The following is a 57671-nucleotide window of genomic DNA, read 5'->3' as shown; positions in this document are numbered from 1 at the left end:
ATGGAATATGAATATCGATATGAAACACTTTAGTCATAAAGAGGAGCGTAATAATTACTTGGAGCGTCATTACAATCATATTTACTACAACATTTGAGAAAATATATTTTCTAGCATTAATAGGTGCTGACAAAAGTCTGTAGTAAATTCGATTTTCTTTTTCCTTTAAAATAATTTCAGAAAGATTCCCTGCAGACATTAACATAATCATAATCAAAAAGCCTAAACTATATGTCGTCATATTTTCAGATTGAGATGAATCTGATAATGTTTTTGTTGCTACCTTGAAGCTTGCATTTTGGTAATTAGAATACATTTGATTAAATTTAGTTTGGTCTGTTTTTGCCACTCTACTAATAGCTGAAACATTGTCGATATAATTGTATAAATAAGATTTTACAAAGCTCGTAATTTGAGCACCTTTTATAGAAGATATTTGAATATGATTTGGATTACCAGAACGTACACTATCTGTAAAACCATCATGAAACGAAATAACACAATCAAGTGATCCTGAAGCAATCTTATCATTGGCATCAGAATTGTTTATTATTTCAATTCGAACGTTATCTAAGTGTTCTAAAAACTTAATCGTATCATTTGCAATATATTGATGATCCTCATTGACAATCCCAACATGAACGATTGTTTTATTGGAACCACCATAAGCTAGAAAGGAAATAAAAATTCCAATTAGAGGCACTAAAATATACATAATAATATTTTTCTTATTTTTAAAAGTAGCTCTTAAAGTATTCGAAATTAGCCAAAAAACTGTCTGCATCCTACAGCCCCTCCCTTCTTTGTAGAGAAATAGATGCAAGAAATAGGAATAATAAAGAAAAACCTATATTAAAGACAAGCGCCGGGATTGCAGCTGACAAGTCGTTTGCATAAATAATTTTTGTAATTGCAGTATTAACCCATGTAAGTGGTGAAAGCTGAGTAATGAATTTTAAAATCCCACTAGTATCGCCCAGTTTAAAGTAAGCTCCACCAAAAAATGAAGATAGCTGAACAACAATCATGATGATTGCTCTAGATGATGCATTAGATTTCGTTATATAACTTACAACTAACCCTAAACTAATTGATAGAAGAACTTCCGTTAGTAAAACAATAAAGACTAATAATAGATGGCTACCCCAGTTGGCTTTAAAAAAGAATTTACTGAAATAGACAACTACAATAATGCACAGAAAGTTAGCAACTAAACTTCCAAGTATTTTTCCTATAAAAATCTCAAACTTGGAAATAGGAGAAACAATCAATCGATCAGCAGTTTTTCTAACTCTTTCTCCTGTAATCAATTTACTTGCAGACATAGCTGCATAAAGAACAATCATAGTCGTCATTGCAATCGCGTAATAATCCATCGAACCTGGCTGTTTATTTGATGCAATCGACGTGTCCTTAATATAATCATCATGAGAATTACCTAAAAAGACTTCTTTAACTTTAGTTGGATCGACTTTTGCAACTTCCACGCCAACATTATATTTATCTACAAAAGAAGTTAACATTCCTTGAATAACACTACCCTCAACACTGTTTCCTTCATTTATATAAAGCTTAATTCCGTTATCTTGAATAGAAATATAGCCATCATAATGATTTCGTTTAACTTCATTCTCTCCATTTGTATTACTCGCAGCTTTTTTAAAATGAATTCCAGACTTTTTCGTACTTTTAATTAATTCGTTAAAATACTGCGAAAACTCACCAGTTGTTGATTGCTCTTTATATAAAACATGCACATCTTTAATTGGGACTGATGTTGAAAAAGCATTTGAAAGTGAAGTACCTAAGACAAGCATTAAAATGATTGGAAATGCTAACATAAAAAATAAGTTCCTTACATCTCGAAAGTCACGCTTAATTTCCATGAAAGCAATATTAAAAATATTCAAGCTAATTGCCTCCTTATAAAATAATTTTCCATAAAGTTAATCACGTAAATTTCGACCTGTTAATGTAAGGAAAACAGTTTCTAAGTTAGGCGCATTTTCCTGTAATGAACTGATTTCGATTTCATTATTAATAAAATGTTGAATGATTTTATTTAAATTATTCACACCATTATCTGAAGTAATCGTAATAACATTATCTAAAATATGAACGTTCTCAACGCCATTAATCGCTTTAAGCTCCGTAACATCAATATTTTCAGCCGTTTTAACTTCAATTCGAATATCCTTTGTATTCGTAATAATCGATTTAAGCTGTTCCTTTGTTCCTTCAGCGATGATTTTTCCATGGTCAATAATCGAAATACGTGAGCATATTTCTTCAACTTCTTCCATGTAATGGCTCGTATAAATGATTGTACAGCCCATTTCATTAAGCTTACGTACACTATTAAGAATATAGTTTCGTGAATGTGGATCAATCCCAACAGTTGGTTCATCCATAATAATCAATTTAGGTCGGTGTGCAATTGCACACGCAATATTTAACCTTCTCTTCATTCCACCAGAGAAATTTTTTGGATATTCCTTAAATTTATCTTCTAACCCTACAAATTGTAAGGCTTCTTCTACTCTTTCATTTAATTCCGAACCTCTTAAACCATATAGTCCAGCGAAAAATCTAACATTTTCATAGGCAGTTAAATCTTCATAAATAGCTAAGTCCTGAGGTACCATTCCAATATTCATTTTTGCGAACTTACTATTCTTCTTACTGTTTTTACCTAGGATTTCTACCGTACCTTGATTACTTCGAAGTAGCCCAGAAATAATATTAATTGTCGTACTTTTTCCCGCTCCATTTGCTCCAAGAAATCCGAAAATTTCTCCTTCTTCAATTGATAAAGACATATTATCTACTGCTATAAAATCCCCGAACTTTTTAGTTAAATTTTTTATCTCTAAAACTTTCATCCTCTCACCTCTTAAGCTTTTTAGTATGATGCTATTATAAGCAAAAGGGTGAACTAATATCAGTGTATTAGTTCACCCTTTTCACATGAGAATATTCATGTTTTTATTTAGGCAAAATCATGTTGGACTTAATAGAAATTCATATCACATGTGAAATTATTGGATTGGAAGCAAAGTTGTAACTGAAAAACCATCATGACCATCCACTATTATTTTCCCGTTTATAGCCGCTGTTCTCTCTTCCATCCCAATGATGCCTAAACCTTTTTTAATTTTCACTTTCCCTTTACCATTGTCTTTTACATTTGTTTTTATCATTTTATTCATGACATGTATTTCAATCGAAACCTCTGTAGCATTTGCATATTTCATCGTATTTGTTAAAGCCTCCACTACATTTTCTTGAATTACTTTCCATTGAATTGGCGTAATATGGTCGAGATTTCCTTTATAGACAAACAATGTTTTTAAATCATGCTTGGCAGAAAATTCATCTATGAATAATTTCATATGATGAATTCCCATTTGTTCAGTTGGAGGCTTCATATTTTTTAAAGTAAGTCTTATGTTTTCAATTCCGTCCTTTGAAATATTAATCGCATTTTGAAGCAATTCTAATGCTTTATCGTGATTAGTACTCATTAAATGTTTAGCTGCTTCCATTTGATATAGTGCACCTGTCATTGAATGCCCTATTTTATCATGTATTTCTTGAGAAATACGATTTCGTTCCTCCAATTTAAAGGTATATTCCGATTGCTCAATAAACTCATTATGGTTATTTATCTTTTTTGACAGCTTTTGAATCGTACTCCTCATTTTGTCAATTTGATCTTCTTTAAACCGTAATCTGGTGTTATACAAATTAACAAGCGAAAAAACGATAAAACTAAATAATGAAATTAATCCATAAATAGGCTGTAAAGAATTAGATAAGTAGAAAATTGGAAGTAGTGCAAGATAACAACCAATCCATTTTTTCGAAGTAAAAAAAGAAACAAGCTCTAAGATTGACATTGGCAGTAGTAAAAGAAATAATGGCTGAATCTTTAAATTGGAATAGACAATTAAACAAATTGATAAGATTAGTAAAAATTTTATAAACGATCTATTTTTTATTAAATAAAGACTAATATTTAAACAAAAATAAACAAGTAATCCAAAAAGTACCCAAGAGAAATTAGGAATTTCTTTTTGAATACAAATTAGAGCTATATACAAGATAACAGAAAGCTTATTTAAAATAATCCAACGCTCCATATGTAACTCCTTCGCGTTAGTCTACTTTCCCAGTAATATAGAAAATAGCAATTTGTGTACGATGTTCTAGCCCAGTTTTTCCGAGAATTGAAGTAATATAATTAGCAACTGTTCCTTCAGAAATATAAATTTGCTTAGAAATTTCCTTATTCGAAAACCCTTTTGCGATTAAAGCCATTACATCTAACTCTCTTTGAGTAAACAAACTCGTATCTATTTTCGTATCTGCCGTCTTCGCATTGCTTGCTAAATTCGTTCTAATTTTATCCAGTACTAAATCTTGCATGATTGTATTTCCATGATAAACACTTTTGATTGCTTCTCGAATTCGTTCTGGATCATTATTTTTTAATAAATAGCCCTTTGCGCCATTTTTAACAGCATCAATAATGTACTCATCATCATCAAAAGTCGTTAAAATAAGTGGCTTTGTGTTAGTTTGCTCGGAAATATGCTTCGTAGCTTCTACACCATTCATATTTGGCATTCGAACATCTAAAAGTGCAACATCTACTTCATTATTTTGACAATATTTTAACGCTTCATTCCCATCATTTACGGTTTCTAATACTTCAAACTCTTCATAAGAACTCAATATGATTTTAAGCCCTTCTCTAATAAATGAATTATCATCAGCAATAATTAATTTTATTTTCATTTGAATAGAGGGAGAAAATTTCTACCTCGTTTTCACATCCTTTATTCCACGAGTTATATTTCCATTATATACCACTAATGATTAAATACCATGAGAAGAGAATGATTAATCTTATTGATTTCACAAAACAAATTACTTAATTACATAATTTTTTTCGCAAAACCTTGACTTCATTAATAAAGAGTTCGATTTTTAAGAACTTAGAGATCACTTATAGAAGTTTAAAGAAAAAAAAATCCCAATGCATATGCAAAAGGGATTTAGGTAACATTACTTATTTTCAATTAATACTTTACCATATTGAACTTCATTATTTTCAAAGTAATCATGAGCGTCCTTCACTTGATCAAATGTAAAAGATTTTGGATTGATCAACGGTTTTAGCTTTCCTTCTTCAACTAAAGTAGCAATTTTATTTAAAATAGCACGATGTTCTTTACGCCCTTCCTCAGTTTTTTGAGTAAGCAGAATAAAAATTACATGTAAAGATAAAGATTTGTTATGTAAAAGTGTTAAATCATGAGTCGACCGTGCTGCGATTGCTAAAACAGTACCTTTTTGCTTAACTGCAATAAATGATTTATCTAGGTTTTCTTTACCGACAGTATCAAAAACAAGATCAAAGCCTTGCCCATCCGTTAGACGGTTAACATATTCTTGGACGGTCTCTTCCTTGTAATGAATGACATGGTCCGCACCTAGCATTTTAACTAAGTCAGCCTTTTCTTTCGATGAAATAGTTGTCGTAACAGTAGCTCCAAAAGCTTTCGCCAACTGGATAGCTAGATGACCCACACCACCTGTCCCGCCATGAATTAAAATATGATCACCTTGTTTTAAATTACCTCTTTCAAAAAGTGCCTCCCATGCAGTAATAGCTGTTAATGGTAAACTTGCCGCTTCTTGAACTGGTAAATTTTTTGGAGCTTTAGCAATTACTGATTCTTCTATTAAAAAATAATCTGAAAGAGTACCCGTAAAGACATTTAAACCGAAAACAAAATCTCCAACTGAAAAACGTGAAACATTTTCACCAACTTCAACAACTTCACCAGAAAAATCACTATGTAAAATCATCGGAAAATTAGGATGGAAAGCATTTGGTACAATCCCTTTTCTAATCTTTGTATCAATCGGATTGATACTAGTCGCAGAAACTTTAACTAAAACTTGATGACCAGATGGTTTTGGAATTGAAAGTTCAACATTTTTAAACTCAGAGCTATCTCCATATTGATGAATAACAATTGCTTTCATAATAGCCTCCTACTCGCAATAAAAATATTTTTAAGTCATTGTAGCATATATCAGATGGAAATAAATACAATTTTGACCCTCGAATCGATTCATAAGGTTTTGATTATAATGGTTAAAAATTTATAATTTATATTGTTTTTTCACATTGATTCAGTATAATCAATATAAATCTTTTAATCTTAATTCATGGAGGAAAATGACTATGGTAAACAAATTAGAAGAATTAAATGAGAGAAATACGTTAGACCATAGAAATATTGTAAAGTATGTAAAACACGTCTTTGATGAGTTAGACTTAAAAGTTAGAAGATTTCGTGAAGAAACAGCAATTAAGGCAGCTCATCATGCAAAACCAGATTTAGAAGAAGAAAAATTATTTTATAACAATATTCACCATATGAAGACGTTACTAATTGACGTATTAGAACGTACTACTGAAGATCTTGAACATATGGGAGATAAAAACTGGAATAAAAACTTTAAAGATGGCGTAAATGCATAATTATAAATAAAAACGTATTTTCTCTATAAATTCTACAAATAAGGATAGGAGGGTTTTTAACCTTCCTATCCTTTTGATTATTGTTGCATATCCGGTTTCAAATTTCTTACATAATTTTTCAATACAAAAAGTACACTTTCATCAATTGGAATATTTATACCAAATCCATCACTTTTTTCAAGCGAAACAAAACCATGAAGCAAACTTCTTAAACCTCTTACCGCATGAATAAGTTCAATGTCGGTTAAATTATACGGTTTCAATAATTCATAGATTAAGTTCAATATATTATTTCCAGTTAAACGATACTCATCACCTGGTGTTTGAGACGGAGATAAGGTAGCTTTATATAAACCAGGATGGGTTCTAGCATAGTCAAAATAAGCAAAAGCTAATGCAAAAATTGCTTTCTCATTATTTTTACCTTCAACTGATTCACGAAGTTTTTCATAAAGTTGTGTAATTCCATGTAATGCAACACTATTTTTTAGTTCATCCAAATTCTTAATATGATTATAAATTGATGGTGGTTGAATCGTTAGTTTCTTTGCAAGATAACTAATCGTTAAAGCCTCCCATCCTTCTGTATCAACAATTTTAATTGAAGTACTGAGTAATTGATTAAAATTCAATCCAATTCTTGGTGACATTACGAATTCCCCTTCACTTACTGCTTTTTAAGAGCACGGTCTATGGCTTCTTGTGGATGACTTAACATCGTACCATGACCGACTGCTAATAATGTAGGTTTTAATTCACTAATTTTCTTAGCACTATTTAGTGCAGCATCTTTATTCCATGTTGCCATTGATGGAAAAGGAAATAAAATTCTTAATTGACCAGAGATCGCAAAACCACCTCTTAATGAAAAAGCATCACCAGCGATAATTGCATTTGTCCGTTGATCTAAAAATGCCATTGAACCTGGTGTATGACCGGGAACTTCAACTGCTATTAAAGACCCTATAGTGTCTCCTTCCTGTAGTAAACGATCCGGAATAGTTTGTATATTTTTTGGAACGGCACCTTTTATAGGAGTATCTGGCTCACTAGCTTCTAAACTAGTGTCTCCTTTTAATAATTTTGCATCTCGTTTTGAAATGGAGACGACTGCATCTGGAAGTAATGATTTTAATTGATCAAGCGCTCCAACATGGTCGCCGTGAGCATGAGTTAAAACGATATTCGTAATTTTTTTGCCTATTTGATTAGCTGCTTCAATAATTTTAGTCGCACTAAAAGATAGCGCTGTATCAATCAATGTAAGCTCGTTTTCTTCTTCAACTAAAAAACAATTTACAGGAAAGAAATTTGGTAAAAAGCTTAACTCATAAAGATAATTATTTTTCGTAATCTTCATTTCATAACCTCCTAATAATAAAAACTAATACCTTTAGTTTTATAATACTAAAGGTATTAGTTTTTGTGAACAAAAATTCCGAATTTACAAAAAAATAATTAAAATAACTAAAAAACCCTTCCATCCAAGATGAAAGGGCTATACTTCATAATTATTTTCTAGATAAGTCCATCTCTTTATAAGAAACAACCTTTGTTTTATGTTTGACTTTATAACCTAACCAAACAATTAAGAACACAGGAATTCCAATGTATGAAATAAGTACACCTTGCCAATCAATTGCATTACCTGTGAAAGCTTGCCAGTTTTGAGCTAGTACAATAAATAAACAAGCTAAGAATGCTAAGATTGGACCTAGTGGGAACCATTTTGCGCGATAAGGTAAATCTTTTAAATCCTTTCCTTGAGCAACATAAGCCTTACGGAAACGGTAATGTGAAATCGCAATACCTAACCAAGCAAGGAAACCTGATAATCCTGATAAATTTAATAACCAAGTATACACTTGACCTTCACCGAAAAATGAAGATAAACAAGCAAGTGAACCAACTGCAAGTGTTACATATAAAGCATTTGTAGGAACACCATTTTTATTTACTTTTGTTAAGAATTTAGGAGCTTTTCCTTCAATTGCTAAAGTATATAACATACGAGTTGATGCGTAAGTTCCACTATTACCTGCAGATAAAACTGATGTTAAAATAACTGCATTCATTACAGAAGCCGCAAATGCAACACCTAATTTTTCAAATACTAAAGTAAATGGACTAACAGCCACGTCGTTTTTAATTAGACCAGGGTCTGTATAAGGAATTAATAAACCAATTACGATTATAGCTAAAACATAAAATAAAAGGATACGCCAGAAAATTTGACGGATAGCTTTTGGAACATTTTTTTCTGGATGTTCTGTCTCCCCTGCTGCAACACCGATTAGCTCTGTACCTTGGAATGAGAAACCTGCAACAATAAAGATTGATAAAACACCTAAAAATCCATTATGAAACGGAGCATCTCCAACAGTAAAGTTTTTGAAACCTGCATGATGTCCACTGATAATGCCAAAAATCATTGCAATACCAACAACTAAAAAGACAACTACAGTTACAACTTTAATTAATGAAAACCAAAACTCTGATTCACCATAGCCTTTAACTGAAAGTAAATTTAAACCTAATATAATCACTAAAAAGATTCCGCTCCATAATACTGCTGGAGAATGAGGGAACCAATATTTCATCAGCATTGCCGAAGCTAATAATTCAAAAGCTAAAGTGATTGCCCAGTTATACCAATAATTCCAACCCATAGCAAAACCAAATGCTGGATCAACGTAGCGAGATCCATAAGTACTAAATGAACCAGAAACTGGCAAATACGTCGCCATTTCACCTAAACTAGTCATTAAGAAATAAACCATAATACCAATTAGTCCGTAAGCTAAAACAGCTCCACCAGGACCAGCTTGACTAATTGAAGTTCCACTAGCTAAAAACAAACCTGTCCCAATTGAACCACCAATTGAAATCATCGTTAAATGTCTTGCTTTAAGGCCCCTTTTTAAAGAACCATCGTGAGTATTCGATTCTACTCGATCATTTTTAGGATTCGTTAGTCCCATCTTTGTTGCCTCCTCTTCATTCTTGCAATCTTATCTTTTCGCGAGAATATGGGACGGTATAAAAGTGTTGTATGATGTGTATTTTACTCAGTATTTTCGACAATATGTAAAGATTGGAAAATCTGGTAAAAACAAAAAACACGTGAAGCAATGTTCACGTGTTCAAGACTCAAATTTATGTGTCAAACAGCATCAACATCTCTTCAATAGCCCTCCACAAAAAAAATCTTGTGACAGTCCTATGCTTATTCAGCAATAGGCCCAGTAATAAATTTAAATGGTAAATTTATTACTTCGGCAGTTTCACCTTTTATTACTTTTCACAGGTACCATAAACCTCAAAGTAACGACTAATCAAAACTGCGCCTCTATCCATACGAGATAAAGATTATATTAAATTAATTTTTATAAACTCAATATACAATCTATTAATCTAGTTTGTCAATAAATTTTTCGACAAAAACAGACTCAACCTAATAAATGAATTACTTGGTTTTCGCTTCATGATGCTCATATCTTGTACCTAGCACTTATGTTTTTGTATAATAATTCTATGTACTTCAAAGGAGGAATTTTTCACATGACAATTTATAAAGCATTGACACTTGCGGGATCTGATAGTAGTGGTGGAGCTGGATTACAAGCTGATATTAAAACATTTCAGGAACGTAATGTTTATGGCATGAGTGCAATTACAACTTTAGTAGCGATGGATCCGCATAATCATTGGCATCATCAAGTATTTCCAATTGATATAGATACAATTGCAGCACAATTAGAAACAATCGTTGTTGGCGTTGGAATTCAAGCAATGAAAACAGGTATGCTTGGTTCAACTGAAATAATTGAGTTAGCTGCAAAAACAATAAAAAAACATAATATTGATCGAGTTGTTGTAGATCCAGTTATGATTTGTAAAGGAAATGACGAGGCTCTTCACCCAGAAACAAATGATGCATTAAGAGAAATTTTAGTACCACTTTCAACTGTTGTAACACCAAATTTATTTGAGGCAGCTCAATTAGCTAAAATGCCTCCAATCTGCACTGTTGAACAAATGGAAGAAGCAGCACGCAAAATCCATGAATTAGGGGCTAAATATGTTTTAGTTAAAGGCGGTAGCAAAATTCAGCATGAAAATGCAATAGATGTATTATTCGACGGTGAAAAAATAGAACACTTAGAATCTGACAGAATTGAAACTACATATACACACGGTGCAGGATGTACTTACTCTGCAGCGATTTGTGCAGAGCTTGCTAAAGGAGCAGAACCAAGAGAAGCAATCTACACTGCAAAGAAATTCATTACTGAAGCAATTCGTCACTCATTCCCACTTAATCAATATGTTGGTCCAACAAACCACATGGCTTATCGATTACATGGTGAAGGCTAATAACAAATAATGGGGCTGTCTCATAAGTCAGATTAACTGACGTATGAGGCGCCTTTTTTTAATTGTAAAAAATGGTGGTAGGAGATCTCAACAATGCTTTAGCTTAAAGCTGATATGATTGATCTTTTTTACAGATAATTAGCAGATTTTTACTAAGTTTTTATTCGATTTGAACAGATTTGCTAGTTTTGATTTGAAAGTATCAACTATTATCTAATTTAGAGGTCACAATACCGTAACTGGTATGGGTAATTTTTAATTTTATTTGCGATTTCCTGGAATTTAATTGCAGTTTTACTAATTTTATTTGCGATTCTCTAATTTTAATTGCAGCTTTGCCAATTTTAAGATTTTATTTGCAGTCCAAGTACATTTTTTATTTTAAAGAATAAAAAAAGGGCAAAGGTTTCCCTATCCCCCATTTTCCTACTATTCATTTGACAATACTCTTAATTGCCTTAAATACATTTCTTCCTTTTAAATAAATGTATCTTTCCCATTTAGCTATTAAACCATTTCCATTTTCACCATTTTCAATCTGAAGCGCGTGCTGTTTATGAAACTCAGCAACTCTTTCATTATGTTTTGTATGCAAGGTGTTTAAACGGTTATGAAGATGAATTGCATGTTTGTTCAGTCCCATATGATTACCTCCTCCTTTAGTTATTACCATCTTAAATAATTTATAAATAGCTTGAAGCATAAACTATTAATTTCTACTCTATTTCCTATATACATTTACACTTCAATAAATTTGAGTACCAAGTCAAATTACCACGATTTAACATTTTTTTTATGTATTGCATGTTATTATATATAGAAAGGAAGTGGAATTTATGAGGAAATTTTTTTTCATATTAATGATAACATTTATGCTTCTTTCAGTAATTGGTTGCGAAAAAAATAAAAACGAAAATATCCAAGGGATTGCATATGCTAGCTTAACAAGAACTGAACAGGCTGCATTAAGTGATAAACATGGGGTCGTTAAAAAAGTGGATTCCATACCTAATCATGCGACTATACTAAATAAAAACTATCATAAAGATAAACTATATTCTGTTACTTTTAATGGAGATCATCCTGAAGAGAAGATCGTTATCTATATAGATACTGAGACAAACAAAAAAGTCGGAATGATTGGTGAGGATTAATTCTTTGTTCCATATACCCCCAAAATGAAAGAGTAATAAAATCACTCTTTCATTTTTTTATTGGCGTTTTATTTAATAAAAAATACTAATCATTTAATCCTTTACCATCGAGAATTTGATCAATATATTTTTCAACCCTAGAAGTACGTGTTTTCGATTGTTTTGGTTGAGAAAAATAATAAATATAAGCTCTTTGACGTCCTGGCGTTAATGCTTCAAAAGCTGTTTTTAAGGTCGGGTTGTCATCTAATTTAAGTTGTAATTCTTCAGGAACTTCATAATCTGAAGTCTTTTTTAATTCTACTTGCAAACCTGCTTTTTCCACTTCAATAGCTTCTTTAATATAGTCCTTTAAAACGCTTTCCATTTCAATTATTTCCTGAATATTTGTGAACCGAATCTGACGTGCTGATTGTACATTTTCTGTTTGTTGAATCAGAATACCTTTTGGATCTTTTAGCAACGCACCTTTGTGAAACAGAAGTGCACAATATTCTTTAAAACCATGAATTAAAACGATATTTTTATTATCAAGTGTGTAACAAGGATGCATCCATTTAAAATCTTCAGTCAGTTCACAGTCCATGACGATTTCTCTTAACTTATAAAATTCTTCTTGCCACTTTTTCGCCCTCAATAAAAATGCTTCAACTTTAGGATGTATATTATTATTTGTCATCGATAAACACCTCTCATTAATTCCACTTTTTTAGCATTACATAAATATAAATTAACCTTAGAATTTTCATCTCAATATTATTATTAGTACTTCATCAAAAATCTTCGTTTTAAATTTTACTATACATGTTTTTATAATACCACTCGGATTAGCTCATCCACTTTATTCTTAGTTAGATGGACAATTAGTCCCCTCCATAACGTTATTCTTTAAACGGATGCAATTTTCCTTCATACAAAAAAAGAACAGGTCCAAGGTTTCCCTTATCCCTGCTCTTCATACTCTTCTAAGTAATTAATACTGTTCCCAAGCAACAACTTCATCTAAAGTTAAACGAACTTTTTCGAAGCCTGCTTTGATTCCTTTACCAACTGAAATTAACATAACTGGTTTGAAGTTTGCTGGTACGTTGAAAGCTTCTACAAATTTCGCTTGGTCAAATCCACCCATTGGAACTGTATCTAAACCTTTTGCTTTTGCTGCAAGCATAAATTGCATTGAAACTAATCCACCATCAACCATTGCAATTTTTGTTGCAATTTCTTCTGGTAAACCACCGTAGTTTTTCACGATTGATCCTACGTAGAAGTCTTTCACTTCCTGAGTCATCATACCTTTTTCAACTAATTCATCATAAATGCGATCAGCATTTTTGTAAGCTTCTGTATCACCTAAAACAGCGATTACCGCAGAAGCATCCACAACTTGTTGTTGGTTATTAGCGATTGGTAATAATTTTTGTTTAGTATCTTGGTCCTTAATAACAAGGAATCTCCATGGCTGTAAATTTGAAGAAGATGGAGCTTGAACTGCAATTTCTAGTAACTCCTTAATTTCATCATCAGACATTTGAAAGCTTGGATCATAATGACGAACTGATCTTCTTTCCTGTGCTACAGTGAAGAAATCCGTACTATCAAGTTCTTTTGGGGCTTCCTTACCAAAATCGATTTCGTTTACTTTATTTAAATACTCTTCTTTTTCAGATTTAACATTAGACATATTTAATCTCTCCTTAATTAACTGTATTCTTTACAAATACAGTATATGACTTTAACTGTATAAAAGTCAACTACAGTTTATAAAAAAATAAAATCGAAACATTTTAGTTTCGACTAAATTAGAAAAAATACTAATAATTTGATTTTCAGACTAATTGCGAGCGTTTGGCTTGCAGTCTGAAACTAGTTTCGATTTTATTTTATCCATTTTCCTTTGGTAATAAGTCTGAAATTGTTTTCTTCGCAAGACCTTCAACAAGCCAGCTTTCCATCTCATCTTTTAAATCATATAAAGCAGATCGTGTAGATGGCGCAAAACATTCCTTACTATTTACATCTAAGAAGCCTTTTGAATATGGATCTGATCTCATCGCATCATAAACATCTTTTAAAGTAATTTCATTAGCACCTCTGGCTAAATAATATCCACCATCTCGTCCTTCTTTAGCTGAAATAATGCCTGCTTTAACTAAATTGGCAAGAATTTTTCTTAAAAAAGTAGATTGTGCTTCAAGTTTTTGAGCTAATACTGCGCTTGGACAGATTCCGTCTTGCTCCGCTAAAACTAGTAGAGATTGCAATGCTAGTCCAAACCATTTCGTACTAGAAACCTTATCTTTCAAGATCATTCACCTCAGTTACTAGTCTAAACTATTTTTTTAAAAAGACAACCTAATATAAAATTAAACCAAAATTTTCACTCTTGTTTAATTCACGATTAAAACTCACTACTTTAACACACATTGAAACCAAATCGAATCGCCACCCATTATCACTTTACTATTAAAAAAATTCTTTCACTTTGAAGATTTGAAAATATAGGATGAATTTGAACTTTACAAATTGTACTTTGATTTCAATTTACAGTTTAGAATATTCTAGACTGTTTTTATATTTTTTGTATACTGTCTTTTTCTGGGTTTTTGAAATTATGTTAATCCCCCCTCTCATTAATCTTAATATTTTAAAAAATTACAAACATTATAAAAAGGTTAAAAAAATTATATAAAAAATTAAAAACATTGTGATAACATTGCAATTGGATATAACTGGAAACAGATAGTTATGATTCTGTAACAAACTACATATAAGGAGAGGAGTTCTAGTTTATGAAGAAGAAATTAATCGCTACAGGTTTGTTAACAGGTGCATTGATATTTGGTACTGCGATATCAACAACTGAGGCTTATGGTTTTTTAGGTAACTAGATAATCGCTCCCCAGTCACTAACATATTATATTGGAAGCTCAGTAGGAGTTTATAACACTGATGCTCGACATGGTGTATATGCATGGGACCCAGCTTTAGAGATTGCAGTTTATGGAGAATCAACATCTAAAGCTAACGCAAGAATTAGATTTGAGAAATTATCTACGGACAATGGTCTCTATTCTTCTGAGTTAAGTGAATGCTATTGCTTATCAAGTTCATACTCAAATATTACACTTTGGCATGACTTCCCTGAACTTACAGCAGATAAAGAGCAAAAAGAAGTATTGGCACACGAAGTTGGACATTCACTTGGATTAAAACATGAGGACGACGTTCCTTCTATCATGTATGAAACGAAATTATTAGGAAGTATATATCCAACGGCTGACGATTGGGCTGGTATACGAGCTAGATACTAAAGGAGGTTATCTTATGAAATATAAAAAAATTATTGCTACAGCTGTCATAATCTCGCTTTTTTCTGTAAGCGGTGTTTATGCTTATGAAAAATATCAATGCAACCACAAACCAGTCGTAAAACAAACTTTATACGGGAACGGTAAGCATGCGACATTTGATAGTGTTTCAGAAATGGAGTCTAAATCAACTTTAATTGTTGTAGGGAAAAAACTGCACAATGAAAAGCCTACTATTCTCACAGATGGTATTAAAGGTAAGGATGGTTATGAAGGTATAATGGGTGGGTACACTATTTCCGACTTCCAGGTTAAGAAAATACTTAAGAATAGTTCTGGTGTAGAAATTAATAAAAATGATATTATCCCTGTTTTAGAAAATGCTGCAACTGATACTATCGGTGATGGTAAAAAAGAAATCACATATTCAGTAGATGGTTATACAATGATGAAAAAAGGTAAACATTACATACTTTTTATGGATGAAAGTAGTTCTGATCCTGGCACATTCATTCCTATGGGTGTAGTTTATGGTAAAGCTCCTTTAGAAGCTGCTCCTGAAGATTTAGAAATAGGTAGAGAAGAAGATAAACAAGTTAAGAAAGTTATTAGTGATGCTATAGGAAAGTATAAAAAGGAAATGAAAAACATCGAATAAAGGTAAAGAACCTACTCTTTATACAGAGTAGGTTCCTATTTTAAGCAGCCTTATACCTCTTTTTGTTCCTGTAATTAAATAGAAATAATGTGGAGACACCTTTATAGGCAGGATAATCATCACAAGTGATTTTTACTATTTTAAATTTCTAAAAATCATTTCTTTTGACATTTTACCATCGTAAATTTAAACGGAGGTTTATTTTCCATATTCTTATGTGGCTCAAGAATTTCGGAAACTTCGATCAGTCCATAGTTTCCAAATTCTTGTTTGATCGAGTCAGAATCATAAAAGAACATTTTTATCCCTTCCATTATCTCGAAGTAGTCTCTATCTAGCTGTTTGCCCTTTCCGTACATTGGTGCTTCTTTTGAAATCGTAGTAAATATCATATAGCCATTCGGCTTTAATTGATTATAGCAATCTTTAATAAACTTCTCTCTCTCATGATTATTCAATAAGTGAATAAGTGCGTAACAAAATATACCATCATAAAGTTTTTGATCAAAAGGCATATCGTTTACTGAACCATGAAAAATAGTAAAATTAATCCCATTTTGTCTTGCTAATTCAATCGCTGTTTTTGATATTTCAATACCTGTTACGTTTATTCCGTTGTCAGTAAAAATCTTTGCGTTTCTACCATATCCAATCCCTGGAATCAGTACATCCTTAACGTTCTTTTCAAGGAAAAAGTCCTTTGTTAAAATTGCGGAGTCTGAAGGTTCATATCCCCACATCATTTGATTTTCTATAAAACTCGATTCCCAAATTTCTGCCATATCTAAATCCCCTTTCAAAACCATTCAATCTAATTATCCAATTGAGATATTATTGTGTTCAAAAAAAGAAAGACCAAAGGTCTTTAGTATTTTGTCTACACACTAAAAAGAAAGACCAACGGTCTTTCTTTTTTATTTCTATTTATGACGCATTGCTCTTAGCCATTTCTTTATCTGATAAACGCTCGTTACCCATTAAGAAAATTGAAATCAATGCTAATCCTACAGGAACTAATGTCCAAAGGAATGTATGAGCAATTGATGTTGAAAACACGTCAGTAATTTTTGTTAGTATTGGTGCAGGAATCAATTTGGCAGCTTCAGGAGTAAAGGCTTGATTTATATTAGAAAAATTCTGAGGTGCGCCACTTTTCGCAAATGCATCAGCAATTTTATCTGTAAATACATTTCGTTGAATAACACCAAAAACCGTAATACCAACTGTCATGCCTAGAGCACGAAGGAATGCGTTAGTTGAACTTGCTGAACCACGATTTTCATTATCAAAATGATGCATTGCAGACATACCAAGAACTGAGAATGATGCCCCTACACCAAATCCAACAATGATCATATAAACGATCACTTGGAATTTAGTCGTATCAGGTGTTAAAGTACCTAGACAAATAATACCTGCTAATAAAAGTACAACCGATCCAACCATGATATTACGATAACTAGTTTTATTTGCTAAAGCTCCACCAAATGCTGCAGAAATACTTACACTCACCATCATTGGTAATAATACTAAACCTGAATTCGTAGCTGTTCCACCTTGAACAAACTGGATAAAGATTGGAATATATATTGTTGCAGCGATGAATGCCGCTCCATAAAATAATCCAACAAAGTTACTTGCAGCAAAAAGACGATATTTAAACATACTAAACGAAATAATCGGTTCAGCCGCTTTACGTTCAATAAATAAAAAGACAATAAGGAAAACAGCAAATCCAGCAAATAATCCTAAAATTTGAACTGAATCCCAAGCATATTCTTTTCCACCTAGCTCAAGTGCAAACATTAAACAGATGATACTAATAACAAATGTTGTTGCACCCCACCAGTCGATTTGTTGCTTTGTGTGGTTTTTTGACTCGACATAAAAATAACTAATTAGTCCAAGTGTTAAAAGTCCAAAAGGAATATTAATATAGAAAATATATCTCCAGTTAATATAATCCGTAATATAAGCGCCAATTAATGGTCCAAGAACACTTGATAATCCAAAAACGGCACCAAAAATACCACTCATTTTACCACGCTTTTCAACAGGAAACACATCCCAAATAATTGAAAAAGCAATTGGCATTAAAGCACTTCCACCAATACCTTGTATTGCACGGTAAATACTAAGCTGAATAATCGAATTTGCTGTCCCACAAAGAACTGAACCTAAAATGAATAAAATAATTCCTAACATAAAAAATCTTTTTCTACCGTACATATCAGAAAGTTTACCGAAAATTGGCATCCCAGCCATTTCTGTAACTAAGTAAGCCGATGTTACCCAAACAAATTTATCATAGCCACCTAAATCTTTTAAAATTGTAGGCATCGCTGTAGAAACGATTGTGTTATCAAGGGAAGCGAAAAATATCCCAAGTAATAACGCGATCATAACAGGAACCAGTTTTGTTTCCCTTTTTTGCATGACCATCTCTCCTTTTACATTTCAAGCATAAAATTTAATTTCAATACTGTATTCATGGCCTAACTTAAGTATCCTGACTGACTAAAAAACGCTATTCTTTCGAGACACTTAGTCTTATTAAATAGCTAACCTTTGGAGATAATTTGCAGTGCAGTCAAAATCAGTCTTTATTAATGTATAAAATAGCATTACTTAATAGACCTAAACCTATTCCAATTCCAAAACCAATAAATCCTCCTACGACTAAATGTGATGTAAAATAACCTACTCCTAAACCAATCGTTAATCCTAAAATTACAAAAGCAGCATAAAAAATCCCTACAGCTTCCTCATGTCTCATAATATATAATCATTCCTTCCATACAATTTAATTTCACATAAAGTAAATGAATGTCTCCATAAATACTTTAATTAATTTAAAGTTAATATAACATTGTTTCGTTACTTAAACAATATATAAATTTAAATTTATTGTTTTATTTTTATTAAAAACAGTACTTTAAACGTAAATCATGCTACTTATTCACTAACTTTATTGTATAAAAAGGAATATAACACCGTTACGTACAAAAACAATCCACAAAAACAAAACATTGTTGTGTTACTCTGAATTTAAATAATAAAACTCATTTACTTAGGACCTGGCTGCCACTTGCTCATTATCATTTTATAACAAAGACCAAGTGCACTTATTAAGAAAAGCCATGCCGCTAAATGAAACATAAATTGAATGTCAATTGATTCAAGTAAAGTTCCTACACCTATAATACAGATAGCTGTTACAAAAGAAGTCCAAAATAAGTAACTCCTATAAAAATCAGATGAAGCGTTCATAAATAATTTCTTTTCAGCGATCTTGAATAAAGCAGTAAACCCTCCAAATAAAACTTGCCCAATATAAACAATCTTTATATTATCGATCAAAGGCAGTGAAAAAAACAATAAACAGCAAAATAATGAATGGAATATCATTAATAAAAATGGTGAAACCCGGTCAACGAATCGGCCACCAAAGTATACAACCACACTTAAACTTAATGAAAAAAGTCCATATAATAAACTAAATACGTCATACGCATCTCCTATGTTCCTTAAGAAGAGGACATAATATGGAAATACTAAAGAACTGCTAAATCCAATAATACTAAGTAATGCAATTAAAAAACGGTTCATAGGATTACTCCCCATAATTTTCATAAAAAGTATTCATAAATACATTATTTGGATCAAACTCTCTTTTCTTATTGAAAAAATCTTGCGTTTTTGGATATGCTGTAATCATTTGTTGCTTAGACTGATATGGATAATAAGGTAAATAATAAGTTCCTCGATGCTCCAGAGTTAGATCAGTCCACTTTTGAATTACCTCTTTTGCATATTGAACAGAATCTTTATCTTTACCATGTTGAATCAAAACAACGAAAGCAAACATATCATCTTTCGCATAATTCATGACTGTTTCATCATCTTTTTCAACGTATCGAATCGTTATATTTAATATATTTAAATTTTCATATTGTAAATATTCTCTAACATCATCAATGTAATGAGTAAATTCATTTACAGGTACAAAAAATTCCTGTAAAACTTGTGTATCTTGGCGGTCATCGAATTCCATAAACTTACTTTCAGAACGCATGACATTATTACGAGTTTCATAGTTCCCGTTTAGGGAGTGAATAAAGCGATATTGAAAGTCCCAAAATAGATTTTTACCAATGTCCGAAGTTCTGGACATACCTAGTGCAAACTTCGGTAAAAAAGCGGAATGATCTTCCTTCAGCTCTTGATCTGAATTGGTCATTTTACGAGATGTTGCCATATAATTAATTGCATAAACCTTATCTAAAAAGCTATCTGGTGCTACAGAAATCCTAGCAATATGCATTCTTGCATTTTGGTTTTCTAATACGTTCTTGTTAAAATAATTTGGATACTTCTTATAGTCCATCGTTTTTGTTTCTACTCGATATAATTCATTATTTGTTAGTTGAAACTCTACTTCTAAAATAATTCCAAATAATCCATATCCACCTAATACATACGGAAATAATTCTTTATTCTCAGTGCGGCTTACTTTAATTACGTTCCCTTCTGGTGTTAATAATGTAAACCAATTAACAGTACTAGCTAATGAGTGATTCCGAATATCACGGCCATGTGCGTTCACACTTAATGAACCACCTACTGAGAATATCTCTTGTGACTGAGTAACCTTTAAGGCCAGATGATAAGAATTAATCGCTTTTTGTATATCTCCCCATGTTGCACCACTTTGAACAATAACTGTCTTTTGAACAGGATCCACTTTTTCAACCTTATTAAATGTTTTTAAATCAATCACCACACCATCTTTATAATATGTATGACCACCTTGACTATGTCTCTCACCTGCAATCGAAACTGTCTTACCTTGTTTTTTTGCTTCAATTACAATTTTCTTTAATTGATCTTCTTCCTTCCCTTTGACAATACGATCAATTTTAGTAGGTAAAAGATGGCCAACATCATCAATCACTCCATGTTTTAATGGTGCAGGTTTAGTCCACAGCGTATGTAAAACTGTCACAAACACGGTTAAGAGGAGTATTCCTACAAATATTCTTTTCCCCAAGTTCTTTTCCTCCTAATAGAAAAAATAAATTTAAGCGTTAAAAAAAGACGTGCTTACACTAATGTATACACGTCTTCTCTTTACGATCTGTGATCGTTCAATATGGTTTTAACTAAACCAACCAATCATTCGATTTACGTCTTTTTCATCTAAATGCCTTATCTGATAAGTACGACCAAATTGGCTTGAAAGAATCGTAATGTAGATTGATTTTAGTTTTACTCTTTTTTGAAGGAAACTTTGTTCACCGATCAATACTTGTATTCGCTCTTTTGGTAAAATCGCAGTTGTTCTTGAGAGATAACCAGACTGAATAATCACAGTTCGATCTAGTAATGTATAGCCTGCATTTCTAAATCCTAATTCCCCAATAAATAGACCGATTAAAACGATGCCATAAGCCCAGAAATGAACAAATGGAAGTAATACAATTCCACTTGCTATTAGAAGAAAAGTAATAATCATTCTTGAATAATACGTTTTTCGAGCTCTTTTTGGTGCTCGGTTTGATATTTCATCATAGTTAATAGAAGGGATAAAATTTTTTAGGAATAAGTGGACATCCTTCGTTTTAATAAATGGATGTAGAACATGTCTACCTTGTTCCTGCTTATCCCCCATTCCAACAGCTTCGACGTAAACTGTAGAATAGCCAAATAATTGACGAATGATCCCTTCTTTTATAACGACTCCTTGAATTCGTTTTAATGAAACCGTAAATTCATTTTTTTCGAATAACCCTCTTGTAATAATAATTCGATCATCTATTCTTTGGACAGTAAAGTTAGCAAATTTCAATATGTATCGAATGGTTGAAAAAATTAGAGAAAGTAATAAACTACCTAAAAATACAATAAAAAACATCATGTAAGTGAATGTTTGTATTTGATTATATATTGCCACATAAATACTATGTGGAAGTAAATCCTCGATTTGTGAAAATAATGATGCTAAAACGGCAAAAGCTAGTCCAACTTCAAAGGAAGTGATTCCAGCTAAAAAAAGTTTTCTCGTTTCAATTGTTAAACTTATATCTACTAATGGCACTGCTTGTACACTATTTTCCTCAGCTACACCCAAACCTACTTTTTTCTTTTTAGAATTTAATACTTCATTTTTTAATGAAAGTGCCACTTCCTTAGGAATTGCATTTAATATGCCTTCAGCTTTTTTTCCACCAGCTGTTTCAATTCGTACGCTCACCACATTAAAAAGCTGTTGAATAAATCCAGCATTAATTGAAAAAGACTGAATACGTTCTTTTTGAATAAATGTATTTTCGATTACAAATAATCCCGAACGAATTCTAAATTCATCTTCAGTTATATAGTAGGTAAATCGATACCATTTTATGATTGCTGAAGCAACTGGAAAAACAATCAGAACAGCAGCAAACAAATATTGAAACATTGAGCCTTTACCACCTGAAACTAAAAGTATAATAAGTGGTATTAGTACGTTTTTAATTTGCTCTAAAAATACGGTAAGTATATAAGCTGGATGTTGTCTTTTTGGCTCATACATCTTCATCACTTATCCTTGCTAAGTAGATAATTTTATCTCTAAGCCTTTCAGCGACATGGTGTTCTAAGCCTTCAATTTCATGTGTGGTGGCAGCCGTGGAAATATTCACTGTAGATAAACCGTATCGACGCAGTATTGGTCCTACTTCTGTCGTAACGTGTTGAACTCTGACCATAGGAATGACAATTCGTTTAATAACAAATATTCCTTTTTGAATTTCTAACTCATTTTCATAAATCTCATATGCGGTATATTTCAATTTAAGTGTAGGTAAAAATAAAGTTAAAAAAATAATTAACGCTATAACGACACCTATAATAATCATTAAAATAAAGAAGGGAAGTGAAAAATATCTCATAAGAAAATAATAGATAATTGGTAAAGCAACTAAAGAGATACTGATAAGTAGTGATGTAATTCTCCATACTGACCTCATTTTAGGTGATGGTCTTTGTGATGGATTTGCTCTCATTTAATCACCTTTTCTATCTCATTAATCTATCACTTACTATATCATACCATGAGACAAACTATTCACAAACCTCCTATTTATCGACAAAGTTAAAAAAAGGTAATTTTCCCCATGATTGATGAAAAAATAATCATTTAACTAAGCAAATATCTTTAAGCTGATTAACAAAAAAAAGGTTAACTCATAGAGTCTAACTTACAAAGACTTATGAGTAACCCTATTTCAATCGTAATAAATAGTCTCAGATTCTCTAAAATTTACAATTACCTTAGCCTGTCCTTCTACAATCTTAGCAAATTCAGCCATCGTAGTGTCATACTTAATATAGATTCTAGGTAAAAGATAGTCTTCATTCTTTGTACCCTTTTCTAGAAAATATTTTGGATCTGTCGCTACTGCAAATTTATAGTATTTTTTTGTTTCCTCAATTACTTTATCATTATGATAACCATAAGGATAAGAGAGGGCTATCACAGCTTTTCCAGTGATTGATTGGATCTTATCTTTGGAATCTTTCAACTCATGATTATAATCATCTATCTTCCTTAAATCTGGATGGGTTGCAGTGTGCGATTGGATTGAAAACACCCCTGAATCAGACATCTTTTTTAAATCCGTGCTAGAAAGACGATCCGGCCATCCAATATAGTCGGATATCGCAAATATAGTTGCTCTTGGTGTAAACGTATCCGATTTCAATTTTTGAAAGATTTTTAACACATTTAAGTTATTTTTATAACCGTCATCAATTGTAATAAATACAGGTTTCTTTACGTTATTACGGTCTCCCCATTGTTCAAAAGTTAAAAGCGTAAATCCATGATCACGTAAATAGATCATTTGCTTTTCAAAATTCTCTGGCGAGACAAACAAGTCTCTTACTCCATGACCAGTAAACTCATCAATGGAATGATAAATTAAAATTGGAATTTTGTCTGCAGCATGTGTTTTTTCTGGCAACTGTATCCACAAAAATAGACATAGAAAAAATAAAGTTATTTTTCGCATAAAAGTCCTCCCTTTATCTTTTTACTATTTAGTGTTCCATTATCATTCCCTTGTATTATAAATTCTCTTACAAAATAAAAAAGACTCGTAAATAACCGAGTCCTCTACCATTTATTGTTATAACGCCAACATCTTGATCATAGCAGTACTTAAGATTTTAACACCGTTTGATAGTGAATCAAGATTAAAACTCATATTCGGGTGATGCAAGCCTGGCTTCAAATCTGTTCCTAAACCGATCATTGTTGTTTGTAAATGAGGGAAGTTAGTTTTGTAAAAATGAAAGTCTTCTCCTCCAGGAGTAATAACCGCTGGAGCCAAGCAATCTTCACCTATCGCTTCAAGGATTGCCTCTTTTACAACCTCTTCCATTACGTGACTCTTTTCAGCAGCCACCATTTCTGCAATGGTTTCCATAGAAACTTCCGCATGATTGGCCGTTCCAGCTACAAAAACCGCTTGTTCAATATCTTTGATTAACTCTTTCATTATTTCATTTCGTTCGGCACGTACATCAATTCCGAACTCAGCAAAGTCTGGGATGATATTTACATGATCTCCACCAGCCCTAACCATTGTCAACTTTGCAGATGCAGAAACAGATGGATCTACCTTTACCGCATTGACTGCTTGAATGATCGCTCCAAGAGAATCTACAACATTTATGCCGAGATTGGGTCTAGCGCCATGAGCCTGTAGGCCTTTAATAGTCCCTTTTAATAAAGTAGTAGCCCCATGATAGATAGCAGGTGCCGCTTCTCCAAATTTCAATTCTTGAACAGGACGCACATGAAGACCAAGTAAAAGTTTCACGTCATTTAGAACCCCTTTTTCAATCATTGCTTTTGCACCTTTCCCAGTTTCCTCTGCTGGTTGAAAGATTATTTTTATTAATCCTTTAGGTTCATATCCAATTTCCTTCAAACAAGTTATGGCATACAGGACCATAGTCATATGAGCGTCATGACCACAAGAATGATTCGCTTTCCATTCTCCATCCACTAGCTGCCACAAAGCATCCATATCTGATCTGATCCCAATTGTAGGTCCTTCATCTTTATTCCCCCAGTATCCAACGACACCTGTTATGTCCTCAAACGTTTCGTAGGGTATATTCAATTTTTCTAATTGTTCACATAAGAATCTAGTTGTCTCAAATTCTTTCCAACTAATTTCAGCATGTTTATGAAGGTATTGATAAGTGGACTTTATCGACTCATCATGCTGAGAAACCCATGAATTAATCTCATTCATAAATTGCCAAACTCCCTTTTGCAAATGATTCTTGTAACTGTGCTGTTACAAAATCTAGAATGGCTTCTAACCTTTCAATTCGCAGCGTAGGTTTCCCAATTTGAAGAAGTGCGTGGCTAGAGTTCGGTATCCGAGCAAATTGTACCTCTCCTCCCTTGCGTTTAATGTGTGAATAAAACTGCTCAGCTTGTTCAATAGGACACCTTAAATCGCTCTCATTATGAAGAAGCAAAAGTGGTGTATTCACATTTTCCACATAAGCAAGTGGAGAGCGTTTCCAAAGTGATACTACATCCGTTTTCCCTTTAAATTCTACATCCATAAATTCCGGCGCAATATCACTAGTACCATACATCGATATCCAATTTGAAATACAACCTTCTGAAACAGCAGCAAAAAATTGATCGGTGTGAGTAATTAGCCAATTCACCATAAATCCACCATAACTGATCCCATTGACTGCCACTTTGTTTTTATCAAGAAAATCAAAACGACGTAAAGCCTCGTTTAATCCATTAAAAAGGTCGATCATATCCTTCCCGCCATAATGGCCACACACTGCATTCGTAAAATTTTCACCAAAGCCTGAAGTCCCTCGTGGATTAAGGTAAACCACAGCAAATCCTTGTGCAGAGAATAGTTGCATTTGGTGAAAATAAGTATAGCCGAACGAGGAATGGGGACCACCATGAATATCTAATAATACAGGGTATTTTTTTCCTTCTTCAAAATTAGCTGGTTTAAGAACAAATCCTTGAATCTGCCAATTATCCTCTGAAAAATACGAAAAGACTTCTGGTTTGACTACCTTTACCTCAGATAAGTAGGCGTCATTGCAGTGATCTAACCGTACTTCGTTTGTGGATAAAGATGGTGCTTCTAGAATAGAAAAAGCTTCCGTTGGTTCTCTCTTTATATAATTGTATCCGGTATTATCCTCAATACTAACAACAGCAATTTTCCCTGGGTGTTCAACGGACGAATACGCTATAACAAATGTTTGATCACCATAATAAGAGAAATGAAAAATAGTCCTGTCCCCACCAATTACTATACGCCCTCTGCCATCTGAATCATCCACAGCAAATCGGACAACTTCATTCCTGCCTTCCCTAGTACCGAGGCAAAAAACGTACTTTCCATTTTTAGACCACTGAGGTTTCAAAGGACTTTTTAGGAAGCGCATATCAGTAAAAATCATATCACTTAGCGTATCATGATATTGTTTGCTTAAATACCTTATATCTCCTCCATCAGCCGGAATAAGTTGTAATTGAATTTGATTATGAAGGTATGAAAAATACGCGATCCACTTTCCATCAGGTGAATAAGATGGGGAATGCGCATTTGCTTTTGAATACAACAATTTTTCTTCTCCACCATGAACAGATATAGAGTAGATACTTTTACCATATAGTCCACTCTCTCCATCATTTGAAGAAGTAAAAGCAATATATTTCCCATCTGGTGAAATAGTAGGATCTGAGATATGATTTGGCCTATTCGTTAATTGTTTGAATTCCCCGGTTTTGACATTTATTGAAACAAGCTGGCGAGTGTATGGGGTTTGAAGTCCAATCCCATCATTTTTGTAATAAAGCTTGTTGAAACTTTTCGAGCCTTCAAGCCATTGCTTATTTCGAGTACTGATTTCATCAATGGCTTCCGCTTCTGTAATATTTTCATAAAACACTTCTACTTCTCCGTTTTGTGCTACTGGCACTAAACCATAAATTATATCTCTTTTTGGTGACCAAACAACTGAGCTAATGCCATGTTTAAATTTAGTTAGACAGCTCTCCTGCTTAGAGTCTAACGATAATAGCCAAATTTGCGAACCAAAACTACGATTAGAAAGATATGCAATGATGTTTCCGTTTGGCGACCATATAGGATGGGTGTTACTTGTTCCGTTAGTAGTTAGTTGCAGATCCGTTTTTCCTTCTATATCAACTAAGAACAAATGGGTATTATAATCATTTTCTTTCTGACGGGCTTTCGTTTTTTCATAGATTACTTGTTTCCCATCAGGTGAAATCACGGGATTACTTGGCCATTCAAAGCGATAAATATCTTCTGGTCTAGTTAGTCTTATACTCATTTTATCTCCTCCAAAATGAAGAAAGTGAATCCAATTATCTGGGCTTCACTATCCGTCCATCATACTTTATTCTCTTCATTATACAAATGACAAGCTACTCTTCTTCCTTCTACTTCTTTCATTTGAGGCTTAAGTGTTTTACAGGAATCCATGCCATGGATACATCGTTGATGGAAAGCACATCCACTTGGAGGGTTGTCTAGGGAAGGTAACTCTCCAGTAAGAATGATACGCTCTTTATGATCGTCTGGATCCGTCTTTGGAATAGCAGAGATTAGCGCTTGTGTATATGGGTGCAAAGGCTTTTTAAATAATTGTTCCTTATCTGCAATTTCCACGATTTCCCCAAGATACATTACACCAACTCGATGTGCGATATGTTCTACTACACTTAAATCATGTGAAATGAAAATATACGAAAGACCTAGTTCTTCTTGTAAGTCTTGTAACAAATTAAGAATTTGAGACTGAACTGAAACATCCAATGCAGAAACGGGTTCATCAAGAATTACTACCTTTGGTCTTATGATAATCGCTCTTGCAATCCCAATACGTTGGCGTTGTCCACCAGAAAGTTCATGCGGGTATCTTGATAAATAGCTTTCTGAGAGTTCTACTAAACTAAGAGTATCATTAATTAAATCATAATGTTCTTTCCTTGGAACACGATTGGATATTAAAGGTTCAGATAGAATTTCTCTCACTGTCAGTTTCGGATTTAAGGAAGCCATTGGATCTTGAAATACCATCTGAATGTCCTTACGAAATTTATTCATTTCTTTTTTACTAAGTTTAGTGATATCTGTTCCTTGAAAAATTACTTCTCCACTTGTGGGTTCAATAAGACGTAATAAGCATCTGCCAGTTGTTGATTTTCCACAACCGGATTCTCCAACGATCCCGAGGGTCTCCTCCTGATTTAGATTCAAGCTAACCCCATTTACTGCACGTACAAATTGAGGAGGTTTAAACCAGGACTTATTGGTCTTAAACTTTTTTTCTAACTGTTTCACTTGTAATAGGGGGGCTGTCATACGAACGTCTCCTTTTGTTGTACCAACCAACATCTACAAGATGTTTGATCATCAACTTCGATAAGTGGTGGAAGGCTATTTCTGCATATTCCCAACACTTTTGGACATCTGTCAGCAAAACGACAGCCTTTTGGATAGTTGTCAGGAGTTGGAACTTGACCTGGAATCGATTTAAGACGTTTCTCGCCTTTAGATTGATGAGGAGTGGATTGAATCAACCCGATTGTATAAGGATGCCTAGGATTACGCAAAAGTGTTCTTGTATCCGTTGTTTCCACAACCTGTCCAGCGTACATAACCACTACTCGATCACACATCTCTGCTACTACTCCAAGATCATGTGTAATAAGCAAAATCGACATATGTAAGTCATCTTTTAGGGATTTAAGTAAAGCTAATATTTGAGCTTGAATTGTTACATCAAGTGCAGTGGTTGGTTCATCAGCAATTAAAAGTGATGGATTACAAGATATGGCCATGGCAATCATGACACGTTGCTTCATTCCTCCCGATAAACGGTGTGGGTATTCGTGATAGATGGCTTCTGGACGTGGTATTCCAACTAATTGTAATAAATGTACAACCTTTTTTTTCAAATTTGATCCAGTTAACTTTTGATGCTTTTGAATCACTTCGCCTATTTGGATTCCAATTGTTAAAACAGGATTAAGAGATGTCATAGGATCTTGAAAAATCATAGATATTTCGTTTCCTCTTATTTTCCTCATATCTTTTTCAGTTTTATCAACTAAGTTAGTATTGTTAAATGTAACGGTGCCACTAGCAATTTTAGCCTTTTTATCTAATAGCTGAAGGATTGAAAGAGAAGTCACACTCTTTCCACAGCCCGATTCCCCAACTATTCCTAGTATCTCGCCTTTTTTTACAGTAAGATCAATGTTCTCTATAATCTTAAGCGAACCTTGCTTACTTTTAAATTCCGTGGTAAGGCCTCTTACTTCTAGCACATTAGACATAATCGCCCTCTCCTTCTCGTTACCTTGATGCTTTTGGATCAAATACATCTCTCAAAACATCACCTAAAAAATTAACTGAAAACACAACTGCCGTAATCGCTAAACCAGGAAATGTAGCTAACCACCAAGCGTCATTAATATATTGCTTCCCCTCACTGAGCATGGTTCCCCATTCAGGTGTGGGCGGTTGGGCACCGAGTCCAATGAAACTAAGTCCAGCTGTATCTAAAATGGCAACTCCGATAAATAAAGTTGTATAAACAAGTAGAACCCCAAAAATATTTGGTAAAATTTGTCTTCTCAATATCCAACTATTTGAGCTTCCTATCGAACGACTTGCTTCGACGAAATCAGAAAATTTCACCGTCAATACAGCACCTCTAGTTAATCTAGCAAAGCCCGGTATTGAAGCGATTCCAACAGCAATCATGGCATTTGTAAGGCTTGGACCTAATATCGCGACAATGGCAAGAGCTAAAACAATACTCGGTAAAGCTAACAAAACATCCATGATCCGCATTAAAATGTTATCAACAAGCCCTCCAATATATGCACTAATTAACCCTATAAACGTACCAGCAACTAAAGTGATACCTAAAGCTAATGTGGATACAGTTAAAGTAACACGAACCCCATAAACTAGCCGCGAAAATACATCCCTTCCTAATGAATCCGTTCCGAAAATGTGCTCTTTATTTGGGGCTTGTAAAATGGCATCATAGAAAGGCTTTTCAGGATTATACGGTGCAATGAATGGGGCAAAAATGCCAATTAAAACAATTAATAGTAAGAAAATTAAGCAGTATTTGGCCCGCTTATAGCTTAGAATTTTATGAAAATTTGTGAGTTTAATAAGTTTAGGCTTCCTACGTAGAGTGGGAGCCTCAATTGGTTTATATGCCTCACTCAATTTTGCCATTACCCTTCACCCTTTTCATTCAATTTAACACGTGGATCGATTAAACTGTAAACGATGTCTACTAAAATATTAACGCTAACGTAAACAGCTCCCATAAATAAGACAGTACCCTGAATCATTGGAAAATCCCTTGACATAATCGCACCAATGGAAAGTGTACCTAAACCTGGCCAGTTAAAGACTTGCTCGATAATTACCGTACCACCAAGCAGAGCTGCTATTTGCAATCCAATGACAGTAATGATTGGAATTAGCACATTTCTAAAGGCATGGCGGAATAAGATATGACGTTCCTCTAGACCTTTTGAGCGTGCAGTACGAATAAAGTCATTTGATAAAACTTCCACCATTCCATTTCTAGTTAATCTACTAATCATAGTAGACATGACTACTCCTAAAGTAATAGCAGGTAGAATGAGTGATCTGAGTCCAGTTCCATCAGCTATCGGAAACCAGCTTAATTTTACCGAAAATACTAAAATTAATAAGATTCCTAACCAAAAGCTTGGAATAGAAACACCTAAGGTTGCTAGGCCGGTACAAAATGTATCGATTATCGTATCCTTGTATTTCGCTGCTAAAATACCCAACGCGATTCCAATAATGACCGCAAATACCATCCCAGTTGCTGCTAACTTTATTGTTTCAGGGAAACGATCCAAGATTTCAGTCAATACTGGTCTACCGGTTTTCAAGGATGTCCCAAAATCACCGTGAAAAACATTATTAATGTATTGTAAATATTGAACCAAAAGGGGCTTATCCAGCCCCAAATGGTGTGTTAATTTTGCTACTTGTTCTGGTGATGCATTTATACCGAGCATTATTTTGACTGGATCACCAGGTATCAAGTGTATTAGAAAAAATGAGAGGATCGAGATACCAAAGATAACAATGATGGCTGAAATGATCCGGTTTAGAATGTATTGAGTCATTACTTACTCACCCAACTGTCATTTAAAAGTATATTTGTTGACTGAAGTTTTATATCATGTACTCTCTTATTGACAATATAAAACACTTTAGGAGAGTAGACTGGCACCCAGTAGGCATTTTCAACAATCAACTTTTGAGCGTCGGCATAAATTTGCTTTCTTTCCTCAGCATTGGTAGTTGTTCTGCCTTTTTCTAATAAAGCATCAAGTTCTGGATTTTTCACTCGAATGTGATTTAATCCACCAATTTGACTTGAATGGAATAGCATATAAAGAATGTCAGGATCAGAATAAGAATAACTTAAGAATGAAAGATCAAATTCTCCTTTAGATGCTTTTTGGATTAGGGTTGCTGTTTCCATTTGCTTAATATTAATGTTAACGCCTACATCCTTTAACATCGCTTGAACGATTTGTGCAGCTTGACTTTGTGTACTATAAACTGAAAGATCAAACTCTAGTTTCTTTCCGTTTTTCTCCATAATACCTTGACTATTTTTACTCCAGCCTGAGCTTTCTAATAGTTTGATAGCTTCGTCTTTATTGTATTTAATGCCATATTCTTTCACATTCGGATCATATCCAAAAATAGAGGATGAAAGTGGTCCATATGCCGCTGTTCCTTCACCATTAAGGGCAGCTTTAATGATGGCATCTTTGTTAATAGCCATATTCAATGCTGTTCTCACATTTTTATCCTTTAACAATTCGTTATCAAGATTCATTTCTAAGAATAATCCTAGCCCTTGTTGATCAGCATCGAGGACTTGGAACTTATTATTTTTGCGATATCTTTCAGCATCTTTTGGAGCTGCATTTACTAGGACATCAATCGAGCTACTATCAAGAGCAGCAAGCATCGTTTGGGGATCCGTAATAAATTTATAAACTAATTTATCTGGGTAAGCCTTTCCTTTATTTGCGAAAAAGGATGGCGCCCAATTATAGTCATTATTTCGATCTAATGTAACAGATTGTCCCGTTGTCCATTTCTCAAACTTCCAAGGACCAACTCCGACAGGGTTCCTTCCATAATTAGCTCCATCCTTATTGATAGAGGATACAGATAATGGCTGTAAAAACCCAGTTGTTAAGTTATTTAAAAAAGGTGCCGATGGTTGTTCTAAATCAACGACTAGTGTTTGATCGTCTGGAGTCGAAACCGATTTTACACCAGCTAAAAAGCTGACTAAAGGCGCACCAGTTGCTGGATTTAACATACGATCAAATGTTTCTTTAAATGACTTTGATGTTAAAGGCGTACTATCATGGAAGGTAACACCTTGACGAATTTTAAACGTAATCGTTTTTCCATCATTTGATACCTGGTAGCTTTCTGCAAGACCTGGTGCAATTTCATTCGTTTTTGGGTCAAGAGTTAAAAGTGTATTTCCTAACCGATTTGAAATTTCATCTGCTGTACTCATTGCTGTTTTTTGAATATCAAGAGTATCTGGTTCCTGCGAAAGCCCCACTGTAATCGTTCCACCTGTTTGTGGTGCCGCTGAAGTGGTTGTCGCATTTTTTTTATTATTCGTCGATGCTTGGTCAGTAGAATTACATGCAGTCATTGCAAAAATAGTAAGAACGCTCACTGATAATAGTGCGAATCTTGGGAATATTTTACGTGCAGTTTTTGTACGCAATTGACTAGCCTCCTTATTCCGTTTTTACTAATTGTCTGAATCCAAATACACAACGAATAATTTTTCCTTCTTCATCTCTTTTAAATTGAATAGAATATTCATCTTCTCTCATTTCAAATAAGAACCAATCTTCCTCAATCGGTTTTACGAGAGAGTCTACCATCCCTTCCATTTGAGCACAAAGTTTCCCTTCATCATTGATTGAAAACTCAACCTTACCGCCCTCACCTGAAACATATTTCCCTACAAATTCTTGTAATTGATCTACATTTAATTGAATTTCCGACATGTTTAAGTGTGAAGATTTTAATGGTTTTTCCAAATAATCTGCAAAGGCACTATTTAAAAGTTTCTTAGAAGGAACACCTATTAAATTAGCATTAGAAAAACCAGTTAAACCTAACTCAGGGATAATATTCAGTTGGGCTGATACCCCTTTAATAGAACCGCCATGTTCAACAAGTTTATATCCATAGAAATCTGGATGAATCATTACTCCGTATCCATAAAATTCAGTATATCCGCATTGGATATAAGGAGTCGTCATAGCTTCAACACTCTCAGGAGTCAAAATTTGAGCATCTCCTACTTTACCTTCATTTCGGAAGATTTCTGCATATTTCAGCATATCGTTTACTGTTGATTTTAAGAATCCAGCTGCACGCATCGATGGTGCATCCCATGGATTATTTGACTCAAACACAATCGTCTCATCATCTATTTTTCTAGAAGCATATAAGTTAGAAATATCATCGTGCCCTTCCAATTCATGAAGATGGAAGACACTATTCTTCATACCAGCAGGATCTAATATAAAATCCTTCATATACTGCTCATAAGTTATACCGCTGACTCTTTCCACAACAGCTCCGAGTAAAGCATAACAGTCATTAGAATAACTAAATTCAGTACCAGGAGCACCAAGCAATGCATATTCTCCCTTAGCGATCGATTCCATTAATTCCTCGTATGTAGCAATGTATGGGATTTCAGGAGACTTTTCTTCCTCTTTGCCGTCATCAAATTTCGGATCTAATGCTAGCGTTTTACTCATAGCACCATAAAGACTAGGAATTGGAGAAAGCCCTGCTGAATGTGTCATAAAATGGTGGAGAGTCATCAGTTTTGTATATTCATCATTGCTTGTCTTAAACTCTGGTAAATATTTAAGAATAGGATCATGAACAGATAATTTCCCTGCCTCTTGTAATTGGAGAATTGCTACACAAGTAAAAGATTTAGTTACAGAGCCAATTCCAAGTACTGTGTCAGAGGATAATGCTAACTCATTTTCTTTATCACGGAAACCGAAACCGCTTTCATAGAAGAGTTCACCATTTTTTGATAGACCAATAGAATACCCAGGAATTTGATACTTCTCTACTATTTCATTACAGTAACCTTCAAATTCTTTTACTTTTTTCAAAACATTGTGTCCCATTACAGCACTCTCCCTTAATATTTTATTAAACCTAAAGTTATTTAACTTTAAGTGTGAATACTAAAATTTAAATTAATCTCTTTTTGGTGATAGATTTCTAAATGAAAGGGTGGGAACATTACATTTACTTAAGTAAGATTTCTTAGGGGGTAGATTAGAAGATTAGTTGAAGATTCAAGTTGTATTATCAATAACTGATTAAACTTGTAAGTATTTCTTTAAAAAAGTAAACACTTCATTTTTATAAATTATAAAGTATTTCCTTTTAACCTATTATATAATTACTTAGAATTTCTAGTCAATTATATTTTCTGACTTTTCTAAATTTTAAGTTTCCACTTTGTAATTCGATTCTTGAAATACATTTTTTTCGACGCAATAGTATTCTAACGCCTCTCGATTAATGTCATAACCGATACCGAATTTCTGTGGTATATGAATAACTCCCTGGTCTACTATTACCTCAGGATCGATAATATCTCGCTCCCAGTAACTTGCCGATGCAGCCGTATCTCCTGGTAAAATAAACTGATTTAATGAGGTTAAGGCAATATTATGGGCACGTCCAATGCCTGCTTCAAGCATACCTCCACACCAAACGGGAATTCCTTTCATTAAACAATAATCGTGTATCCTTTTGGCCTCAGTCAGTCCGCCAACACGCCCAATTTTGATATTAATAATTCGACAGCTACCTAATTCTATTGCTTTTCTAGCATCTTCCAGTGAATGGATACTTTCATCCAAACAAATTGGTGTTCTTAGTTGTTGCTGCAATTTGGCATGGTCAATAATATCATCATGACTTAACGGCTGTTCAATCATCGTTAAATTAAATTCATCGAGTTTTTTTAATATCTCTATATCAGATAAAGTATAAGCAGAATTTGCATCAGCCATCATTGAAATAGTTGGAAATTCCCTTCTTACTTCTTTTAACAGATCGTAATCGAAACCCGGTTTAATTTTTAATTTTATCCGTTTGTAACCAGACTCGACATGAGACTCCACCAATTGAAGAAGCCCTTTTACTGTTGGCTGGAGACCGATACTAATTCCAACATCGATTTGCTCTTTGTTTCCACCAAGTGCTTTATAGAGCGGTAATTTTTGGCGTTTAGCATAAAGATCCCAAACCGCTCCTTCTAATCCAGCCTTTGCCATATTATTTTTTCTAATGGGTTGGAAACGTTCAGATACTTCATCAGGATGAAGAATAGGTGCCTTAAATAATAATGGAATGAGAAAATCTTCCATAATATGTTTATTTGTTTTAACCGTTTCCTCACTGTACCAAGGACTTGAAAAGGCTACAGATTCTCCAAATCCAATGTTCCCTTCCTCATCCTCCACTTCAATGATATAAAACTCTTTATCCTGAAAAGTACCAAAGCTCGTGGTGAATGGAGAATTTAACTTCATGTTTAATCGGTTCAACGTAATTTGCCGAATCGAAATTGGACTATAAGTCATTCTAAAACCTCCTATGAAAGTGAATAGGTATTGTAAAAGCCATCCACTTCGTTAATAAATTCTTCTAAAATTACCTCCTAATATCGCTGTTATTTCGTCTACTTTATACCCTCGATTCATTAGTTCTTCGATAAAAAAAGGTAATTGGTCATGTCCATCGATCACATCAAAGGGTACTCTTGGTAAACTTGCTAAATCATCTGGTGATAGGTATTTCATAAAATCATTACAAAGGTCTAACCCTATTCCAACATGTTCAATTCCTGCTACATCCACAATATGATCTAAGTGATTAACGAGCTGAACAATGTTACTTTTAGAATCATCTTCAGATACTAGCATACTAGCAGCATTTATCCCAATTACACCATTTGTGGAAGCAATCGCCATCATTTGTTCATCCGTCAAATTTCTCATTGTTGAACAAATGGAACGTGCGTTGGAATGGGACGCAATAACTGGCGTTTCACAAATTTCAATGACATCCCAGAAGCCTTCATCATTTAAGTGGGATACGTCAATAGATATACCTAGTCTTTCTGCCTCTTTAATCAGCTTAACACCAAAGCTTGATATCCCCCCCTTTCTTCCTTCAGGGACCGGTTGAAAGAAACTCCCATCTCCTACTGCATTTCTCCTGCTCCAAACTAGTCCGAGATTACGAACACCTAATTCATAAAAAACTCGTAATAAACTAAGATCTGTTCCGATTGGTTCTGCCCCTTCAATAGAAAGTAAGAAACCAATCTTTCCTTGTTCCTTTGCAAGATCCATGTCAGCTCCGTTATAACAAACCATTAATTTATCAGGAGACTCTTGCACTTCTTCATAAAGAGCACTTACTTGACCTAGTGCTTTACGAAGTGCCATTTCTGGTAAAAATGCACTGTCTATAAATATGGATGCGATAATGACATTAATTCCACCCTTTACAAATCTAGGGTAATAATCTGTTTCAATTACTTTCTTTCTTCCCTTTTCCCGTTGGATCTGAACATCCATTAAAATATCAAAGTGCCCATCAACCGTTAAAGCATTATTTCGAAAATTAACCACAAAAAATCTCTCCTCCAAAAAAGAGTTTGAATGCTTAAATTGATAAATTCCCACGTTTTTCAAAAATATAATAACTTACTCTTCCTTCTGGATTTCGGATAACATTACTAGCAGCAAAGTCATTTTCACACAAGATTTGGAACCATTTTCTTGTTTTATACCGCCACTCCTTTGCAAGCTCAGGCTGTTTAGTTTTTATTTGTTGAAAGTCTTCAGGTATCGGAACTACATAAATATCTTCCGTTAAATTGATTTCATATTCCCTACTAATTCTCGGAAAGCCAAAGTTATCAAGCTTTGTATCTACTAATGGTTTGTACCCTTGTACGTCCACCCTACTTGGGGCCTTACATACATGATCACTACGAATCCACCACTCTACTAAAAAACGATCAGTAGGCAGTCCTTTGTTTAGTGAGTCAGTCATCTCGCCATAATGATTTTCGATGTACGTAGCACCAATCCCCTTTAGCTTATTTAGGTTTAAGTAGGCATTAACACTCTCTAATGGATCAAATGTCCAAACAATTAATGAATAGCCCATTTCTAAAGCATACTTCCTCTGTGCCTCTTTCAATTTTTTACCTAATCCACTTTTTTGATAGCTAGGTAAAACCCCTAACATATGGGAGCATAAATAGGATCTACCGTCCATATACCCCGGAAAGCTATATTGAAACCCTATTAATTGATTTTCGTGAAAAGCTCCTAAAATCAACCCGCCATTATGAGATGCTGTGTACGTTTGATGAATGGGTATAGGTGACATATTCCACACTTCTTTTTCAATTTTTTGAATGGATTCTATTTCAGTAATATCCTCCAATCGTTTAATTTGAACCATTTACATACCCACTTTCTTTTAAAGAGTAAGAGGTGAAACTTCTATACCTTTATTCGTGAAAGTACATCAAAGATAACCTTTATTCCCCAAAGAAATGGTGCAAGTGAAAATTCTCATATGCCTTTGTACGCTTCATAAACTGATCAGAATTTTTTACTACAACTCCCCCAAGTAAGGAATTCATAAGAGAAAAAACTGCCGGACTAACATCCAAAGTTGACTTGATCGGTAGCTGTACGGTAAATAATACATCAGTATACTCTCGAATCGGTGCAACCTCAGAATCGGTAAAACTAATCACAAACGCACCACGCAATTTCGCCTCTCTAGCCATATTAATTGTTTCTAATGCGTACCGATGAAAAGAAAATGCCACGAACGTACTATTTTCATTCATTTCACCTATGCGTAAAACAATATCATCCGTATCTGGTCGAAACATCCTAACGTTCCCTCGGATTAGTTCAAGTGCAAACGAAAACCAATGTGCCATAGCATGAGAAGAACGGGTGCCAGAAACAAGGATCCTTTCAGATTGACTTAATCGTTCTACTGCCAAATTAAATTCCTCTTCGTTTAGTCCTTCAGCAGTTTGCAAGATTAATTCTGCGTCCTTATGCATCATTTTCTTAGAAAAATCTCGATCCATGTCCATCTTGTTTTTCACGGAATGATATTCAACTAAACTGCTTTTACGATTCAACAAACGACTCTGGATATCCCTTTGTAATGGACTAAAGCCACTATAGCCTAGAGCATGACAAAATCGAATAACAGTTGTTTCACTTACATTAATCTTCTGCCCAACTTGAACACCTGAGTCCATTGCGAAGTCTTCTGGATTTGCTAGGAAATATTTAGCAACCTTTTTTAATCCCTTCGAAAAGTTATCGAATTCATCTTGAACTTTTTGTTTTAATTCTTCCATTCTTAATCTCCCATTCATTTATGAAGGATATCCTTTTTTTTTATTATAATAAAGCTTATTCTTTTATTCAAGAGTAAATTCTAAATTTTCAAAAAATATATTATTGGAATCTTTGGAACGGATCTAGAAGCCTATGGTAGGTTAAAATAATCCATTAAATTTATCACTCTAGTGAAGTTCTTTTAACAATTACCTATGATTATGATATGGTTAAATCTAAAGAAAGCTCAATTCTGTTTTGTTAGAAATGAGCGTTCATCAATTTCTGATTATTTAATAGTATTATTAGAACAAAAAAAGGACTAACCCTAAAGTTAGCCCTCAACATTGTATTGCTATTTCAGCTAGATCATCAATTTTAATCTAATCCTTGCTGTTTCGTCGATTATTTACATAATATTTAGTATAAAAGCTCAATTATTTCCGTGAAAATATTTTAAGACTTGTTTTGATAAAATACTTCATTATTCATCGACTCCACACCAATCTAGTAATGTGTAAGCAATTATCTCCGCACAACGAAATAATTCATCTAGATCAATGTATTCATTTGGATAATGTGCAACCTTCGTTTCCCCTGGTCCAAACACAATAGTAGGTATTTGTTTTATCTGTGTAAATAAGCCGCCGTCTGTACCCCAGGGAGAGGCTTCAATAATCGGTTGATTTTTATAAACGTATTGATAGGATTTCTTCAGAGATTCCATAAATGGATGCCCAAGTTCGATACTACCGGGTAACCATCTTGCTCCAAAAAAATCAAGCTCAACCGGATTCTCAATAAACCAATCATCAATTAATGAGAGTGTTTTAAGCCACCTCGTTATTTCAAGTTTAGCTTCTTCGATTGTTTCATCTGGTGAAACACCTAGCCTTCCCTCAAGCGTAACTAAATCTGAGACAGAGGAGGGCCAAGTCCCCCCATTTATTTTTCCAATATTAATTGGGATTGGAATTGGCACATTTTTGTATAGTGGATCATCTAGTAATCTTGTATTTCGAACTTTTTCTAATTGATTTATATGATTAATAACCATCATACTTTTTTCAATTGCACTAACACCTTCATACCTCGTTCCACCGTGGGCAACTTTACCTTTTACTTTTATTCGAAACCAAACACTGCCTTGCTGTTTCGGAAATATTTTCATTTTAGTTGGTTCTGGAATAAGGACAGCATCTGCAACGTATCCTCGTAATATCGTTGCTAGCGTACCTGCCCCTCCGCTTTCTTCCTCAATAACACTTTCAAAATAGATGTCGCCTTTAAGTGGAATATTACATTTTTTTATTGCCTCGATCGCAAATAATGCAGCAACATTTCCGCCCTTCATATCTGTAGTTCCCCTACCATATAAGCGATTACCTACGATTGCACCGCTATACGGATGGCGCTCCCAACTACTTATTTCACCTTCAGGAACCACATCAATATGCCCATTTAATATAATCGATCTACCATTTCCTGTTCCCTTTAAAATTGCAACGATATTTGGACTATTTTCAAATGAAGTTCGTTCTGAAATAAAATAGGATGATTTTTTTAATTCCTCAATTGACGGCTCAAAGCGATCAATCACTAATCCAAGATTCTGTAAATAATTTGAGACATTTTTTTGTGCTGCAGCTTCATTTCCTGAAACACTTTTTTCACGAACTAGATTCTGAAGTAATTCAATTGCCTTGTTCTTATTTTTATGAATGTAGTCATTAATTTTAGCTTTCAAATCCAATTTTGATCACTCCCAACGATGAACAATAACATTTGGGTTCACAAATAGTGGAGCGCCAGTTTTCTCAATCACATCACTGACTAAATATGGAGACATTACTTCATTTAACCAAAGCTCTCCACTTTCTTTTTTAACTTCAATTACGGCCATTTCAGTAATGATTAAATCTACGCAATTTGGAGATGTAAGAGGAAGTGTACATTCAGAGACTATTTTAGGGTCACCATTTTTATTAGTATGGTTCATTAAAACAATTACTTTTTTTGATTTTTGAGCCAAGTCCATTGCTCCACCAATTCCTGGCACTCTTTTACCAGGGACAATCCAATTTGCTAAATCGCCATTTTTACTGACTTCGAGAGCACCTAGCACAGTTAAATCTAATAAACCTTTTCGAATAATCGCAAAGGCTATACTACTATCAAAATAACTGGAACCTGGAATTAATGTTACAGGTAATCCTGCAGCATTACATAAATTCTCGTCTTCTTCACCTTTTTGTGGAGTAGGCCCTAAACCTAACACACCATTTTCTGCATGGAACATTACTTTGCAATCATCTGGTAAGTAATTTGGGATAAGTGAAGGAATTCCAATCCCAAGATTTACAATCATACCGTTCCTTACTTCTTTTGCTGCTCGTTTTGCCATCATTTCCCTAGGATTTATTTTTCCCAAACCCACTTCCAATTCACCCCTTCCGATTGAACGATGTGGTTTACGAAAGCGCCAGGTACGATAATTTCTTCAGGTTCTAATGCTCCTAAAGGAACAATTTCATCAACTTCCGCAATTGTGATTTTTCCGGCCATTGCTACATAAGGATTCGTATTGCGAGCACTCTTATCAAAAACTAAATTCCCAAAGGGGTCTGCTTTCTTCGCATATACAATTGAAACATCTGAAATGAGAGGAGTTTCAACTAAATACTCTTTCCCAAATACATTCACTCTCTGTTTATCAACATCTATTACACTATCAATCCCAATATCTACTAAAACGCCGCCTAATCCAACTCCACCCGCTCGAATCCGTTCGATAAATGTACCTTGAGGACTGAACTCTATTTCTAACGTACCATCTGTCATTTGCTTTCCAGCATTTGGATTTGATCCAATATGCGTTGTAATCATTTTTTTTACTCTTTTAGCCGTCACTAATTGTCCGATTCCAACATCAGGAAACCCTGTATCATTTCCAATTAGAGTAAGATCTTTCACACCTTTCTCTAAAATGCTCCTTATTAATGTTGGTGGGTTACCGATTCCTCCAAACCCACCGAACATTAACACCATATCATCTTTAAAATAAAGCAAAGCTTCTTCAATACTAATGATTTTTCCGAAAGTATTGATTGCCATTATTCGTTCTCCTTTGCTTCTTGATTTAGCTCATTAAATACTTCCTTCAATAAAGTTAGCAATTCATTTACTTGCGCATCAGTAATAACTAAAGGTGGAGAAAGCAAGAAACTATTTTCAAATCTTCCATATGGACCACTAACAGATGGATATAGTAATAATCCATGATTTTTAGCAATTTCAATTACACGATTTGTTACACTTTTACAATCAAACAAATCTTCATTTATTTCAATACCAATCAGTAACCCTTCACCCCTGACATCGAATAGAAAAGGATACTCTTTCTGCCATTCTCTTAGTTTTAACTTGATCTTTTCACCTTGTATTTTAGAATTTTGTACTAAGCCATTTTTTTCGACATAGTTTAAAACCGCTAAAGCTATACTTGCTGATAGAGGATTCGCACTAAACGTATGTCCACTCATAACAAGTCGACTGCCCTCTAAAATAGGTTGCATTACACGATCACTTGCAATTGCTACAGCAATTGGCGTATAACCAGCCGCCAATCCCTTACCGAGGACTAATAAATCGGGCACACAATTCCAATGGTTCATTCCGAACATTTCCCCAGTTCTACCTATTCCCGTCATTACTTCGTCCGCAATAAGTAGCACATCGTGTTTATTACAAATTTCTTTAATTTTTTCATAATATCCTTTTGGAGGAGTTAACGCACCTCCTGCCGCACCAACAATAGGTTCAGCTATAAAAGCTGCTACATTTTCAGAACCTAATTTCTGAATTGTACGATCAAGTGCAGTTGCACAAAGTAAACCACAATTTCCAGGCTCTAGTTCAAATGGGCACCTTTTGCAATACGGCGCTTCAACCATTGGATAATCCTCTAGTAAACTAGTAAAACGTTTCCTCCTTAAAGGATGCCCTGACATAGATAAAGATCCGATGGTGATACCATGGTAGCTCATGCTCCTTGATATAATCTTCGTTTTCGTATGAATTCCTCTTTCTTGAAAATGTTGTATCGCCATTTTCATAGCTGTTTCAGTTGCTTCAGTACCACTATTAACAAAAAAACTCCAGTTTAAATCTCCAGGTGCTAACTGAGCAATTTTTTCAGCTAATTGTTCTGCCGCCTCACTTGTAAACTGTGATCTATAAACAAATGCCACTTTAGAGGCCTGTTTTACCATTTCATCAATTATTTCCTTAACACCATGACCAATACTTGCAGCAACTGCACCCGAAGAACCATCAATATATTTCTTTCCTTGCTTGTCCCATAGGTAGATAGTTTCTCCTCGATCAATTGTTGGATAGCGATCACCTACAAGTGGTTTGATTAAATAATCCCTTTTAGTCATACTATGCCACCATCTTTCACTTAGATCTCATTACTCTATATATAGTTGAATGCGTAAGAAGTTAGACTAATGAAAAAATATAGGGTTTACCTTGAACAAAATAATGGGGTGTATGGATTAAACATTGGAAATAATAAAGAGGCTCAAGAATTTAGTATGAATAAAAAATTATCTAGCTTTGTATAAGGCTCTGCTAAATTTAAACGTTGATTGTAACTGAAAAAAGCCACAAAAATGTGATCTAAAGTTTTCTTTATGTAGCGAATAATGCTTTAACTGAACAACGAAGCTATTCATAACATCTAAGTTATAGGGTTAAAACTTACAGGAATACCTAATTCGATTTGAACTTTTTTTGCCAATAACGCTCCCGTTTCATTATGTTTAATTTTCTTATCGTCTGGTAATTCTAGTTAAAATTACAAAAGCGAGGAATCTTTTATTCTCTCTCCCTAAAAGACAAGTAACCGAACTACAAATCAAAATATACTTGAGTAAACTGCAACGGGAGGTTGAAATGGAGATCATTTAGCAGCATTGAATAAAGTGAATATAACAAAAAGCAACCAAATCAAATTTGGTTGCTTTTTCTGTCATATTTTAATGTACCACGTTGATTTTGCTAGTCGCAGTAGATGTTACTTTAAACCCTTCCACATTCTCACCGTCCGCATAAAGCGTGTAAGTTCCATTTGGTACTTCCGGTCCTTGGAGCCCATGAGAAACGGATTTCATCTTCAAGCGGATATTCCTTCGTAAACACAACATTTCCGTTTGCGTCCTTGATGTAGAATTTCCAGTGGATTTTATTATCAGCGAACGCGATGATTTTTGCTGGACTGTTTTCGTTTACCTTCGTATAGTTTTGCACTGTCATGTATGTGATCAGCATACTTGACTTGATATAAGAAGTATCGCCCCATACAGTGTAGCCTTCGTTGTAAGCTGCGTCCTATCTGAATTCCCCCATATTTCGGCCTTTTCCGTAAAAATTCAAACTATTACCTAAAAAATTCTATTAATTTTTTAAAATATTTTGTAGATTTTTTAGAGTGAAATGCGAAATGAAGTTAAAAAGCGATTACGAAGCAAAATATGGATTAGTAACTGTTATGGAGCCAGCAAATATTTCACAAAAGGAAAAAGTAGGTAAGAGCTTAGAAATTTTAAATAACATGTGTATGAATTTAAATGTGCACTTGATAACGAAGAGGAATTATTGAGCAAACAACTTTTAAAAGAAAAAATTGCGAAGGTTGTAAAAGGATGGATGCCATAAAAAAATAGAAGAAAAATGTACTAGATATTGGTATTGGCATTCAGTAAAAAGTTTAGTGAATTATGGGGTAAACAAGTAAACAGGAAAATGCTTTAGAGGTTGTTATGTCCCAATCTGTACCAGCGATGGTCCAGGTATTATACGTTGCTGCCGTAGTGGCTAGATCACAAAATGCTCAAGTTGTCGGGATTGACTGCCAATTAGTTAAACAAGAAAATCAACAATACTCTTAAACACAGCCATTAAATAAAAAAAGAGCTTCGAGAAGATTCCTCTCTTAGCTCTTTTTTCTATCATCATCTAGGCTGTCTTTATGATCAGTTTCTGTTATTTTTTATTTCCGAATTTCATCATTAAGTAATAACTTACCTTAGGGAATACTGAATAAACTTTTGCTCCAAATCCCATCCATGAAGGTAGATCAATTTCATGAACATTTTTTCCAATTAAGGAAATAACTTTCGAAGCAACTTTTTCTGGGTCTAGCATCATTTTACGGACAGACTTAGCATATGATCCTGACTCATCTGCAATATCAAAAAATGGTGTATCCATTGGACCTGGATTTATATTCGTAATATAGATACCGTCTTTTTCAACTTCTTGTCTTAAAGCATTGCTGAATCCTAGCACTGCATGCTTAGAACCTGCATATGCTGCAGCCTTCGAAGTTGCAATCTTACCAGCTAAAGAAGCGATATTAATAATATGTCCCTTCCCTTTCAGCTTCATAGACGTAAGGGCAAGCTTTGAACAAATCATGACCCCAAATACATTGACATCAAACATTTGCTTCATATCTTGAAGTGACATATGTTCAACCGTTTGAAATAGACCATACCCTGCATTATTTATTAAAACATCGATTCCATCAAATTGCTCTTCTATTTGATGAAATGCATCGTATACTGCATTTTCATCTGTCACATCTACAACAAAATAATGACATTTAACCGGAAAATCTTCTTGTATTTTTGCCTTTAAGTTTTTTAGCTCTGTTTCTCTTCTAGCAATTAAGACGATATTAGCGCCTTGTTTTGCTGCAGTTAAAGCTAAATCCTTCCCAAGACCACTCGAAGCACCTGTTATTACTACCGTTTGGTTACTTAACCTCAAAAATTCCCACCTCTATTATTGACTGACTGAATGCTCATTCGTTTTATACTCAAGTATACCATCATTTCGTTCATTTAAACTAATAAAACCTAAGTTTTCCAGGTAGTCTAATTGACCAATTGTTTCAGACAAAGTAAGTGAAAGTTGTTTTTGATAAACCTTTGGAAATAACATTTGGCAAACTTCATATGCAGTTAACGGTTGTTTTTTAATCATTTCATATACTTTTTCAGCTCTAGCTTTTTGCTTTTCTAATCTACTTTTTACTAAACCTTTAATATCTGTAACTGGTTCACCATGTCCAGTATATAATTTTGTAATCGGAAGTTCCGCTATTCTTTGTAAAGAGTGATTGTATTGTAATAATGGTTTTACACGTTCGGTTTCACCATTTAATGGAGGCTCAATAATTGGGTTTGACGAAACCTTATCTAATAATAAATCTCCTCCGAATGCAATGCCATCATCCTCACTAATTAAAGAAATATGAGAAGTTGCATGACCAGGTGTGTACAATACTTTCAATCCAAAAATACTATCAATTCGATCGCCTTCATCTATCGTATTAGTTAAAGAACGAATACTAGTATATGGCATTTTCTCTGTTGTCCGTGGCATTCTTTGTACATATTCTTGTGGTACACCGTATAATAGTGCATTTTCAATAAAGTACTCATTATAGTAATTTAGGAATGATTGTTCCTGAGTTAAATACGGAATATTTCGTTCATGGCCTAAAATCTTCACATCTTCATTGAACTCTTCTAATAATCCTGCATGGTCTGGATGATGATGAGTTAAAATGACTTGTTCAATATCTTCTAATTTATATCCTATTTTATCTAATTCACTTTTAAGTGCATCCAATGTATCCGCTGTATTCGTTCCTGTATCAATTAAAGTCAATAAATCTCCTTCAACTAAAAAAACATTTACTGTATTCATTGCATAAGGTACCGGGAGTGTAATTTGGTGAATCTTATCTTCAGGGATCATGTAAATTCCTCCTTATCTGAATCTTCTTACAGTTAATTCTAATATACATTTTAAAAAATACAAACAAAGATGATTAGAATTTTACATTAATATAAAGATAGAATCTAGAGTGTACAGAAAACACGGGGATCAAAAAAAGGTATTAATCGTTCCAAAACTAAAAAAAATTTCCCAATTACTTCTTTTCTGCTTAAAATTTTTCCTTCAACTAAAAATTATTTAAAAATATTTTTGAAAAATTATATAAAAGTAATATGTCAACAAGGAATATAGCATTAATTTCTCTAATATAAATATCTATTACAATAGAGGTGAGGTGAATGTAATGTTTCTAGGAAAAGTTGCGTTTATTGGTGCAGGTAGTATCGCAGAAGCATTAATTGCAGGATTAATTGATAGCGGGTATATTGAGAGTGATCAAATTGCAATCACAAATAGGGAGGATTTAGAGCGTTTAGATAGTTTACATACAAAATATGGTGTATTAGCTACTACTAACCGTCAGCTAGCAATCTCTGGTTCAAGTGTAGTTTTTTTAGCGATGAAACCTAAAGATATTACAATCGCTCTTGATCAAATTAAAAGTTTTTTCAATGAAAAACAATTAATTATTTCCTTAGTAGCAGGTGTTACAATCAGTACAATTAAACAGTTACTAGGAAATGAAAATCTGAATATTGTTCGTGCAATGCCAACTACTTCTTCACTCGTTAGAAAATCTGCTACAGCACTAGCTTATCCAGATGAAGTTCCTTTTGAAAAAGTGCAAACAGCAAAAAGGTTATTTGAGCGTGTCGGAATTGTCGCTAAAGTTGAAGAAGACGAATTACATGCAATGACTGGATTATTTGGTAGTGGTCCAGCCTATATATATTATGTTATCGAACAATTTGAACGAGCTGCAATGGCATTAGGGATCCATCGTGATATTGCCAAGCCATTTATTCAGCAAACTTTAATGGGTTCAATTTCAATGCTTCAAGAAACGAATAAATCTCCATTGACATTGAGGAAGAAAGTTACAAGCCCAAATGGCACTACTCAAGCTGGAATATCTGTTCTTGAAGACCGTGAAGTTGCTAATTCATTTTTAAATTGCTTTATTGAAGCAACTGTTCGATCACGTGAGATCCAAGAGGAATATGAAAAAATTAATAAAATTTAATCAGCTTGTCATGACTCTCTTCTTTAGGTAATAAAATGATACAGGTAACTGCGTTGTCCTAAGGGGGAGAGTTTTCTGATGAAAATAACAAACAGTAGAGTATTACGAGCAAGTATTAAGCGTATTCTCATCACAATTGCTTTAATCGTTACACTAGTTTTAATTGTTGGCTTTCTAACAATCAGTTATGTTGTTGGCAATTCAATGGTAGAAGCAAAGGGAAAACCACTTAACTACCCTCAAAAAGTATCAACTCTCCTACTATTAAAATTCGATTCATTAAAGAAAAATATAGAATCAAATCATGAAGTACATAAAAAGCTAAATTAAGGGTTTAACTAAGTTCAAGCCGATCAAACTGGCATCAAAATTTAAAAATTAAATTTAAAAAAAGCTTACTAAATAAAAGAGCAAGGGACTGTATAATGCTCCCCTTGCTCTTCTTTTTAATTATTTTTGAGCAGCATGACTTGTTGAAACTTCTTCATGCATAATATGAAACTCTTTTTTAATAATATCTTTTTTCAACTTAATATAATCGTCTTCACTAATAGTTGGTGGTAGCGTTATTAAAATTCTTCGATAAACAGAATCACTATCTAGTGTAATACAGCTCTTCAAATTAGAATATTTATTTACAAGCTTAGCTAATCTTGCTAACGCTCCTTCATGTTCCATCGTACTAACAGTTAATGAATAACCGCCGTCCTTCAGTCCCCATGCTTCTTCTAATAATTCAAAAACTGTTTTATGCGTTAAAATTCCTACAAATTCATTTAGATCATTTACTACTGCTAAATATGGAAAACGTTTAATCGTAAAGAATACTTTAAAAAATGGTGAATCCTCCTGAATTGGTGGACATTCTTTGCGCACAAAATCATTTACTGTCTTGCCTTGCAAAGAATCGTTATCTACTAAATACTCAGCTAAATCAACACGATAAAGATTTCCAACATACTCTCTATCATTTTCACTTAAAACTGGAATACATCGATATTTTGTTTTCTTTAAAAGATCCCATGCAAACTGTGCCTCAGTTGAAACCATACAATGAACTACATCATGTTTTTTTACGATATTACCTTTAATTCTCAATAATAACCCTACTTTCAAAATTTATTTTACTAATCATTCTTAATTTTTCTCTTTTAAAAAACACATATTCAAAAAATAAAAACTACATCAAGTCGTATGATTTGATTAAAAGCACTGTTAACATAAATAGATTCGTTTCAAGTCCCTCTTCCCAAAGATTGTAACTCTAAAAACCTCCTTATACGCTCCTCAATATAGGATCTTTTGATGTTTAATTATGTGGGAACCTTACGGATCTTACTTTAATAAATAACAATGTCTTTTAAAACGATCTCGAAGCCTTTCATAACTTAATTCGCCCTTTCTCAAGATGTACCTTTTTTGTTTCATAAACTAATTCAAAATTTTCAAATAATTTTACAATACTATTTAAAGTCAACATCATATCTATATTTTTAAAAGAGAAATTTATTCCAAGATAATCAAAAAAAAGACAAAAAATTGGCTTCAGGAGGAACTTAAAATGCTTTTTCTTGTCATTTTTAACTGGTTCATGAGGTACTTTAATTGCCTTTTCTTTTCGTTTACTTCCTCATAACGGGTTCATGTGGTACTTATATTACCTTTTCTTCTAATTTACTTCCTCATAACAGGTTCATGAGGTACTTTGAATTGCCTTTTCTTTTCATTTACTTCCTCATAACAGGTCATGAGGTACTTTAATTGCTTTTTCTTGAGAATTACTTACCCATAACCCCCTGTAGTGGAGATCCACCTCCCTCATCTTCTTCTCCAGTGAAAAAATTGAAATTAGTTAAATTGTTCCTTTTTAAATCCACAAAAAAAGAAGAGATTAGTGATCTCTTCTTCTTGAAAACGATTATGCTTCTTGCTTTACTTTATTTGTCAGTTCTTTTTTTAATAGGTCAATTTTGTAATCAAATGATTGAAGATCAAATTCTGAACGAACTCTTAGCTCTAAATCACGAATTTGTTTTTCAAAGTAGTTGAAGTCAATTGATGGCATTTTACTATTAAGTAAATGGTGAGTTTCATTTATTTTTTTTGTAGCGTGAGCCATGTTTTGACGAGACATTAAGTCATATTTTTTCGTATGAAGCTCTTTTAACTTTTTTTCAATTTGATTAACTTGCTCATGCATAAAGCTAATTTCTTCTTCTGTTTTAGCGATTAAGGTAACAAACTTTTCAGCTTGTTCTTTATAAAAAGCAAGATCTTCAGTTGCACGTTTGATTAGCTCTTCGGCACCAGCTTCATTTGCAACCTTTAATTGTTCTTCACGTTTTTGCACCATTTGAAGTGCTCCCTCACGTTCGACCTGGAATTTCGTACGTAATGAATAATGTCTTTCAAGTAATCCCCTTACTTTTCCTAATTCACTTTCAGATTGTTTAATGAAGTAGTTTAATTGTGAGATAGGATTTTGTTGTTCTTTCTCATCTAATAAGCCATGTAAATCCGCTGAGATTTGATTTTTAATACGAGTAAATAAGTTTTTCATAGTCATACACTCCTCTTATTTTATAGGGTTGAAATTTTCATCATAAATATTAAATTCATCATCTTTAAGTTTTTTTTGATTTTGATAATCTTTATATAGGTAATAAAGCAAAATTGCAGCCGCTGCACCTATTAAAGAAGGAAGACCACTTATTGCAATCGATAAACCGATTAATCCAATAATTGTCCAGATGATTTTCATTAAAATCGAATCTGTTTTCATAAACTTTTTAAAACTGAAATATGTGATTACCAACCCAAGTGCTAAAGTAATCAAGCCACCTAAATTCGCTAAAGCAACTCCAATTAATATTAGTACGAGGATAAAAGTTAAGAACTTCTTCATGACCTCGTCGCCTCCTTTCAACTTATACTCTTATCTTATACAAGTTTTTATTTCGGAATAATGGCCTGAGGAATGGTTTTATATCAGACTTAAGAAGTAGAAGAGCAAGAAAAAACAAAAAACCAGATCAATTTGGATAATCCATTGATCTGGTTTTGACTAAAAATTAGGAAGTTTAACTCCTGCTTTTAATTGTAACAATTGTGATACCGTTACAAACTGATAGCCTTGCTTTTGAAGAGCCGGTAAGATTTGTTTCAGTGCTTCGATAGTTTGACTACGGTCCCCTCCGTGATCATGAAAAAGAACAATATCTCCTTTTCTAGTATCTTTTAATACATTTGATACGATTTTATATACTCCAGGATTTTGCCAATCAAATGTATCCTGATGCCAAGACCACATAACAGTTAAATAGCCAAGATCATGCACGGTATTGATCGAACGCTCACTATAGTAACCAAATGGTGGTCTAAATAATACTGGTTCGACATGAGTTGCAGCTATAATTGCATCATGAGTTTTATGTAATTGGTCTCTTATTTGTTCATCAGTTAAATACTGAAGTCTAGCATGCGTATATGTATGATTTGCAACTTCATGACCTTCTTCTATTTCCCTCATTACAACTTCAGGAAATTTCGCAACTCTCTCACCGACTAAAAAAAATGTTGCTTTAGCATTATACTTCTTTAACAAATCTAAAACTTCTGGGGTATATTCATCATTCGGCCCATCATCAAATGTAATTGCTATTACTTTCTCTTTTACAGGTACCTCCCAAATAGCAGTACCTTGCTTTTCGTAGTAATATCGATTTTTACTTTCAGCTGATGCATTAATAGAACTGTAAAAAATAAATTGGAAACTAAAAATAAATAAAAGGATAACTTTTAACTGTTTCAAAGCCATGACCTTCCTTTTACACAGAATACTTATATCATGTCTCTAAACTATTCTTTTATGTACACTTCTCAACTTTTTAAAAGCACTCATCTTAACTGAAAATTTCATTCGTAAAAATCAATCGTTTCTTGTGATTTCATATTCATCGAAATCATTCGCTATATATGTATGATCAAAGATTTCAAATGCTTCATCTAATAATTTTTTTGAAGCTTCCCCTTGATATCTTGCACTTATATGCGTTAAATAGAGTGTTTTAATTCCCTCATCTTTAGCAACAGTTGCAATTTGAGTACTTGTAGTATGGAAATAATCATATGCATGAACAGTTTCATCGTCTGCAAAGGTTGATTCATGAACTAATACATCCATACCTCTTGCAAGCAAATTACTTTTATCAGTTATACGAGTATCCCCTGCTATTGCAATGCGTCGACCTTTTTTTGAAGGTCCAATAAAATCCTTACCATTTAAAATTCTTCCATCCTCTAAAGTTACTGTTTTCCCTTCTTTTAGGAATTTATAAACTGGCCCTGGTTTCACACCAATTTTCTTCAGTTCCTCTACGTTTAATTCTCCAGGTAAATCCTTTTCAATAATTTGATAACCAAATGATTGAATTCCATGTTCAAGTTCTACTGCTTGAACAATAAATTGATCATCTTCAAAAACGATACCTTCAGAAGTTTCAACATAATGAATCGGATATTTCAAATAAGTACCACTAATTTTAAAGCTAGTCTCTACATAATCCTTTAACCCTTTAGGTCCATAAATTGTTAATAAATCTTCTCCACCTAAAAATGTTCTACTACTTAATAATCCAGGCAATCCAAAGATATGATCACCATGGCAATGAGTAATAAAAATTTTCTCGATTCGTCGTGGTCGAATTGACGTATGTAATATTTGGTGCTGTGTTGCTTCACCACAATCGAAAAGCCAAGTCGCTCCTCTTTCCTCTAAAAGCTGTAATGCAATACTTGTTACATTCCTACCTTTTGATGGCATTCCTGCTCCCGTTCCTAAAAATACAAGCTTCACGTTAATGCCTCCATCTTAATCATTTCTAATTGTTACAGTACCACTTGTATATTAAATTGCCAACACTTTAAAGAATGATTTATGAATTGATTGGGAAATTTACACAATAGAGCTTAGTTTTTTAAATATAATATATGGAGGAAAACAATGCGAAGACGTTTTTTCCAAATCGCCACAATCTCACTAATTGCTAGCCTTACTTTAACTAGCTGTGCTAATCGAAATAATAATATAAGTGCATCAGAGAAAGAAAAAGAAAATGATTTTAAAATTGGAATTGTTATGGGTAAAACTGAAATTCATGATAAAGGATTTAACCAAGCAGTTTGGGATGGAATTAAAGAAACTGGAAAGAAACATGGTTGGAAGGAAAATAAAAATTATGTAAAAACTGATGCCCCAACAGACAAAGCTGCAAAAAAAGAAATAATGAAGTATGCAAAGAAAAAATATGATTTAACATTTGGAATAGGTTATTCATTTCAAAAAGCCATTTCTGAAGTTGCGAGTAAAGAAAAAAAATCTGACTTTGTCATAATTGATGGGATTGTTGAAAAACCAAATGTCGTAAGTGTCACCTATCGTGAAGAGCAATCAGCATTCCTCGCTGGTATTGCAGCAGCGATGAACACTAAAACGCATAAGATTGGATTTATCGGTGGTACAAAAGATCCATTTATAAAAAGGTTTGAATACGGATTTAAGGCAGGTGTTATGTCCGTCGATCCAAAAATAAAAGTATTGACCGAATTTGCAAATTCATTTGATAAACCTGCAGAGGGAAGTAAATTAGCAAAAACCTTATATAATGATAAAGGTGTAGATATAATTTTCCAAGTAGCAGGAAAAACAGGATTAGGTGTATTTACTGAAGCTAAAAAATTAAAGAAAAATGGTAAAAAGGTTTGGGTAATTGGTGTTGACCGGGATCAATATAAACAAGGATTACCGGAAAATGTCACCCTAACATCAGCAATCAAACGAATTGATAAAGGCGTAGATGAAGTAATCACAAAGAAATTAAAAGGGAACTTTCAAGGTGGACGCATTTTGAGATGGGGCATAAAAGAAAATGGCGTTGATCTTGCAAAAACAGATAAGAATTTAAATAAAGACACTAAAGAACAAGTTGATTTATATAAAGCAAATATAAGAACAGGACATATCGAAGTACCAGAAACAAAAAAGGATTTTGATAACTTCTCTCCTACAAAGCCTGAAAAAACAGAAATTAAAAAGAAAAAAGTAAAAATTGGTAAATAAAAAAATCTTGTCCAATTATATGAATATTCTGCATATAGTATAGTACCAACAAAAAAAGTTAGGTGTGATACTATGTCAATTCGAGATTTCATATTACTCTTCTATTGTTTTATTATCTTTTTATCTGTACCAATTGGATATAGATATGCTTCAAAGAAAACAAAAGAAACTGGACAATTTTTACCTTTTTTAGTAGTATCGCTTGCCATTGTTTTAGCAGACGGAATCCTTTCTATTTTAGTTTGGTCACTATTTACATCACAAATGGATACATTCATGTATATAGGTGGATTACTTACTGGAATGATTTTCACATCAATCTGTGGCCTATTACTACTATCTGTTTTACTTTTAAGAAGAAAATATTTTTTAAACGCATTTGTTGATCTGAACACTGCTAGAATCGGAACGAATCCACCACCTGATGATCAATCAACCAATGATTTAAAGAAATAGAGCTCTCATGCTCTATTTCTTTTTTACTTGTAGAACAGTTATTTCCATAAAAAAGTTTCGTATTTCGAAGCTAATAAATTGAGATTTAGCTCTAGTTTTGTTTATACTTTCTTTAATTGATTTAGGAGGTTTCATAATGAAAGTTACAATTTATTCGGACTATGTATGTCCGTTTTGCTATTTAGGAAAAAAACCACTTGAGGACGCTATTAAAGAAGTTAGCGATGTAGAGCTTGAATGGAAACCATTCCAATTAAGACCTGAGGGAGCTGAACCTTTAAGTCCAAATAGTTCTTATATTCAACAAGGATGGAAATTCGGAGTTCAACCACTTGCACAAAAACTTGGTGTTGAGATGATTTTACCAACTATGGATCCCCATCCTTCAACTAAAAAAGCTCACAGAGGGTTTTTATTCGCAGAAGAAAATGGAAAAGGTGCTGAATATGCTCAAGCAGTTTTAGCAGATTTTTGGACAGAAGGCAAAGAAATTGGTGATGTAAACGTACTGGCAGAAATCGCTGAAAAACTTGGTTTAGACAGTTCTCAATTCATAGAAGCTGTTTCAAATACAAAGTATGACTCATCGATCCAAAACCCTAATTTTATTAATGCAGTACCAACATTTATAATTGGTGATCAAGTTTTACAAGGTGTTCAAAGTAAAGAAGCATTTATTCAAGCTCTAAACAACCAAAAACTTGTTGAGCAGTCTTCATTAAGCTGCGATATTGATGGAAACTGTTAATAGTCTTTAATCAAAAAGGATGTCCATTAAGTTTATTTAATTAATAACTTATGGGACATCTTTTTTAATTTTTATAAATCAACTGGGATAAATATTTTCATTATTTTGTTGATCGTTCTTTAGTTCATTCTTAATTAAGAACAAGTAAACACAAATAACAAATCATTTCCCAACTACATTAACTTGACTCCAATCGATTACATACGGATTACCAGTTAAATTTTTTCTAACTTCAGTAACAATACTCATTTGCTTTTTTACAACTTCTGATTTAATTAATTTTTCTCCGTCCCCACTACCATCATAATACAAAGGCTTCTTCTCCAAGATATCACCTCCATTACTTATCAATGAATTATATTCTCTTTCTGTGTCTAAAACCCCTTTTTGAATTTGTTAATTCACAAAACTTTTTACTCAAAAATTATTTTCCTGTGAGCAATTGGTAGCACCTCAATTAACTTATGCTAAGAACATGATACCTATTTCTTTAATTTTTTAATTTTTCTTACTATAATTACAATATAAATCTATTTCGAAAGGTGTTTTTCTCATGATAAAAGTTGGTATTATTGGACTTGGCGCAATTGGCCAAAGATTAATTCCTTTATTTTCAAACCACCAAGAAACAAAAATAGTAGCAATATGTGACACATTAGAAGAAAGAGTTCAAGAAACAAGTAGCCAATTAGAATCAGTTTTAACTTTTACTAATCATCTTGAGATGCTTGAAAATGCTGAACTTGATCTCGTTTATGTTACTGTACCTCCAAAATATCACTATTCGGTAGTATCTGATGTAATCGTAAAAGGAATTAATGTACTTTGTGAAAAGCCATTGGCAAATTCAACAGAGGAAGCTCTAGGACTTTATACTCAAGCAAAAGAAAAAGGTATTTTTCATGCTATGAACTTCCCATTAAACTACAATGTTGGTAGTAAGTCTTTTGCTAGCCTTATTAAATCCGGATATGTTGGCGACTTAAGAAGAATCGAATTAAAGATGCGTTTTCCAAATTGGCCGAGACTATGGCAACAAAATGAATGGGTTGCTACAAAAGAACAAGGAGGTTATGTATTAGAGGTTGGTGTACATTATATTCAACAAATTCAAAAGATTTTTGGTAATATGAAAACAGGTACGAAACATATGCAATATCCCGCTGACCCTCTTGCTTCCGAAAATGGAATTATCGCCTTTTTAGAATTAGAAGATGGCACTCCTGTATTAATAGATGGCTTAAGCCAAATTGCAGGTGAAGAAGAAATTAAATTTACAGCATACGGTTCGGAAGGAACTCTTTCTTTAATAAATTGGGCTAATTTAGAAGGAGGAAAGATCGGCGAGCCAATTCAACAAATTGAAGCCGATCAAACTTTAGCTGATTCATTAATTAATCATTTAGTAAAGGCTTTAAAAGGTGAAGAAGCTACAATCATAGATTTCTCTGAAGGCTACAAAGCACAAGTAGTTTTAGAAGCATTAAGAGGATAAATTTATACATAAAGATAAAAGGTGCTCTCTTAATTGAGAAGCACCTTTAAAAATTGGTTTTATTTTACCGGAATCCAAATTTCAGTATAATAATCTTCACTAAATGGATTTCCTTCTGGATAAAGTTCAAATTCTGGGATTCCTGCATGTGAATAGCCGCTTGAAGGAAACCATTCCGAAAAAATCTTCTTCCATGCCGATTGCATTGCGTGTGGCATTGCTCCGTGAACACCAAATACAGCCCATTTTGATGCAGGAATTTCATGATGATAAAATCCTTCTTGTACATCTCCTTCGTATTCGGTTGCAACCCAATATTCTAGTAGATTTTTTGATTTTTGCTCCTCGCTCATCATACACACACCTAAAACACCTTTAATGTCACCATTGTTAATTTCGTACAAACGATCACTCGTACCATTTTCATTAACCTCATCCCACATTTTAGGAATCAGTTGTTGTTGTTGATCATTCAAATAAGAAAACTCTTTTTTCACTCCAACTACTTGAAAAGCACTTTTTTCAACAATATTAAATTGCATTGGTTCTGCTCCCTTCAAACTCACCTGAATAACGAGGCGGTTATATGATTTTAGATTTCCAATAAACTTTCTTGCTTCACTTGGGGTTACACCATGCTGTCTTCTAAACGCTTTTGCAAAAGCCTCAGGAGAGTCATACCTATATTTCAAGGCAATGTCAATTATTTTATGATCAGTAGTTGTTAATTCATTGGCCGCTAGTGTCAATCTTCTTCGTCTTATATATTCAGCTATATTAATATCAGTTAAAATTGAAAATGTTCGCTGAAAATGAAAAACAGATGAATTAGCTTGTTTAGAAATTTCTTCAATCGTTAACTCGTTTAATAAATTGTCTTCAATATAATCAATTGCCTTTTGTAAAGATTCAACCCAAGCCATATGACTCCTCCCTTATTTACATCCTAACAAGTTAAAATTATTGCGTCCTGTCTTTTTATGCTCTTTTGTGACAGATAATAGTTAATTAGCCGTTGCCAAAAACTTATAAAAATCAATAAAAAACTATTATTTTTATAGATTTCGTTTATTTCCCTTTTCTACGTGTCCGATTTTGCCTAGTTAGGCTACTTTCGTTTGGTATAACACTCCAAGAGCGTAAATTCGGATACAACGA

Annotated in this window: 60 protein-coding genes and 1 riboswitch (1 of these 61 running past the window's edge); of the genes, 13 read left to right on the top strand and 47 right to left on the bottom strand. The window is 33.5% G+C overall.

All coding sequences use genetic code 11. The features are described 5' to 3' along the window. From CN946_RS04020 to CN946_RS03995, 6 genes are all read right to left on the bottom strand, one after another. Positions 1–784: the 5' portion of an ABC transporter permease gene (locus tag CN946_RS04020; protein WP_098860006.1), read on the bottom strand. It extends 362 nt beyond the left edge of the window; the window shows 784 of its 1146 coding nt (coding positions 1–784); its start codon is at positions 782–784; its stop codon lies beyond the left edge, outside the window. A gap of 1 nt (position 785) precedes the next feature. Continuing rightward, positions 786–1910, bottom strand: coding sequence for an ABC transporter permease (locus tag CN946_RS04015; protein WP_098860005.1), 1125 nt, complete (start codon positions 1908–1910; stop codon positions 786–788). 36 nt (positions 1911–1946) lie between these two features. Continuing rightward, a complete protein-coding gene (locus CN946_RS04010) occupies positions 1947–2882 on the bottom strand; it encodes an ABC transporter ATP-binding protein (protein ID WP_098860004.1) in 936 nt (311 codons plus the stop codon). A gap of 156 nt (positions 2883–3038) precedes the next feature. Then, on the bottom strand, positions 3039–4142 hold the full coding sequence (locus CN946_RS04005; protein ID WP_098860003.1) for a sensor histidine kinase: 1104 nt from the start codon (positions 4140–4142) through the stop codon (positions 3039–3041). A 16-nt stretch (positions 4143–4158) separates the two neighbouring features. Then, positions 4159–4800 carry a response regulator transcription factor gene (locus CN946_RS04000; protein WP_098860002.1) on the bottom strand — a complete coding sequence of 214 codons (642 nt, stop codon included), beginning with the start codon at positions 4798–4800 and terminating at the stop codon, positions 4159–4161. Positions 4801–5070: 270 nt separating this feature from the next. Beyond that, positions 5071–6057 carry a zinc-dependent alcohol dehydrogenase family protein gene (locus CN946_RS03995; RefSeq protein WP_098860001.1) on the bottom strand — a complete coding sequence of 329 codons (987 nt, stop codon included), beginning with the start codon at positions 6055–6057 and terminating at the stop codon, positions 5071–5073. 202 nt (positions 6058–6259) lie between these two features. Here CN946_RS03995 and CN946_RS03990 point away from each other — a divergent pair, with 202 nt between their 5' ends. Next, positions 6260–6559 carry a hypothetical protein gene (locus tag CN946_RS03990; RefSeq protein WP_098860000.1) on the top strand — a complete coding sequence of 100 codons (300 nt, stop codon included), beginning with the start codon at positions 6260–6262 and terminating at the stop codon, positions 6557–6559. 77 nt (positions 6560–6636) lie between these two features. Here the strand turns inward: CN946_RS03990 and CN946_RS03985 are convergent, their stop codons facing one another. From CN946_RS03985 to CN946_RS03975, 3 genes are all read right to left on the bottom strand, one after another. Then, on the bottom strand, positions 6637–7209 hold the full coding sequence (locus CN946_RS03985) for a TetR/AcrR family transcriptional regulator (protein WP_098859999.1): 573 nt from the start codon (positions 7207–7209) through the stop codon (positions 6637–6639). Between the two features lie 17 nt (positions 7210–7226). Next, positions 7227–7919: an MBL fold metallo-hydrolase gene (locus CN946_RS03980; RefSeq protein WP_098859998.1), complete on the bottom strand. Its 693-nt coding sequence runs from the start codon at positions 7917–7919 to the stop codon at positions 7227–7229. 151 nt (positions 7920–8070) lie between these two features. Continuing rightward, positions 8071–9540 carry an amino acid permease gene (locus tag CN946_RS03975; protein ID WP_098859997.1) on the bottom strand — a complete coding sequence of 490 codons (1470 nt, stop codon included), beginning with the start codon at positions 9538–9540 and terminating at the stop codon, positions 8071–8073. Between the two features lie 199 nt (positions 9541–9739). Continuing rightward, positions 9740–9919: riboswitch (Lysine riboswitch) on the bottom strand. A gap of 201 nt (positions 9920–10120) precedes the next feature. Between CN946_RS03975 and pdxK the strand changes: the two genes are divergently transcribed. Beyond that, the gene (gene pdxK, locus CN946_RS03970; protein WP_098429334.1) at positions 10121–10936 is read left to right on the top strand and encodes a pyridoxine/pyridoxal/pyridoxamine kinase; all 816 of its coding nucleotides are present in this window, start codon (positions 10121–10123) and stop codon (positions 10934–10936) included. A 433-nt stretch (positions 10937–11369) separates the two neighbouring features. On the opposite strand, the gene CN946_RS03965 is transcribed toward pdxK, so the two are convergent. Beyond that, positions 11370–11579, bottom strand: a complete 210-nt coding sequence (locus tag CN946_RS03965; protein WP_098859996.1) for a hypothetical protein — start codon at positions 11577–11579, stop codon at positions 11370–11372. Positions 11580–11772: 193 nt separating this feature from the next. Between CN946_RS03965 and CN946_RS03960 the strand changes: the two genes are divergently transcribed. Continuing rightward, positions 11773–12090 (top strand): hypothetical protein, encoded by a 318-nt coding sequence (locus CN946_RS03960; RefSeq protein ID WP_098859995.1) that lies wholly within the window; start codon positions 11773–11775, stop codon positions 12088–12090. 85 nt (positions 12091–12175) lie between these two features. On the opposite strand, the gene CN946_RS03955 is transcribed toward CN946_RS03960, so the two are convergent. The 3 genes from CN946_RS03955 to CN946_RS03945 form a co-directional block, all read right to left on the bottom strand. Beyond that, positions 12176–12769 carry a YdeI/OmpD-associated family protein gene (locus CN946_RS03955; RefSeq protein WP_098859994.1) on the bottom strand — a complete coding sequence of 198 codons (594 nt, stop codon included), beginning with the start codon at positions 12767–12769 and terminating at the stop codon, positions 12176–12178. A gap of 294 nt (positions 12770–13063) precedes the next feature. Further along, positions 13064–13771 carry a nitroreductase family protein gene (locus CN946_RS03950; protein ID WP_098859993.1) on the bottom strand — a complete coding sequence of 236 codons (708 nt, stop codon included), beginning with the start codon at positions 13769–13771 and terminating at the stop codon, positions 13064–13066. Positions 13772–13970: 199 nt separating this feature from the next. Beyond that, the gene (locus CN946_RS03945) at positions 13971–14393 is read right to left on the bottom strand and encodes an RrF2 family transcriptional regulator (RefSeq protein ID WP_235832739.1); all 423 of its coding nucleotides are present in this window, start codon (positions 14391–14393) and stop codon (positions 13971–13973) included. 585 nt (positions 14394–14978) lie between these two features. Between CN946_RS03945 and CN946_RS23955 the strand changes: the two genes are divergently transcribed. Together CN946_RS23955 and CN946_RS03935 are read left to right on the top strand one after the other, a co-directional pair. Continuing rightward, positions 14979–15401, top strand: a complete 423-nt coding sequence (locus CN946_RS23955) for a matrixin family metalloprotease (protein ID WP_098859991.1) — start codon at positions 14979–14981, stop codon at positions 15399–15401. A gap of 13 nt (positions 15402–15414) precedes the next feature. Continuing rightward, positions 15415–16056 carry a hypothetical protein gene (locus CN946_RS03935; RefSeq protein ID WP_098859990.1) on the top strand — a complete coding sequence of 214 codons (642 nt, stop codon included), beginning with the start codon at positions 15415–15417 and terminating at the stop codon, positions 16054–16056. Positions 16057–16211: 155 nt separating this feature from the next. Here CN946_RS03935 and CN946_RS03930 read toward each other — a convergent pair whose 3' ends face one another. From CN946_RS03930 to CN946_RS23295, 25 genes are all read right to left on the bottom strand, one after another. Continuing rightward, entirely contained in the window at positions 16212–16838 is a 627-nt protein-coding gene (locus CN946_RS03930; protein ID WP_098859989.1) for a class I SAM-dependent methyltransferase, read from the bottom strand. Positions 16839–16980: 142 nt separating this feature from the next. Then, positions 16981–18492, bottom strand: a complete 1512-nt coding sequence (locus CN946_RS03925; RefSeq protein WP_098859988.1) for an MDR family MFS transporter — start codon at positions 18490–18492, stop codon at positions 16981–16983. Positions 18493–18652: 160 nt separating this feature from the next. Beyond that, entirely contained in the window at positions 18653–18832 is a 180-nt protein-coding gene (locus CN946_RS03920) for a hypothetical protein (protein WP_097974623.1), read from the bottom strand. A gap of 290 nt (positions 18833–19122) precedes the next feature. After that, entirely contained in the window at positions 19123–19665 is a 543-nt protein-coding gene (locus CN946_RS03915; RefSeq protein WP_098859987.1) for an MFS transporter, read from the bottom strand. 4 nt (positions 19666–19669) lie between these two features. Then, a complete protein-coding gene (locus CN946_RS03910; protein ID WP_098859986.1) occupies positions 19670–21106 on the bottom strand; it encodes an FAD-binding oxidoreductase in 1437 nt (478 codons plus the stop codon). A 108-nt stretch (positions 21107–21214) separates the two neighbouring features. Beyond that, positions 21215–22630 (bottom strand): PH domain-containing protein, encoded by a 1416-nt coding sequence (locus CN946_RS03905; RefSeq protein ID WP_176547197.1) that lies wholly within the window; start codon positions 22628–22630, stop codon positions 21215–21217. Next, positions 22623–23102: a PH domain-containing protein gene (locus tag CN946_RS03900; protein WP_098859984.1), complete on the bottom strand. Its 480-nt coding sequence runs from the start codon at positions 23100–23102 to the stop codon at positions 22623–22625. The genes CN946_RS03905 and CN946_RS03900 overlap by 8 nt, the downstream gene beginning before the upstream one ends. Positions 23103–23324: 222 nt before the next feature. Beyond that, a complete protein-coding gene (locus CN946_RS03895) occupies positions 23325–24110 on the bottom strand; it encodes a polysaccharide deacetylase family protein (protein WP_098859983.1) in 786 nt (261 codons plus the stop codon). Between the two features lie 117 nt (positions 24111–24227). Continuing rightward, positions 24228–25364, bottom strand: a complete 1137-nt coding sequence (locus CN946_RS03890) for a M20 peptidase aminoacylase family protein (protein WP_098859982.1) — start codon at positions 25362–25364, stop codon at positions 24228–24230. Continuing rightward, entirely contained in the window at positions 25357–27465 is a 2109-nt protein-coding gene (locus CN946_RS03885; protein ID WP_098859981.1) for an alpha/beta hydrolase family protein, read from the bottom strand. The genes CN946_RS03890 and CN946_RS03885 overlap by 8 nt, the downstream gene beginning before the upstream one ends. Before the next feature lie 59 nt (positions 27466–27524). Next, complete coding sequence (locus tag CN946_RS03880; protein WP_098859980.1) at positions 27525–28499, bottom strand: ABC transporter ATP-binding protein; 975 nt, start codon at positions 28497–28499, stop codon at positions 27525–27527. Beyond that, positions 28496–29476 (bottom strand): ABC transporter ATP-binding protein, encoded by a 981-nt coding sequence (locus CN946_RS03875; RefSeq protein WP_098860119.1) that lies wholly within the window; start codon positions 29474–29476, stop codon positions 28496–28498. The genes CN946_RS03880 and CN946_RS03875 overlap by 4 nt, the downstream gene beginning before the upstream one ends. Before the next feature lie 19 nt (positions 29477–29495). Beyond that, positions 29496–30395, bottom strand: coding sequence for an ABC transporter permease (locus tag CN946_RS03870; protein WP_098859979.1), 900 nt, complete (start codon positions 30393–30395; stop codon positions 29496–29498). Further along, a complete protein-coding gene (nikB, locus tag CN946_RS03865) occupies positions 30395–31330 on the bottom strand; it encodes a nickel ABC transporter permease (RefSeq protein ID WP_098859978.1) in 936 nt (311 codons plus the stop codon). Before nikB ends, CN946_RS03870 begins: the two co-directional genes overlap by 1 nt. After that, a complete protein-coding gene (locus CN946_RS03860) occupies positions 31330–32976 on the bottom strand; it encodes an ABC transporter substrate-binding protein (RefSeq protein WP_098859977.1) in 1647 nt (548 codons plus the stop codon). Before CN946_RS03860 ends, nikB begins: the two co-directional genes overlap by 1 nt. Before the next feature lie 13 nt (positions 32977–32989). Further along, complete coding sequence (locus CN946_RS03855; protein ID WP_098859976.1) at positions 32990–34417, bottom strand: serine hydrolase domain-containing protein; 1428 nt, start codon at positions 34415–34417, stop codon at positions 32990–32992. A 327-nt stretch (positions 34418–34744) separates the two neighbouring features. Then, positions 34745–35890 carry an o-succinylbenzoate synthase gene (gene menC, locus CN946_RS03850; RefSeq protein WP_098859975.1) on the bottom strand — a complete coding sequence of 382 codons (1146 nt, stop codon included), beginning with the start codon at positions 35888–35890 and terminating at the stop codon, positions 34745–34747. A gap of 51 nt (positions 35891–35941) precedes the next feature. Further along, the gene (locus tag CN946_RS03845; protein WP_286133809.1) at positions 35942–36946 is read right to left on the bottom strand and encodes a dipeptidase; all 1005 of its coding nucleotides are present in this window, start codon (positions 36944–36946) and stop codon (positions 35942–35944) included. Positions 36947–36980: 34 nt separating this feature from the next. Next, positions 36981–37790, bottom strand: coding sequence for a GNAT family N-acetyltransferase (locus CN946_RS03840; RefSeq protein ID WP_286133808.1), 810 nt, complete (start codon positions 37788–37790; stop codon positions 36981–36983). A gap of 79 nt (positions 37791–37869) precedes the next feature. Further along, on the bottom strand, positions 37870–38718 hold the full coding sequence (locus CN946_RS03835) for a MurR/RpiR family transcriptional regulator (RefSeq protein ID WP_176547196.1): 849 nt from the start codon (positions 38716–38718) through the stop codon (positions 37870–37872). Positions 38719–39182: 464 nt separating this feature from the next. Next, positions 39183–40451 (bottom strand): peptidase, encoded by a 1269-nt coding sequence (locus CN946_RS03830; protein WP_098859973.1) that lies wholly within the window; start codon positions 40449–40451, stop codon positions 39183–39185. A gap of 6 nt (positions 40452–40457) precedes the next feature. Then, the gene (locus tag CN946_RS03825) at positions 40458–41105 is read right to left on the bottom strand and encodes a 3-oxoacid CoA-transferase subunit B (RefSeq protein ID WP_483295368.1); all 648 of its coding nucleotides are present in this window, start codon (positions 41103–41105) and stop codon (positions 40458–40460) included. Between the two features lie 11 nt (positions 41106–41116). Then, entirely contained in the window at positions 41117–41746 is a 630-nt protein-coding gene (locus CN946_RS03820) for a CoA transferase subunit A (RefSeq protein WP_286133816.1), read from the bottom strand. A 65-nt stretch (positions 41747–41811) separates the two neighbouring features. Continuing rightward, positions 41812–43140: an aspartate aminotransferase family protein gene (locus CN946_RS03815; protein WP_098859971.1), complete on the bottom strand. Its 1329-nt coding sequence runs from the start codon at positions 43138–43140 to the stop codon at positions 41812–41814. A gap of 600 nt (positions 43141–43740) precedes the next feature. Beyond that, positions 43741–43881 carry a hypothetical protein gene (locus CN946_RS23295; RefSeq protein WP_176547195.1) on the bottom strand — a complete coding sequence of 47 codons (141 nt, stop codon included), beginning with the start codon at positions 43879–43881 and terminating at the stop codon, positions 43741–43743. Between the two features lie 323 nt (positions 43882–44204). Here CN946_RS23295 and CN946_RS23290 point away from each other — a divergent pair, with 323 nt between their 5' ends. Continuing rightward, a complete protein-coding gene (locus CN946_RS23290; protein WP_176547194.1) occupies positions 44205–44363 on the top strand; it encodes a hypothetical protein in 159 nt (52 codons plus the stop codon). A gap of 160 nt (positions 44364–44523) precedes the next feature. Further along, positions 44524–44652: a hypothetical protein gene (locus CN946_RS23715; RefSeq protein ID WP_286133807.1), complete on the top strand. Its 129-nt coding sequence runs from the start codon at positions 44524–44526 to the stop codon at positions 44650–44652. A gap of 94 nt (positions 44653–44746) precedes the next feature. Here the strand turns inward: CN946_RS23715 and CN946_RS03805 are convergent, their stop codons facing one another. Then, positions 44747–45535, bottom strand: a complete 789-nt coding sequence (locus CN946_RS03805) for an SDR family NAD(P)-dependent oxidoreductase (protein WP_098859969.1) — start codon at positions 45533–45535, stop codon at positions 44747–44749. 15 nt (positions 45536–45550) lie between these two features. Further along, a complete protein-coding gene (locus CN946_RS03800; protein ID WP_098859968.1) occupies positions 45551–46531 on the bottom strand; it encodes an MBL fold metallo-hydrolase in 981 nt (326 codons plus the stop codon). Positions 46532–46856: 325 nt separating this feature from the next. Here CN946_RS03800 and proC point away from each other — a divergent pair, with 325 nt between their 5' ends. Next, entirely contained in the window at positions 46857–47696 is an 840-nt protein-coding gene (proC, locus tag CN946_RS03795; RefSeq protein WP_098859967.1) for a pyrroline-5-carboxylate reductase, read from the top strand. Between the two features lie 78 nt (positions 47697–47774). Continuing rightward, positions 47775–48026: a hypothetical protein gene (locus CN946_RS03790; RefSeq protein ID WP_098859966.1), complete on the top strand. Its 252-nt coding sequence runs from the start codon at positions 47775–47777 to the stop codon at positions 48024–48026. A gap of 120 nt (positions 48027–48146) precedes the next feature. Here CN946_RS03790 and cbpA read toward each other — a convergent pair whose 3' ends face one another. The 5 genes from cbpA to rnz form a co-directional block, all read right to left on the bottom strand. Further along, entirely contained in the window at positions 48147–48794 is a 648-nt protein-coding gene (gene cbpA / locus CN946_RS03785; RefSeq protein ID WP_098859965.1) for a cyclic di-AMP binding protein CbpA, read from the bottom strand. 820 nt (positions 48795–49614) lie between these two features. Then, positions 49615–50256 (bottom strand): PspA/IM30 family protein, encoded by a 642-nt coding sequence (locus CN946_RS03780; protein WP_069033441.1) that lies wholly within the window; start codon positions 50254–50256, stop codon positions 49615–49617. A 15-nt stretch (positions 50257–50271) separates the two neighbouring features. Then, positions 50272–50601, bottom strand: a complete 330-nt coding sequence (locus CN946_RS03775) for a lmo0954 family membrane protein (protein ID WP_098859964.1) — start codon at positions 50599–50601, stop codon at positions 50272–50274. 159 nt (positions 50602–50760) lie between these two features. Next, positions 50761–51507, bottom strand: a complete 747-nt coding sequence (locus CN946_RS03770; RefSeq protein ID WP_286133806.1) for a polysaccharide deacetylase family protein — start codon at positions 51505–51507, stop codon at positions 50761–50763. A gap of 117 nt (positions 51508–51624) precedes the next feature. After that, positions 51625–52551: a ribonuclease Z gene (rnz, locus tag CN946_RS03765; RefSeq protein WP_098859963.1), complete on the bottom strand. Its 927-nt coding sequence runs from the start codon at positions 52549–52551 to the stop codon at positions 51625–51627. Positions 52552–52698: 147 nt separating this feature from the next. Here rnz and CN946_RS03760 point away from each other — a divergent pair, with 147 nt between their 5' ends. From CN946_RS03760 to CN946_RS03750, 3 genes are all read left to right on the top strand, one after another. Continuing rightward, a complete protein-coding gene (locus tag CN946_RS03760) occupies positions 52699–53814 on the top strand; it encodes a BMP family lipoprotein (RefSeq protein ID WP_098859962.1) in 1116 nt (371 codons plus the stop codon). 72 nt (positions 53815–53886) lie between these two features. Further along, positions 53887–54270, top strand: coding sequence for a hypothetical protein (locus CN946_RS03755; RefSeq protein WP_098859961.1), 384 nt, complete (start codon positions 53887–53889; stop codon positions 54268–54270). 136 nt (positions 54271–54406) lie between these two features. Beyond that, positions 54407–55018 (top strand): DsbA family oxidoreductase, encoded by a 612-nt coding sequence (locus CN946_RS03750; protein WP_098859960.1) that lies wholly within the window; start codon positions 54407–54409, stop codon positions 55016–55018. A 162-nt stretch (positions 55019–55180) separates the two neighbouring features. Here the strand turns inward: CN946_RS03750 and CN946_RS23110 are convergent, their stop codons facing one another. Next, positions 55181–55345 (bottom strand): hypothetical protein, encoded by a 165-nt coding sequence (locus CN946_RS23110; protein ID WP_176547193.1) that lies wholly within the window; start codon positions 55343–55345, stop codon positions 55181–55183. A 226-nt stretch (positions 55346–55571) separates the two neighbouring features. Between CN946_RS23110 and CN946_RS03745 the strand changes: the two genes are divergently transcribed. Next, the gene (locus CN946_RS03745) at positions 55572–56513 is read left to right on the top strand and encodes a Gfo/Idh/MocA family protein (RefSeq protein WP_098859959.1); all 942 of its coding nucleotides are present in this window, start codon (positions 55572–55574) and stop codon (positions 56511–56513) included. Positions 56514–56572: 59 nt separating this feature from the next. On the opposite strand, the gene CN946_RS03740 is transcribed toward CN946_RS03745, so the two are convergent. Further along, entirely contained in the window at positions 56573–57436 is an 864-nt protein-coding gene (locus tag CN946_RS03740; protein ID WP_098859958.1) for an AraC family transcriptional regulator, read from the bottom strand. Positions 57437–57671 lie beyond the last annotated feature (235 nt).

Origin of the sequence: Bacillus sp. AFS053548, from assembly GCF_002575105.1 — a bacterium.
Lineage (GTDB): Bacteria > Bacillota > Bacilli > Bacillales > Bacillaceae_G > Gottfriedia.
This window is presented reverse-complemented; position numbering and strand designations above follow the sequence as displayed.

Bases quoted from the DNA above. Each gene is read 5' to 3' on its own strand.
- CN946_RS04010 (WP_098860004.1), bottom strand. From the start codon at position 2,882: ATGAAAGTTTTAGAGATAAAAAATTTAACTAAAAAGTTCGGGGATTTT.
- CN946_RS04005 (WP_098860003.1), bottom strand. From the start codon at position 4,142: ATGGAGCGTTGGATTATTTTAAATAAGCTTTCTGTTATCTTGTATATA.
- CN946_RS04000 (WP_098860002.1), bottom strand. From the start codon at position 4,800: ATGAAAATAAAATTAATTATTGCTGATGATAATTCATTTATTAGAGAA.
- CN946_RS03995 (WP_098860001.1), bottom strand. From the start codon at position 6,057: ATGAAAGCAATTGTTATTCATCAATATGGAGATAGCTCTGAGTTTAAA.
- CN946_RS03990 (WP_098860000.1), top strand. From the start codon at position 6,260: ATGGTAAACAAATTAGAAGAATTAAATGAGAGAAATACGTTAGACCAT.
- CN946_RS03985 (WP_098859999.1), bottom strand. From the start codon at position 7,209: ATGTCACCAAGAATTGGATTGAATTTTAATCAATTACTCAGTACTTCA.
- CN946_RS03980 (WP_098859998.1), bottom strand. From the start codon at position 7,919: ATGAAGATTACGAAAAATAATTATCTTTATGAGTTAAGCTTTTTACCA.
- CN946_RS03975 (WP_098859997.1), bottom strand. From the start codon at position 9,540: ATGGGACTAACGAATCCTAAAAATGATCGAGTAGAATCGAATACTCAC.
- pdxK (WP_098429334.1), top strand. From the start codon at position 10,121: ATGACAATTTATAAAGCATTGACACTTGCGGGATCTGATAGTAGTGGT.
- CN946_RS03965 (WP_098859996.1), bottom strand. From the start codon at position 11,579: ATGGGACTGAACAAACATGCAATTCATCTTCATAACCGTTTAAACACC.
- CN946_RS03960 (WP_098859995.1), top strand. From the start codon at position 11,773: ATGAGGAAATTTTTTTTCATATTAATGATAACATTTATGCTTCTTTCA.
- CN946_RS03955 (WP_098859994.1), bottom strand. From the start codon at position 12,769: ATGACAAATAATAATATACATCCTAAAGTTGAAGCATTTTTATTGAGG.
- CN946_RS03950 (WP_098859993.1), bottom strand. From the start codon at position 13,771: ATGTCTAATGTTAAATCTGAAAAAGAAGAGTATTTAAATAAAGTAAAC.
- CN946_RS03935 (WP_098859990.1), top strand. From the start codon at position 15,415: ATGAAATATAAAAAAATTATTGCTACAGCTGTCATAATCTCGCTTTTT.
- CN946_RS03930 (WP_098859989.1), bottom strand. From the start codon at position 16,838: ATGGCAGAAATTTGGGAATCGAGTTTTATAGAAAATCAAATGATGTGG.
- CN946_RS03925 (WP_098859988.1), bottom strand. From the start codon at position 18,492: ATGCAAAAAAGGGAAACAAAACTGGTTCCTGTTATGATCGCGTTATTA.
- CN946_RS03920 (WP_097974623.1), bottom strand. From the start codon at position 18,832: ATGAGACATGAGGAAGCTGTAGGGATTTTTTATGCTGCTTTTGTAATT.
- CN946_RS03915 (WP_098859987.1), bottom strand. From the start codon at position 19,665: ATGAACCGTTTTTTAATTGCATTACTTAGTATTATTGGATTTAGCAGT.
- CN946_RS03905 (WP_176547197.1), bottom strand. From the start codon at position 22,630: ATGTATGAGCCAAAAAGACAACATCCAGCTTATATACTTACCGTATTT.
- CN946_RS03900 (WP_098859984.1), bottom strand. From the start codon at position 23,102: ATGAGAGCAAATCCATCACAAAGACCATCACCTAAAATGAGGTCAGTA.
- CN946_RS03895 (WP_098859983.1), bottom strand. From the start codon at position 24,110: ATGCGAAAAATAACTTTATTTTTTCTATGTCTATTTTTGTGGATACAG.
- CN946_RS03890 (WP_098859982.1), bottom strand. From the start codon at position 25,364: ATGAATGAGATTAATTCATGGGTTTCTCAGCATGATGAGTCGATAAAG.
- CN946_RS03885 (WP_098859981.1), bottom strand. From the start codon at position 27,465: ATGAGTATAAGACTAACTAGACCAGAAGATATTTATCGCTTTGAATGG.
- CN946_RS03880 (WP_098859980.1), bottom strand. From the start codon at position 28,499: ATGACAGCCCCCCTATTACAAGTGAAACAGTTAGAAAAAAAGTTTAAG.
- CN946_RS03875 (WP_098860119.1), bottom strand. From the start codon at position 29,476: ATGTCTAATGTGCTAGAAGTAAGAGGCCTTACCACGGAATTTAAAAGT.
- CN946_RS03870 (WP_098859979.1), bottom strand. From the start codon at position 30,395: ATGGCAAAATTGAGTGAGGCATATAAACCAATTGAGGCTCCCACTCTA.
- nikB (WP_098859978.1), bottom strand. From the start codon at position 31,330: ATGACTCAATACATTCTAAACCGGATCATTTCAGCCATCATTGTTATC.
- CN946_RS03855 (WP_098859976.1), bottom strand. From the start codon at position 34,417: ATGGGACACAATGTTTTGAAAAAAGTAAAAGAATTTGAAGGTTACTGT.
- menC (WP_098859975.1), bottom strand. From the start codon at position 35,890: ATGACTTATAGTCCAATTTCGATTCGGCAAATTACGTTGAACCGATTA.
- CN946_RS03840 (WP_286133808.1), bottom strand. From the start codon at position 37,790: ATGGTTCAAATTAAACGATTGGAGGATATTACTGAAATAGAATCCATT.
- CN946_RS03835 (WP_176547196.1), bottom strand. From the start codon at position 38,718: ATGGAAGAATTAAAACAAAAAGTTCAAGATGAATTCGATAACTTTTCG.
- CN946_RS03825 (WP_483295368.1), bottom strand. From the start codon at position 41,105: ATGATGGCAAAACGAGCAGCAAAAGAAGTAAGGAACGGTATGATTGTA.
- CN946_RS03820 (WP_286133816.1), bottom strand. From the start codon at position 41,746: ATGGTGTTAATGTTCGGTGGGTTTGGAGGAATCGGTAACCCACCAACA.
- CN946_RS03815 (WP_098859971.1), bottom strand. From the start codon at position 43,140: ATGACTAAAAGGGATTATTTAATCAAACCACTTGTAGGTGATCGCTAT.
- CN946_RS23290 (WP_176547194.1), top strand. From the start codon at position 44,205: ATGAAGTTAAAAAGCGATTACGAAGCAAAATATGGATTAGTAACTGTT.
- CN946_RS23715 (WP_286133807.1), top strand. From the start codon at position 44,524: ATGTCCCAATCTGTACCAGCGATGGTCCAGGTATTATACGTTGCTGCC.
- CN946_RS03800 (WP_098859968.1), bottom strand. From the start codon at position 46,531: ATGATCCCTGAAGATAAGATTCACCAAATTACACTCCCGGTACCTTAT.
- proC (WP_098859967.1), top strand. From the start codon at position 46,857: ATGTTTCTAGGAAAAGTTGCGTTTATTGGTGCAGGTAGTATCGCAGAA.
- CN946_RS03790 (WP_098859966.1), top strand. From the start codon at position 47,775: ATGAAAATAACAAACAGTAGAGTATTACGAGCAAGTATTAAGCGTATT.
- CN946_RS03780 (WP_069033441.1), bottom strand. From the start codon at position 50,256: ATGAAAAACTTATTTACTCGTATTAAAAATCAAATCTCAGCGGATTTA.
- CN946_RS03775 (WP_098859964.1), bottom strand. From the start codon at position 50,601: ATGAAGAAGTTCTTAACTTTTATCCTCGTACTAATATTAATTGGAGTT.
- CN946_RS03760 (WP_098859962.1), top strand. From the start codon at position 52,699: ATGCGAAGACGTTTTTTCCAAATCGCCACAATCTCACTAATTGCTAGC.
- CN946_RS03755 (WP_098859961.1), top strand. From the start codon at position 53,887: ATGTCAATTCGAGATTTCATATTACTCTTCTATTGTTTTATTATCTTT.
- CN946_RS03750 (WP_098859960.1), top strand. From the start codon at position 54,407: ATGAAAGTTACAATTTATTCGGACTATGTATGTCCGTTTTGCTATTTA.
- CN946_RS03745 (WP_098859959.1), top strand. From the start codon at position 55,572: ATGATAAAAGTTGGTATTATTGGACTTGGCGCAATTGGCCAAAGATTA.
- CN946_RS03740 (WP_098859958.1), bottom strand. From the start codon at position 57,436: ATGGCTTGGGTTGAATCTTTACAAAAGGCAATTGATTATATTGAAGAC.